The 56,541-nt window shown below is 62.4% G+C and carries 56 protein-coding genes and 1 pseudogene (1 of these 57 only partly in view); 34 read left to right on the top strand and 23 right to left on the bottom strand.

Features of this window, described 5'->3' with window-relative positions; genetic code table 11:
* The 3 genes from AC1RJY_RS23225 to AC1RJY_RS23235 all read right to left on the bottom strand — a co-directional run.
* Window positions 1–576, bottom strand: a 576-nt coding sequence (locus AC1RJY_RS23225) for a TetR/AcrR family transcriptional regulator C-terminal domain-containing protein (protein WP_498603659.1), incomplete at its 3' end; no start/stop codon positions are given.
* 264 nt (window positions 577–840) lie between these two features.
* Window positions 841–2,214 carry a flavin monoamine oxidase family protein gene (locus AC1RJY_RS23230; protein WP_253031028.1) on the bottom strand — a complete coding sequence of 458 codons (1,374 nt, stop codon included), beginning with the start codon at window positions 2,212–2,214 and terminating at the stop codon, window positions 841–843.
* Window positions 2,215–2,476: 262 nt separating this feature from the next.
* Complete coding sequence (locus tag AC1RJY_RS23235) at window positions 2,477–3,805, bottom strand: purine-cytosine permease family protein (RefSeq protein WP_349469148.1); 1,329 nt, start codon at window positions 3,803–3,805, stop codon at window positions 2,477–2,479.
* Between the two features lie 689 nt (window positions 3,806–4,494).
* Here AC1RJY_RS23235 and AC1RJY_RS23240 point away from each other — a divergent pair.
* The 5 genes from AC1RJY_RS23240 (at window position 4,495) to AC1RJY_RS23260 (ending at window position 11,170) form a co-directional block, all read left to right on the top strand.
* On the top strand, window positions 4,495–6,621 hold the full coding sequence (locus AC1RJY_RS23240) for a hydantoinase/oxoprolinase family protein (RefSeq protein WP_253031011.1): 2,127 nt from the start codon (window positions 4,495–4,497) through the stop codon (window positions 6,619–6,621).
* Window positions 6,618–8,390, top strand: a complete 1,773-nt coding sequence (locus AC1RJY_RS23245) for a hydantoinase B/oxoprolinase family protein (protein ID WP_253031012.1) — start codon at window positions 6,618–6,620, stop codon at window positions 8,388–8,390. Before AC1RJY_RS23240 ends, AC1RJY_RS23245 begins: the two co-directional genes overlap by 4 nt.
* A gap of 90 nt (window positions 8,391–8,480) precedes the next feature.
* Entirely contained in the window at window positions 8,481–10,397 is a 1,917-nt protein-coding gene (locus AC1RJY_RS23250; protein WP_349469149.1) for a hybrid sensor histidine kinase/response regulator, read from the top strand.
* On the top strand, window positions 10,394–11,032 hold the full coding sequence (locus AC1RJY_RS23255) for a response regulator (protein ID WP_253031015.1): 639 nt from the start codon (window positions 10,394–10,396) through the stop codon (window positions 11,030–11,032). Before AC1RJY_RS23250 ends, AC1RJY_RS23255 begins: the two co-directional genes overlap by 4 nt.
* A gap of 15 nt (window positions 11,033–11,047) precedes the next feature.
* A complete protein-coding gene (locus AC1RJY_RS23260) occupies window positions 11,048–11,170 on the top strand; it encodes a hypothetical protein (protein WP_349469151.1) in 123 nt (40 codons plus the stop codon).
* A gap of 285 nt (window positions 11,171–11,455) precedes the next feature.
* Here the strand turns inward: AC1RJY_RS23260 and AC1RJY_RS23265 are convergent, their stop codons facing one another.
* From AC1RJY_RS23265 to AC1RJY_RS23295, 7 genes and pseudogenes are all read right to left on the bottom strand, one after another.
* Complete coding sequence (locus AC1RJY_RS23265) at window positions 11,456–12,061, bottom strand: DNA-binding protein (protein WP_253031016.1); 606 nt, start codon at window positions 12,059–12,061, stop codon at window positions 11,456–11,458.
* Window positions 12,062–12,128: 67 nt separating this feature from the next.
* Window positions 12,129–12,641 carry a single-stranded DNA-binding protein gene (locus tag AC1RJY_RS23270; RefSeq protein WP_349469152.1) on the bottom strand — a complete coding sequence of 171 codons (513 nt, stop codon included), beginning with the start codon at window positions 12,639–12,641 and terminating at the stop codon, window positions 12,129–12,131.
* 23 nt (window positions 12,642–12,664) lie between these two features.
* On the bottom strand, window positions 12,665–12,952 hold the full coding sequence (locus tag AC1RJY_RS23275; protein WP_253031018.1) for a hypothetical protein: 288 nt from the start codon (window positions 12,950–12,952) through the stop codon (window positions 12,665–12,667).
* A 3-nt stretch (window positions 12,953–12,955) separates the two neighbouring features.
* Complete coding sequence (locus AC1RJY_RS23280; protein ID WP_161958259.1) at window positions 12,956–13,102, bottom strand: hypothetical protein; 147 nt, start codon at window positions 13,100–13,102, stop codon at window positions 12,956–12,958.
* Between the two features lie 63 nt (window positions 13,103–13,165).
* A complete protein-coding gene (locus AC1RJY_RS23285; RefSeq protein ID WP_253031019.1) occupies window positions 13,166–13,780 on the bottom strand; it encodes a hypothetical protein in 615 nt (204 codons plus the stop codon).
* A 74-nt stretch (window positions 13,781–13,854) separates the two neighbouring features.
* Window positions 13,855–14,089 (bottom strand): annotated as a pseudogene (gene nrdH / locus AC1RJY_RS23290) (glutaredoxin-like protein NrdH).
* Between the two features lie 156 nt (window positions 14,090–14,245).
* A complete protein-coding gene (locus AC1RJY_RS23295; RefSeq protein ID WP_253031020.1) occupies window positions 14,246–14,854 on the bottom strand; it encodes a DUF6349 family protein in 609 nt (202 codons plus the stop codon).
* Window positions 14,855–15,263: 409 nt separating this feature from the next.
* On the opposite strand from AC1RJY_RS23295, the gene AC1RJY_RS23300 reads away from it, so the two are divergent.
* The 3 genes from AC1RJY_RS23300 to AC1RJY_RS23310 all read left to right on the top strand — a co-directional run bounded on the left by AC1RJY_RS23300 (window position 15,264) and on the right by AC1RJY_RS23310 (window position 16,208).
* Entirely contained in the window at window positions 15,264–15,596 is a 333-nt protein-coding gene (locus AC1RJY_RS23300) for a hypothetical protein (RefSeq protein ID WP_253031021.1), read from the top strand.
* Window positions 15,577–15,891 carry a hypothetical protein gene (locus AC1RJY_RS23305; protein ID WP_253031022.1) on the top strand — a complete coding sequence of 105 codons (315 nt, stop codon included), beginning with the start codon at window positions 15,577–15,579 and terminating at the stop codon, window positions 15,889–15,891. Before AC1RJY_RS23300 ends, AC1RJY_RS23305 begins: the two co-directional genes overlap by 20 nt.
* 164 nt (window positions 15,892–16,055) lie before the next feature.
* On the top strand, window positions 16,056–16,208 hold the full coding sequence (locus AC1RJY_RS23310; protein ID WP_253031023.1) for a hypothetical protein: 153 nt from the start codon (window positions 16,056–16,058) through the stop codon (window positions 16,206–16,208).
* A gap of 78 nt (window positions 16,209–16,286) precedes the next feature.
* On the opposite strand, the gene AC1RJY_RS23315 is transcribed toward AC1RJY_RS23310, so the two are convergent.
* Together AC1RJY_RS23315 and AC1RJY_RS23320 are read right to left on the bottom strand one after the other, a co-directional pair.
* Window positions 16,287–16,412, bottom strand: coding sequence for a hypothetical protein (locus AC1RJY_RS23315; RefSeq protein ID WP_263659114.1), 126 nt, complete (start codon window positions 16,410–16,412; stop codon window positions 16,287–16,289).
* A gap of 5 nt (window positions 16,413–16,417) precedes the next feature.
* A complete protein-coding gene (locus AC1RJY_RS23320; protein WP_253031024.1) occupies window positions 16,418–17,212 on the bottom strand; it encodes a hypothetical protein in 795 nt (264 codons plus the stop codon).
* A gap of 283 nt (window positions 17,213–17,495) precedes the next feature.
* Between AC1RJY_RS23320 and AC1RJY_RS23325 the strand changes: the two genes are divergently transcribed.
* Window positions 17,496–17,639 carry a hypothetical protein gene (locus AC1RJY_RS23325; RefSeq protein ID WP_419203176.1) on the top strand — a complete coding sequence of 48 codons (144 nt, stop codon included), beginning with the start codon at window positions 17,496–17,498 and terminating at the stop codon, window positions 17,637–17,639.
* 3 nt (window positions 17,640–17,642) lie between these two features.
* Here AC1RJY_RS23325 and AC1RJY_RS23330 read toward each other — a convergent pair whose 3' ends face one another.
* The 5 genes from AC1RJY_RS23330 to AC1RJY_RS23350 all read right to left on the bottom strand — a co-directional run bounded on the left by AC1RJY_RS23330 (window position 17,643) and on the right by AC1RJY_RS23350 (window position 24,554).
* Window positions 17,643–17,864, bottom strand: coding sequence for a hypothetical protein (locus AC1RJY_RS23330; RefSeq protein WP_253030964.1), 222 nt, complete (start codon window positions 17,862–17,864; stop codon window positions 17,643–17,645).
* A gap of 81 nt (window positions 17,865–17,945) precedes the next feature.
* Window positions 17,946–22,901, bottom strand: coding sequence for a helicase-like domain-containing protein (locus AC1RJY_RS23335; RefSeq protein ID WP_349469153.1), 4,956 nt, complete (start codon window positions 22,899–22,901; stop codon window positions 17,946–17,948).
* Between the two features lie 95 nt (window positions 22,902–22,996).
* The gene (locus AC1RJY_RS23340; protein ID WP_349469154.1) at window positions 22,997–23,347 is read right to left on the bottom strand and encodes a TnpV protein; all 351 of its coding nucleotides are present in this window, start codon (window positions 23,345–23,347) and stop codon (window positions 22,997–22,999) included.
* 272 nt (window positions 23,348–23,619) lie between these two features.
* Window positions 23,620–23,919, bottom strand: a complete 300-nt coding sequence (locus AC1RJY_RS23345; RefSeq protein ID WP_253030966.1) for a hypothetical protein — start codon at window positions 23,917–23,919, stop codon at window positions 23,620–23,622.
* Window positions 23,910–24,554 (bottom strand): AAA family ATPase, encoded by a 645-nt coding sequence (locus AC1RJY_RS23350; RefSeq protein WP_253030967.1) that lies wholly within the window; start codon window positions 24,552–24,554, stop codon window positions 23,910–23,912. The genes AC1RJY_RS23345 and AC1RJY_RS23350 overlap by 10 nt, the downstream gene beginning before the upstream one ends.
* A gap of 259 nt (window positions 24,555–24,813) precedes the next feature.
* Here AC1RJY_RS23350 and AC1RJY_RS23355 point away from each other — a divergent pair, with 259 nt between their 5' ends.
* Window positions 24,814–25,026, top strand: a complete 213-nt coding sequence (locus AC1RJY_RS23355) for a hypothetical protein (RefSeq protein WP_253030968.1) — start codon at window positions 24,814–24,816, stop codon at window positions 25,024–25,026.
* A 506-nt stretch (window positions 25,027–25,532) separates the two neighbouring features.
* A complete protein-coding gene (locus tag AC1RJY_RS23360) occupies window positions 25,533–25,718 on the top strand; it encodes a DUF4177 domain-containing protein (RefSeq protein WP_253030969.1) in 186 nt (61 codons plus the stop codon).
* 41 nt (window positions 25,719–25,759) lie between these two features.
* Here the strand turns inward: AC1RJY_RS23360 and AC1RJY_RS23365 are convergent, their stop codons facing one another.
* From AC1RJY_RS23365 to AC1RJY_RS23375, 3 genes are all read right to left on the bottom strand, one after another.
* The gene (locus AC1RJY_RS23365; RefSeq protein WP_498603663.1) at window positions 25,760–27,097 is read right to left on the bottom strand and encodes a hypothetical protein; all 1,338 of its coding nucleotides are present in this window, start codon (window positions 27,095–27,097) and stop codon (window positions 25,760–25,762) included.
* 149 nt (window positions 27,098–27,246) lie between these two features.
* Window positions 27,247–27,453 carry a hypothetical protein gene (locus tag AC1RJY_RS23370; RefSeq protein ID WP_253030971.1) on the bottom strand — a complete coding sequence of 69 codons (207 nt, stop codon included), beginning with the start codon at window positions 27,451–27,453 and terminating at the stop codon, window positions 27,247–27,249.
* 105 nt (window positions 27,454–27,558) lie between these two features.
* Window positions 27,559–27,831, bottom strand: a complete 273-nt coding sequence (locus AC1RJY_RS23375) for a helix-turn-helix domain-containing protein (protein ID WP_349469158.1) — start codon at window positions 27,829–27,831, stop codon at window positions 27,559–27,561.
* A gap of 301 nt (window positions 27,832–28,132) precedes the next feature.
* Here AC1RJY_RS23375 and AC1RJY_RS23380 point away from each other — a divergent pair, with 301 nt between their 5' ends.
* The 10 genes from AC1RJY_RS23380 to AC1RJY_RS23425 are packed head-to-tail and all read left to right on the top strand — an operon-like array spanning window position 28,133 to window position 37,705.
* Window positions 28,133–28,576, top strand: coding sequence for a hypothetical protein (locus tag AC1RJY_RS23380; protein WP_253030972.1), 444 nt, complete (start codon window positions 28,133–28,135; stop codon window positions 28,574–28,576).
* A complete protein-coding gene (locus AC1RJY_RS23385) occupies window positions 28,566–29,645 on the top strand; it encodes a CHAP domain-containing protein (protein ID WP_253030973.1) in 1,080 nt (359 codons plus the stop codon). Before AC1RJY_RS23380 ends, AC1RJY_RS23385 begins: the two co-directional genes overlap by 11 nt.
* On the top strand, window positions 29,642–30,154 hold the full coding sequence (locus tag AC1RJY_RS23390; protein ID WP_253030974.1) for a hypothetical protein: 513 nt from the start codon (window positions 29,642–29,644) through the stop codon (window positions 30,152–30,154). The genes AC1RJY_RS23385 and AC1RJY_RS23390 overlap by 4 nt, the downstream gene beginning before the upstream one ends.
* A gap of 41 nt (window positions 30,155–30,195) precedes the next feature.
* Complete coding sequence (locus AC1RJY_RS23395) at window positions 30,196–31,680, top strand: chromosome partitioning protein ParA (protein ID WP_253030975.1); 1,485 nt, start codon at window positions 30,196–30,198, stop codon at window positions 31,678–31,680.
* A gap of 34 nt (window positions 31,681–31,714) precedes the next feature.
* The gene (locus AC1RJY_RS23400) at window positions 31,715–32,323 is read left to right on the top strand and encodes a DUF6668 family protein (RefSeq protein ID WP_253030976.1); all 609 of its coding nucleotides are present in this window, start codon (window positions 31,715–31,717) and stop codon (window positions 32,321–32,323) included.
* Between the two features lie 11 nt (window positions 32,324–32,334).
* The gene (locus AC1RJY_RS23405; RefSeq protein WP_253030977.1) at window positions 32,335–32,604 is read left to right on the top strand and encodes a hypothetical protein; all 270 of its coding nucleotides are present in this window, start codon (window positions 32,335–32,337) and stop codon (window positions 32,602–32,604) included.
* Between the two features lie 27 nt (window positions 32,605–32,631).
* The gene (locus tag AC1RJY_RS23410; RefSeq protein ID WP_253030978.1) at window positions 32,632–33,378 is read left to right on the top strand and encodes a DUF8175 domain-containg protein; all 747 of its coding nucleotides are present in this window, start codon (window positions 32,632–32,634) and stop codon (window positions 33,376–33,378) included.
* A gap of 1 nt (window position 33,379) precedes the next feature.
* Window positions 33,380–34,672 carry a TrbL/VirB6 family protein gene (locus AC1RJY_RS23415; protein WP_253030979.1) on the top strand — a complete coding sequence of 431 codons (1,293 nt, stop codon included), beginning with the start codon at window positions 33,380–33,382 and terminating at the stop codon, window positions 34,670–34,672.
* The gene (locus tag AC1RJY_RS23420) at window positions 34,659–36,167 is read left to right on the top strand and encodes an SCO6880 family protein (RefSeq protein ID WP_349469159.1); all 1,509 of its coding nucleotides are present in this window, start codon (window positions 34,659–34,661) and stop codon (window positions 36,165–36,167) included. The genes AC1RJY_RS23415 and AC1RJY_RS23420 overlap by 14 nt, the downstream gene beginning before the upstream one ends.
* Window positions 36,167–37,705 carry a helicase HerA domain-containing protein gene (locus tag AC1RJY_RS23425; RefSeq protein ID WP_253030980.1) on the top strand — a complete coding sequence of 513 codons (1,539 nt, stop codon included), beginning with the start codon at window positions 36,167–36,169 and terminating at the stop codon, window positions 37,703–37,705. Before AC1RJY_RS23420 ends, AC1RJY_RS23425 begins: the two co-directional genes overlap by 1 nt.
* A gap of 65 nt (window positions 37,706–37,770) precedes the next feature.
* On the opposite strand, the gene AC1RJY_RS23430 is transcribed toward AC1RJY_RS23425, so the two are convergent.
* From AC1RJY_RS23430 to AC1RJY_RS23440, 3 genes are all read right to left on the bottom strand, one after another.
* Complete coding sequence (locus tag AC1RJY_RS23430; protein WP_253030981.1) at window positions 37,771–39,135, bottom strand: site-specific integrase; 1,365 nt, start codon at window positions 39,133–39,135, stop codon at window positions 37,771–37,773.
* 407 nt (window positions 39,136–39,542) lie between these two features.
* Entirely contained in the window at window positions 39,543–39,926 is a 384-nt protein-coding gene (locus AC1RJY_RS23435) for a helix-turn-helix domain-containing protein (protein WP_253030982.1), read from the bottom strand.
* Window positions 39,927–39,930: 4 nt separating this feature from the next.
* Window positions 39,931–41,022, bottom strand: coding sequence for a tyrosine-type recombinase/integrase (locus AC1RJY_RS23440; RefSeq protein WP_307311629.1), 1,092 nt, complete (start codon window positions 41,020–41,022; stop codon window positions 39,931–39,933).
* A gap of 227 nt (window positions 41,023–41,249) precedes the next feature.
* Between AC1RJY_RS23440 and AC1RJY_RS23445 the strand changes: the two genes are divergently transcribed.
* From AC1RJY_RS23445 to AC1RJY_RS23505, 13 genes are all read left to right on the top strand, one after another.
* Complete coding sequence (locus tag AC1RJY_RS23445) at window positions 41,250–43,019, top strand: type IV secretory system conjugative DNA transfer family protein (RefSeq protein ID WP_349469160.1); 1,770 nt, start codon at window positions 41,250–41,252, stop codon at window positions 43,017–43,019.
* An 11-nt stretch (window positions 43,020–43,030) separates the two neighbouring features.
* The gene (locus AC1RJY_RS23450; protein WP_253030986.1) at window positions 43,031–43,471 is read left to right on the top strand and encodes a DUF4913 domain-containing protein; all 441 of its coding nucleotides are present in this window, start codon (window positions 43,031–43,033) and stop codon (window positions 43,469–43,471) included.
* Window positions 43,472–44,197: 726 nt separating this feature from the next.
* Window positions 44,198–45,232: a sugar ABC transporter substrate-binding protein gene (locus tag AC1RJY_RS23455; protein WP_419203181.1), complete on the top strand. Its 1,035-nt coding sequence runs from the start codon at window positions 44,198–44,200 to the stop codon at window positions 45,230–45,232.
* Complete coding sequence (locus AC1RJY_RS23460; protein ID WP_253030988.1) at window positions 45,229–46,755, top strand: sugar ABC transporter ATP-binding protein; 1,527 nt, start codon at window positions 45,229–45,231, stop codon at window positions 46,753–46,755. The genes AC1RJY_RS23455 and AC1RJY_RS23460 overlap by 4 nt, the downstream gene beginning before the upstream one ends.
* Window positions 46,752–47,732 carry an ABC transporter permease gene (locus AC1RJY_RS23465; RefSeq protein ID WP_253030989.1) on the top strand — a complete coding sequence of 327 codons (981 nt, stop codon included), beginning with the start codon at window positions 46,752–46,754 and terminating at the stop codon, window positions 47,730–47,732. The genes AC1RJY_RS23460 and AC1RJY_RS23465 overlap by 4 nt, the downstream gene beginning before the upstream one ends.
* A gap of 68 nt (window positions 47,733–47,800) precedes the next feature.
* Entirely contained in the window at window positions 47,801–48,763 is a 963-nt protein-coding gene (locus AC1RJY_RS23470) for an ABC transporter permease (protein WP_253030990.1), read from the top strand.
* A 148-nt stretch (window positions 48,764–48,911) separates the two neighbouring features.
* A complete protein-coding gene (locus AC1RJY_RS23475; protein ID WP_349469162.1) occupies window positions 48,912–49,535 on the top strand; it encodes an isochorismatase family protein in 624 nt (207 codons plus the stop codon).
* A 153-nt stretch (window positions 49,536–49,688) separates the two neighbouring features.
* Window positions 49,689–50,783 (top strand): 3-isopropylmalate dehydrogenase, encoded by a 1,095-nt coding sequence (gene leuB, locus AC1RJY_RS23480; protein ID WP_253030992.1) that lies wholly within the window; start codon window positions 49,689–49,691, stop codon window positions 50,781–50,783.
* 428 nt (window positions 50,784–51,211) lie between these two features.
* Window positions 51,212–52,594, top strand: coding sequence for a 3-isopropylmalate dehydratase large subunit (leuC, locus tag AC1RJY_RS23485; protein ID WP_253030993.1), 1,383 nt, complete (start codon window positions 51,212–51,214; stop codon window positions 52,592–52,594).
* Window positions 52,591–53,328, top strand: coding sequence for a 3-isopropylmalate dehydratase small subunit (gene leuD, locus AC1RJY_RS23490; RefSeq protein WP_253030994.1), 738 nt, complete (start codon window positions 52,591–52,593; stop codon window positions 53,326–53,328). Before leuC ends, leuD begins: the two co-directional genes overlap by 4 nt.
* Window positions 53,328–54,071 (top strand): maleate cis-trans isomerase family protein, encoded by a 744-nt coding sequence (locus AC1RJY_RS23495; protein WP_349469163.1) that lies wholly within the window; start codon window positions 53,328–53,330, stop codon window positions 54,069–54,071. The genes leuD and AC1RJY_RS23495 overlap by 1 nt, the downstream gene beginning before the upstream one ends.
* Window positions 54,072–54,115: 44 nt before the next feature.
* Window positions 54,116–56,155, top strand: a complete 2,040-nt coding sequence (locus tag AC1RJY_RS23500; RefSeq protein ID WP_253030996.1) for an oxidoreductase — start codon at window positions 54,116–54,118, stop codon at window positions 56,153–56,155.
* 187 nt (window positions 56,156–56,342) lie between these two features.
* Window positions 56,343–56,541: the 5' portion of a LysR family transcriptional regulator gene (locus tag AC1RJY_RS23505; RefSeq protein ID WP_253030997.1), read on the top strand. It continues 746 nt past the right edge of the window; only the first 199 of its 945 coding nucleotides appear in the window; its start codon is at window positions 56,343–56,345; the stop codon falls past the right edge of the window.

A 56,541-nucleotide genomic window follows, 5' to 3' on the forward strand; every position in this document is an offset into this window, starting at 1 on the left:
CGGTTCCAGGCCGCTGAGGAGCACCGAAATTCCGAAGTCGAAGGAATCCGGCTCCTGATTTTGAGTTAGTCCTGTTGCCATTGTGGGGGTGAGATTTTCTGTGCCCGACCTGTCCATGCGTCGTGCCCCTTCCTCAGCCAGTACCGATCCGAGGATAAACCTGTCCAAGGTAGTGATGATGAGTTGGATCTTTGTCCCATCAAAACCTGCCGCGGCGAGGTTTTCAGCCCAATATTGGCGGATCCGGCCAGCTGCTGGGTCAACGAGCGGAGACGCCGCCAACACAGCCACGAGCCTTGAATGACGTGCGCAGGCCCCGTGGTACTGCCGGGCCCCGTGTTCAATCGCACGCCAAGCCGGAAGTGGTGCAGGCAGAAGAAAGTCTTTGAAGATCCGTTCTCTCATCAGCTCGATGATGTGGCGTCGTCCAGTCACATGGTTGTAGAGCGCAGATTGCCGGACCTGTAGATTGTGGGCCACCTTTTGCATGGTGAAGTCTCCCTGCAGGGCCATGATTTCTGAGGCAGCATCAATGATGCCTTCGACGGAAAGCAGCGGCGTGACTGGGCGTCCCACTGGGTGCCCTCCTTCTACAGATGCGTTTCTCGTGTCTGCAAGCAGACTTGACACGACTGCCGACGCCGTTTCGGGGCGGCGCCAACCATGTCTAGGGGACGGCCGCTCCCGAGCCGGTTTGCGGGTGGTGGATCTGCCGCAAGCCTGGCCCGGAAGCGGACTGCCGTGGTGGCCCACGGCTATGCCGATAACATTGGTTGATGGTCCTCTCGGCCGCCTGACTCGGCTGCCGTGGCAACTACGGACATTTTTGGGTGCCCTCCATCATTGCGGGACGGACTCTTCCAAACGGGAATGCGTGATGGCCGTTGCCGCGCGCCGTCCCATCCGGATGGCCCCGTCGACGTGCTGGTAGCCAAGTCCTGCGAGATCGCTGGATGCGAACTGGATGGGACCAACTGGTTGGCGTTGGTCGGGACCGAAACGGGTCAGTCCCCCGAGGTCGAAGCTTGCCGCGTAGGCGCCTCTGGTCCATTCTTCGCTTGCCCAGTCGCTCTCGTAGTAGACCTCTGGGGCCAGGGCCTCCGGGCCGTAGTAGCCTGCAAGCGACTCGAGGATGCGCTGTTTGCGCTCGTCGGCCGAGAGCATGAGGACGCCGTCGGCGTTTTCGTCGGAGACGAACCCCACGAGGGTGCCGCGGCTGTCTTCGTAGTTGGTGTTGTCGTATGCCTCGTGTACCAGCTGGTAGGGGCTGAAGGCGGTACCGGATAGTCCGTTCTCCCGCCAGAACGGGCGGTCGTACACGGCGTGGACCTTGATGACCAGGCCCAGGGAGAGGTGCTGGTGGAGCTGGTGCTGGCGACGGGGCAGCGGCGGTTCGAACGACACCCGGCTTATGAGGTTTGGCGGGACGGCCATGATGGCGTGTTTGGCTTGAACGGTGAGGCCTTCGGCGACGGCCGTGACGCCGTTGTCGTTCCATTTCAGCGTGTGGACCGGCTTTCCGAGATGGATGTCGGAGCCCAGCCGCTCAGCGAGCAGGAGGGGAACCTGCTGCAATCCGCCGATGACGCGCTTGTCCAGAATAAAATCCGCGTCAACCAGGTGGCTGAAGCTCCCAGCGCTGGCTGCCATCAGAAGCGCCTGAAGGGCAGAGAAGGCGTGGGCTGGCTTGGTCAGCATGGCGCCCGCGATGAACATACCAATGTTGTCCCGCGCTTCTTTGTTGTCTGTTTGGCTGCGCAGCCATCCGTCAAAGGAAATCCGGTCGAGTTCCCGCGCCCGGAGGTGGTTCCATGGCTCATCTGCGTCGATCTCGGCCGTGAGGGCGTCGAGCCGCTCGATGAGCACTTCCATGACCGAAGCCGTGTCCGGATCCACGGGAAACATCGGTCCTGCAAACCGCGTGAGATCTCCTTGTTCGCTCCGGTAGATGCTTTCGCCGGCCTGGTACCGTGAAAATGTCTCCAGACCGAGTTCGGCGATTGTCTCCATCAGGGCGTCCTGGTCGGGGGAAACCCATTGCCCGCCTATTTCCAGCACCGCCCCGTCGATGACACCGGTCCAGATCCTGCCGCCCACACGGTCTCGGGCTTCGAGAACGGCGACACTCAGTCCCGCGTTCCTCAATTCGTGAGCGGCGGTCAGGCCGGCAGCTCCCGCCCCGATAATGACGACGTCCTTTTCAATGTGTTCCATGTGATACCTCAAATCTGTAGGTCCAGCGCTGTGCGGAATGACTCCGTTGTAGATGCCTGGCAATATGTCCGCTGGGGTCCGGCGGGGCAGGGCAGAGAGCCTCGCGCCGCGGCCTCTGGTCCGCCGATATGAATGGCGCAAGGGGGCAGTTCCACCGGATTGTTGGTCTAACTGCGTTCGGTGCGCGGACGGAGAGGATGATTCGGCCGGTGAACCGGGTCTATTGGAACCCGGCACACCGGCGGCTTGTTGTGCTCTGGGGCTAACCGACGATGGCCGGGTCCAATTCTTCTTCGGCTGTGTCAAGGGACTCGGAAGAATCGATCGATGGCGGGGGGGAGAGCTTGTGGGCACCGTAGTAGAGGGCGCCGGCCAGGACCATGGTGATGAAGGGCGTAAGTTGCGAGACAACAGGAAAAGCCGTCTGCTCCGTAAGGATGATTCCAACGGTTGACGCCAGCAGCCAGGCGAGGGCGCCAAGGCTTACGGGTTTCAGACTGGCCGGGCGGATGTCCGGGACACGGTCCGTCTTCTTCCAGTTCAGGCCGATGTAGACCAGTGCGATGGCAACCCATGCCGTGACGAAGACTCCCTGCCAGGCCAGCGCTTTCAGCAGGTAGCTCAGGACGTCGGTGAGCATGAGCAGGAAGGTCAGGGCTCCGGTGACAATCACCCACACGTAGCGGGGCAGATTCAGGCGGAAGGCCCGGCTGGCGAAAGCGGAGAGATTCTCCGATGCCACGAAGTAGTTGGCAGTGTTGATGCGCGTCTGGGATACGAGGATGACCAGCAACCCGGCAAATCCCAGGGAGGAAATGAATGCCTGGACGACTCCGGTTTCGGATGCTTCAAGCCCCCATGCGCTCATGATGTAGATGCCGATGAGTCCGTTCAGGGCGAACGCGAAGGCGTAGAAGACCCAGCCAAAGGCGACGGTTCCGAGGAACTTTTCGTCTTTTTCCCGGCCGAGGCGTGCGTAGTCAAAGGTGTACATCATGAGGACGTAGACACCCATGTAGATCAGGTAGGAGGTCAGCCAGCCTGGCAGCGTGGACGCGGCAGCAGCGTGCCCGATCCAATCGCTCGGTACGCCTTTGAGGAGCGTTGCGGCTACGACGACAGCGATGAGGCCGGCGACATAGAACGGCAGCAGAAAGCCGTTGAGGCGGTCGAGCCAGTTCTGCACGCTGCCCACGGCCAGGGGGATCGCATAGATGACAACAATGCCATACCAGAGGACCATGCTGCCGCCGAAGAATTCGTGGAACGCGACGGCGATGATCGATCCTTCGAATACTGCGTAGTAGATGGCCGTGGCCGCGAGAATGAGGGAGGCGAGGGCGGAGCCGACCAGACCAAAAAGGGTCCGGGAGAACAGGCTCACGGTCAGTCCGGTCCGTGCCGCGTAGCGGGATAGGACGAGATTGATGGCGCCGTAGGTTGCGATGCTCAGCACCATGCCGATCACCGTGTTGAGGACACCGACTGCTCCTGCTGAAGCGACTGCGATGTAGAGCCAGAACATTGCGGAGAACAGTGCCCACCACGCCATTGTGACGGACCACTTGCCGACGCGCTTCGAAGCGGGCAAGACGTAATTTGAGTACGACAAAGTTTCACCTCTTAGGTGTGATCAAACTGACGGAACCGGCGGCGGAGACCGCCGGTTTTTTGCCTTGTTGACCCCTAGGCCAGCTGCAGACGGCCGAGGGTTCGGCCCGTGCCCTGGGCGTTTCGCTCAGGGTTACCGCAGCAACGGGGTCATTTGTCCGGGAGCATTTCGCGCCGACAGATCCATGTCTGCGCTAATGGGCGTTCCGCCAAGGCATACCGCCACCGGTTGTTGCCTCCAGCGCGACGGCAGCGGATTTTGGCCGCCGGGAGTCTGGATTGGCCGAGTAGGTACCACTGGAGATCACGAACAGGGACGGAACTCCTGGGGTTTCGAGGGATTTGATCGCGCCATGTTTGGGCTAACCTGGCCCGCCGCTGATGGAGGACCGTCCCTCGGAATCAGTGAAACACGGTCCGGTCGCATTGAGCGGAGTCGGCCGAAAAGATCATCCTTTCGGCCACGAAGAGATCATTCTTTTGGGTTTCCGAACGGCTGATGTGTCCCTCCTCACGCGGGGAAACAATTGAACATGCACCCGTTTGGACGACGTTCGCCGGGAACAGCCGGTCTGGCCCTTCCACGCCAGGCGTCGTCTACACATTCCCCAGGGATCAACGAAGCGACCGCGGGAGCGGGAGCCGCAAGAACAAAGAACAGAGGACATTGTGGCCTACAGAATTTCAGTTGACACCGGTGGTACGTTCACGGACGTTGTTATCACCGACCATGACGGAACCATCCACATCGGAAAGGCGCTGACGACGTACCTGCGTGCCTTCGATGGAATTGCCCAGGCCATCGAGCAGGTGGCGACCGAGCTTGGTGTCAGCACCTCAGCCCTTCTCGCGGACGCGTCGCACTTTGCCTATGGGACGACCCGGTCCACGAATGCCATCGTCGAACACAAGACTGCGCGTACTGCTTTTCTGACAACGGCAGGATTCCCGGACACCCTGTTGTTGCGCGAGGGCGGGAAGCTCGGTGGAGCGTTCTCCCAGCGCGAATTCAGCGCCCCCTACGTTCCCCGCTATCTGACTTTCGAGATCGATGAGCGTATCGACAGCAGCGGCGAAGTGTTCAGCCCCCTGGACGAGGCAAGCGTTTTGCGTGCCATCGACCAGTGTCGGATCCACAGTGTCGACGCGGTCGGGGTGAGCCTGCTGTGGTCCACCGTCAACGGTGAGAACGAGCTGCGTGTCGGGGAACTTCTGGACGAACACCTGCCGGGTATCCCCTACACCCTGAGCCACCAGCTGAACCCGGTACTGCGCGAGTACCGTCGCTCGTCTTCCACTGTGATCGACGCCTCGTTGAAGCCCCTGATGCAGAGCTTCCTCGGGGAACTCTCCGATGACCTCCGTGCCCACGGCTTTGCCGGGAAACTCCTGATATCCACAAGCTTTGGCGGTTCGTGGCCTGTCGACAAGATGATCGAGCGGCCGATCTACAGCGTCGGTTCCGGACCCTCGATGGCTCCGCTTACCGCCCTTCAGGCCGGCATCAATACGCTCAAGGACGCGGAACCGAACCTGTTGGTCTGCGACACCGGCGGAACCACCTTCGACGCCGGTCTGATCAGCAACGGCAACATCCACTACAGCGCGGACACCTGGCTAGGCCAGAAATGGACCGGTCACATCACTGGAACGAAGTCCGTCGACGTCCGCTCCATCGGCGCCGGCGGCGGTTCGATCATCAGCGTCGACGGCGGCGGACTCGTCCGCGTCGGTCCCGAGAGCGCCGGCGCTGACCCAGGGCCGGCGTGCTACGGCCGCGGAGGTACGCTCCCGACCATCACGGACGCAGCTTTGGTGCTGGGGTACTTTGACCCGCACGGTTTCATTGGAGGCAAGCTGCGGCTTGACGTTCCGGCGGCCCGCGAGGCACTGCGACCCGTGGCCGAGCGGCTCGGCGTCTCCATCGAGCAGGCTGCACGGGGCGCGCTGATCCTCGCAAGCCAGAACATCGTCTCCGCGGTCCGGGAAATGACGGTCTCGCAGGGCATCGACCCCCGGGAACTGTCCATCGTCGCAGGCGGCGGCGCGAGCGGAGTCAACATCATCCAGATCGCCCGCGAACTCGGCGTCCAGCAGGTCGTCCTGCCCATGACCGCCGGCGCGCTCTCGGCAGCAGGTGCGCTGAACGCGGACATCATCTCGGACTTCACCGTGAGTTCCTTCGCTTCGTCGCGGGACTTTGACATCGAATCCGTGAACCGTGCACTCGCGGCCGTTGAAGCGCAGGCCGATGCATTCATCGAAGACATCGCTTCCCTCGAACCGGTTACAGTGCGTAAATCGCTTAGCGTCGATGCCCGTTACCCGGGCCAGGTGTGGGAACTTGAAACACCCCTTCCCGGACTCCGGATCGAGAGCCATAACGACGTCCAGGCTTTGAATCAGGAGTTCCACCGGCAGCACCTGCGCGTCTTCGCCGTAAACGACCCCGCCGAGCAGATCGAATGCCTTGTCTGGAAGATGCGGGTCACCGCAGTGCTGGACAAACCATCCGTACCGGTCAAGAAGGGCGACGGCCGCCCTGCCGAACCGGTTCGGCACCGAACCGTGCTTTTCGCCGCCGCCGATGTGCCGGAGACGCCCGTGTACCAAGGCGAATCACTTGAAGCGGGCACAACGGTGTTCGGTCCCGCCATCATCTTCCTGGCCACCACGACGCTCGTCGTAGACCCGGGTGCCACCGTATTCGTCGCGACGAGCGGCGATTTCATCATCGATGCAGGAACCAACGACCAGGCCGCAGAGCTTGTCGCCGCCGAGGAGGCACACGCATGAAAACCGACCCCATTCTGATGGCCGTCATCTCCAACCGGTTCGACAGCATCGTGCGGGAAATGGAGAACACTCTGCTTCGCACAGGCCGCAGCGGGGTGCTGAACATGGCGCGGGACTTCTCTTGCGCCATCACAACCGGCGAGAACGAACTGCTCTCATCCGCAGAAGGCCTCCCGTGCCACATCTTCGGTGCGCACCTGATGACGGGCGCCATGACCGAGCTGCACGCTGATCTGGCGGACGGTGACGCGTTCCTGCACAACGACCCGTATCGCGGAAACTCTCACGCGGCCGACCACACGATCCTTGTGCCCGTGTTCTTCGAGGGCGAGCACATGTTCACGACCCTCGCCAAGGCCCATCAGGCCGACGCCGGCAACTCGGAGCCTTCAACCTACATGCCGTTCGCCAAGGACGTCTACCAGGAAGGGGCGATCGTCTTCCCGTGTGTCAGGGTCCAGAAGGACCGCCAGGATGTTGCCGACATTATCCGGATGTGCCGTTCGCGCATCCGTATCCCCGACCAGTGGTACGGCGACTACCTCGCCATGGTCGGGGCGGCGAGAGTCGCCGAAGCCAGGCTCAAGGAACTGTGCGAACGTTACGGGAAGGACATCGTCAAGCAGTTCATCAAAGACTGGATGGACTACTCGGAAGAGAAGATGGCGCAGGCCATTGCCAAGCTGCCCGCAGGGACGACCCTTGGCATAGGGAAGCACGATCCGATCGAAGGCATTCTTCCGGACGGCGTCGAGATCCGTGTAAAGATCACGGTCGACCCTGCCGGAGGGCGCGTCAAGCTGGACCTGACGGACAATATCGACTGTGTCCCGGCAGGCATCAACGAGTCTGAGGCCTGCACCGTAAGCAACGTGATGACAGGCGTGTTCAACTCGCTGGAATCCGGGATTCCTGCCAACTCCGGGTCCTTCCGCCGCATTGAGCTGCTGCTGCGCGACAACTGCATCGTCGGTCGCCCCCAGTTCCCGCACTCGACGTCGGTGGCGACCACCAACATCGGTGACCGCCTTACCGTCACCACGCAGAAAGCAATCGCCGACGCGTGGGACGGATTTGGGGCAGCAGAGGGAGCAACCGGCCTTGGCCCGGGTTTCTCCGTGGTCTCCGGCACCGACCGTCGACAGAACGACGCGGCTTTCGTCAACCAGGTCTTTCTGGGATCCCAGGGCGGACCGGCAAACCCCGACTTTGATGGTTGGGTCACCTATGGCCTCGCAGTCGCTGCCGGACTCATGTTCCGCGACAGCGTGGAGCTGTCGGAACTGAAGTATCCCTTCCGTGTGGGTGAACTGCGTATCCGCCAAGACTCCGAAGGCGCCGGGCGCAGGCGCGGGGCCCCCGGTGCCACGGTGCATTTCGGCCCGAAATGGGACCCCATGGAGGTCGCCTACGTAACTGACTGTGTCTCGTTCCCTCCGCGCGGTACACAAGGTGGCCTCCCAGCTGCTCGGAACATCCCGTTCAAACTGGACCGCGATGGCAAGGAAACCGAGATCCGGCCTCTGGGTACCATTACACTCCAGCCCGGCGAGGAAATCGGACAGCACTCCACCGGCGGTGGCGGCTACGGTCCGGCTTTCGAGCGCGAAACTGAACGCGTCAGGCAGGACGTTTTGTCCGGATTCGTCTCCTTCGAGCGGGCCCGGGAAGTGTACGGCGTGGCCTTCACCAATGAGCAGGCGACAGCTGAACTGCAGATCGATGCCGCTGAAACGTCCCGCCTGCGCGCACGCCACGCGTCGGCCTAACCAGGAAGCATAGGTGTCACGGGTGTCTGAACTGAACACCACAGGGTCAGGCACCCGTGGCATGCCCGTTAGCTGTGAAAGAATGTGGCCGTGAGCTCAAAAGAAGCCTCTGATCGGCTGAAAAGGGCCGCCTTCGATGCGGTGCCGCTCGCAACTGCCATCTTCCGCAAGGAGCGCGCCGACAGGCTGGTGTTTCTCGACGGGAACAGCGAGTTTGATGTACTGCTCCAGGAAAGTTCTAAAACGGACCAAGGCGCCGCGATCAGGCCAGGGGCAGCCCTTAGCAAACTGGTGGCCGCCTCTCTCTCCACGACGTCCGAGCCTCACACCGTTTCCGTCCAGCTAGGTGAACATCAGGGAGCCTTCCGGTTGAGGGGCAGGCCCTTCAGCGTGCCAGATGACCCGGCTGAATACGTGGTTGTCCAGCTCAGGGCGCTCACAGAGCAGGAGTCCACAGAGCATGATCTGCATTCGACGATCCGGCAGCTCAAGGACCTTCTGGACAACTCGACGGCCCTGATGTACACCAAGGACCTCAGCGGGCGGTACGTCATCGTCAACGACTATTTCGCCAGGCGCTTTGGCACGAGCGCGGAATCAATCATCGGCCTCACCGATCACGATCTCTTCGCCGGACCGATCGCCGATGTCTACCGCGATAACGACAACATGGTGATCAGAACCTGCGATTCCATTGAAGTCGAAGAACCGCTCGCGATAATAGGCGACCGGACCGACCCTGACGAGGACAGCCGCTGGCTCTCCATCAAGTTCCCCCTAATCGACGATGCGGGCCGCCCCTACGCGCTCGGTGCGATCTCCACCGACATCACCGACCGCAAACGCGCCGAGAGAGCGGCCCGCGACGCCATGCACGAGGCAGAACGCGCCAACCGATCGAAGAGTGAGTTCCTGTCCAGGATGAGCCACGAATTGCGCACACCGCTGAATGCCATCCTCGGCTTCGCCCAGCTGCTTCAGGACCTCCCGCTCAGCCCCAGGGCAGCCGAAAGCGCCGGCCACATCCTTGATGCCGGCAACCATCTGCTCTCCCTCGTCAACGACGTGCTTGACATCACCTGGATTGAAGCAGGAGCCCCCGGCATTGCCACGACCCCCGTGCGAGCCATCGAATCCATCCACCAGGCCCTCGAGCTCATGCGCCCGCTCGCGGCGGCCCAGGATATTGAAATCGCGAGCGACCTGCACGGTGCCCTGCACCGCTACATTCTGGCCGACACCCAACGGCTCCGGCAGGTTTTCCTGAACCTGCTCGGAAACGCCGTTAAGTTCAACAGGGCGCAGGGTGCGGTCCGCGTCTGGTGCGAACTCGCAGAGGGATCCCTTCGCTTCCTCATCACGGACACAGGCCCCGGCATGTCCGAAGACGACGTTCAACGGCTGTTCACGCCCTTCGTCCGGCTGGCCCAGGCCGCTGAGGTCGAAGGGTCGGGTCTGGGGCTGGCGCTTTCCAGGAAGCTGGTCGAGGAAATGGGCGGTGTCCTGGGCATCGAACACACGGCCCCGGGAGAAGGATCGACCTTCTTCGTTGAGATGCCGCTCGGGCCCGAACCGGAGGAAGAAGTCCCAGTACCGGAATCCGGGATCGGAACGGTCGTCATCCCCGGCGGGGCAGAGGCGACCATCCTGCATATCGAGGACACCTACGCCAATATCCGCTTGGTCGAGAACATCATTGCCGGGATGGGCGACCTCAACCTCGTCTCCGCGACCAGCGGCAGATCCGGAATCGCCCTCGCCCGCGAGATTTCCCCCCAGCTCATCCTGTTGGATGTGAACCTGGCTGACATGTCAGGCATTGAGGTCGTGAAGCAGCTGCAGCAGGACGAACGCACACGACGAATCCCCGTCATTGTCCTCTCGGCCGATGCAACGCCTGCCCGCATCGCAGAGCTGCGCGGCATCGGAATCCTGGACTACCTCACCAAGCCCTTTGAAATCCACCACTTCGCACGAACCATCCGCAGCGCTTTGGCGCTGCCATGAAGATCCTCACCGTCTTCATCGCCGACGACCACCCCGTGTACCGGGAAGGGCTGGCCCGAAACTGGGAGGCAGTACCGCAGATCAATGTCGTGGGATCCGCAGGAGACGGCAGAAGCGCACTGGCGGCCATCCGGAAGTTGAATCCCGACGTGGCAGTCATGGACCTGAAACTGCCCGAACTCGACGGCATGCAGGTCCTGGAACTGCTGTTCGCCGAAGGCTCGCCGACCCACATACTCGTGCTGACCGCCTACATGGACAGCACGACCGTCTACCGGGCCTTCGCCCACGGCGCACGAGGATTCCTCGAGAAAGCCGCATCCTTTGACGAGATCACCGACGCCGTCCTTCAGGTCGGCGCGGGCGGAACCGTCATCGCCGCCTTCGCCCAGGACCTTCTCGCCCGGGAACTCCGCACCCGCAAGGACACCCCGGAGAAGCCGGTTCTTTCCTCCCGGGAAGTCGAGATTCTCCGACTCGCAGCTGACGGGCACTCGGGCCAAAAAATCGCCAGCGAACTCCACATCTCCCTGGCGACCGTCAAGACCCACCTCCAGCACATCTACGACAAACTCGATGTCTCCGACCGTGCCTCCGCCGTCGCGCAAGCCATCCGCCGCGGCTTCCTGCGCTAACAATCACCGACCGCCATGCGCACGAAGCATCGTGAACTGCAAGTGGGCGTACTTGCATCCCACTTCAATGGACCTGGAACGGCGTCCACCGAGTTGGACCTGTGGACGTCCGTCGTAGCCAGTGCAGTCGACTTCTGACATTTCGTGCAGTTGTCTTCTGAAAATGACATTGTTGCCGCTGGGCTCAGGTTAGCAAGCGTGCACGAAACTCAATACAGGGCCGCGTTGTTCATTTTCCGGTTTCGTGCACGGTTGCGTGCAAAGGGCGCTGTCCGGGTTCCGCGAATTAGCGCGGAGTCGGGAAGCTTGCGTCGTCCGGCTTGACCCGTGCACGCAAACGACCGATTCCGTGCAAAGGCTGCCGGATCGAGCCATCCCTGAAACTAAGTCGGGCCCTTGGCTTGGATGTAGCATTTGTTCTTCTTAGACATCAGAGGGCTTCGCCTCCGGGGCGACCCGTTGCAACAAGGCGTTGTGCACCTTCTCCAGTGTGCTGCTACGTGCCTCGGCACTGGCGAGCTTCTTCTCCGCCTCCGCTGCCGCGCCGGCAGCAGCGCGTTCTGCTGCACGGGTGTCTTCCAGCTCAGTGCCCAGGGCGGCCAGCCGTTGCTCCAAAGCCTCCGCCGTGGACTGCAGAGCGGTGATGCGGGCCTGATGTTCGGCGGCCGCGGATTCCTTCTCCGCGGCTGCCTTGTCCAGGTCCGCCACCAGCTCGGCGATTTCCAGGTCTTTGTCCTTGCGTTCCTGCGCCCAGGCCGTCTCGACGGCGGCGTGCCGCTCGGAAGCCAGCGTAGAGGCGTCAGCCCAGCAGGCCGCGGCGAGCCGCGTGGCCTGTTCGAGCAGGGCCGGCGGCGTCGCTGCCACCTGTCCCCCGGCGGCGAGCTTCTCCTCTGACCATTCCTTCAGGTAGCGGGTAGCGTCCGCGTTGCTGACGCCGGCGGTAGCCCGGACCGTGGAGACGGTCGGGCGGCGCTCAGCGCTGATCTGCTCGGCGGCGGCAAAGACGCGGTCTTTCACACTCGTCGTCATGGCGGTTTCTCCCAAAAAAGTAGTAGGAGTAGTAACGATACTACTCCTACTACTACTTTTCAATGCTTTAGAATGGCGGCTCGGAGTCCGGGCCGCCGGCGCCGCTGGTCTGTGGTGTGGCCCAGGGGTCTTCCTGCGGCGCCGCTTGGCCTGTCGGCCCAGTGTTGCCCTGGTTGCCGAACCCACCAGCTCCTTGTCCCCCCTGGGCGGTGCTGCGCTGGGTGCGGTTGATTTTCGCATTTGCATACCGGAGGGAAGGGCCGATTTCGTCCACTTCCAGTTCGATCACGGTGCGCTTTTCGCCTTCCTTGGTCTCGTAGGAGCGGGACTTCAATCGTCCGGAGACGATGACCCGCATGCCCTTAGTCAGGGACTCGGCCACGTTCTCTGCCGCTTCGCGCCAGACGGACGCCCGGAGAAACAGGGTCTCGCTGTCTTTCCATTCGTTGCTTTGCCGGTCAAAGGTCCGGGGCGTGGAGGCGATGGTGAAGTTTGCCACCGCGGATCCCGAGGGGGTGAAGCGCAGCTCTGGGTCGGAAGTGAGGTTGCCAATCACGGTAATAGTGGTTTCGCCTGACATTGGTGTTGCCCTTTTCTCTCGGTTTAGAACAGTGCGTTCAGTGGTTTGATATCGGGGATGTCGCCATACTTTGGCCAGCCAGTGCCTTTCTCGCACGCCAGGAACCGCTGGGTGAGGTCGCCGCTGATCGGTTTGCCCTCTTCGGCGTATTCGGGCTGGGAATAGAAGTCGATGATCTCTGCGACGGTACCGCGTCCGTGTGCGGACCAGCCGGAGAAGTTGCTTCGATGTGGTTCGGTGGGGTCCCGCCGTCCCTGTGGTGGTTCGAGGTAGCCGGTGATCTTGCTTGGAAAGCTGCTGTTTCGTGCCATGGCCTATACCTCTGCCGTGGCGATTTGGCGGACTTCGCGGAATGAGTGGGTGTTCTGTTCCAGCCAGCGGTGAAGCTCGTCTTCCGTGGTGGTTGCCTTGATCTTTGTCTTGCCCTGGTGTGAGTCGTAGATGGCGAACCAGATGGTCATGGTGTCCTCCAAAGCTTGGTGGCCCGGCACCCGGGGCGTGTTCCTCCGGGTGCCGGGTGGTCTTTAGTCGGTGGTGGGGATTCCAGCGGCGAGAAGGTCTTCCCAAAGGGCGGAACCTTCGATGTCGGTCCAGTCCGAACCGGCGCGGACGTCCGGGGCGCTCCCCCGGTGTTCCCAGATTTCCAGTCTGCTCATGGAGCCCTTGTCGTCGAGGATCAACCTGGTTGCCGGCTCGTCGTTCTCCGGGGATCGGTAGAGGGCTGCGACATGATGGCCGTCAATGTCGTGCACTTCGGGCAGCTGGTCCGAGCAGACAAGGAAAGGATTGGCTTTCAGCAGCGTTTCGGCGTGCTGGTCCCCGTAGATTCCTGAGTCGATGGCGCGCCGATCAAATACCAGCGGTTCAATATCGGTCACTTCGTGTTCTCGCCCGGATGTCTTGGCGGTGATTGTGGGGAGCATCCCCGAACCGTGCATCACGTCGATGTACTGGTGGAGCCGGGCTGTGGTGATGACGGGGGTTTCGTGGTGTGCCCGTACCCAGGATTCCAAGCCTTCGCGACTGATGGTGACGTTGGCGCGTCGTTCGGAGGATTCCCGGACGGTGATGGTCACGTGCAGCATGTCTGCGGAGTTGGTTTCGACGCGGGGGCCGGCTGTCAGGGTGTGCTTCTTCATGGTGTTCTCCTTGCGTAGGAAGGGGGGTCCGGCAGGTGCTGTGTCCGCAGCGTCTGCACGTTGGTGGGGAGCGGCTAAGCGGTCAGCTGAGCCAGTTCCTCGATCTTGTCTGGTCGGAATCCGGACCAGTGGTCTTGGTCGGTGACGACCACGGGAGCTTGCAGGTAGCCCAGTGTCTTGATGCGGTCCAGCGCTTCGGCGTCGGTCGAGATATCTACCGTCTGGTGGGCAATGGCTTTCTTTCCCAGTGCCCCGCTCGGTTGCGTCGCACTGCACGCATCCTGGCTTGGTGTACACGGTGACCGTCATAGGGATCAGCTCCATCTTTTCGTCGGTTCTGGTTTCGCTCGTCTGCCTTCTTGATACTATTATGATATCACTTTGATATCACTATGAATAGTGGCAGCGGCTGTTTTTCCCGTGAATACTAGGAAGGGCGGGATTCCGGTCCCGCCCTTCCTTTGGCTATTCGCCGGCTTCCATGACTCCTACGTCGTACCCGCCCCATGGGCTGCGTCCGGGGACGTAGCGGCCACTCATAGCCGTCCGTGCCGTCCTGACCGGCGCTCCGGGATACTGCCATTCCTTGGGGTAGTCCTCAGGAACGTTGAATTTGTATCCCCCGTTGGGCTTCATGGCTGACGTGACCAGTGGCAGGTACTGCCATCCTGGCCAGCAGTGGTTGAGCATGTCCTCCACGGCTTGGTTCTCGTTCTCGTGGATTCCTCCCCACCAGTCGCAGTCGTGGCAGTGGACGCGGTACAGGAGGTCTCCCATGCACTGGCAGTCCGGGTTGCGCCAGTGCTCGTTGCAGCGCAGGTCCGCTCCGTAGGTGAAGGTGCGGTGGGCGGATCCGGCAGTGACGTTCCTGCCCGTCTGGTTTTCATTCCACTGGCGGCTCCAGTTGGATACCCCCATCCGCCCCTCGCTTTTGGCCCGGTACTCATAGGCGGCGTCCAGCTCGTCCGGGTGGTAGTGGCCAACGGTGAAGTGCAGCGGGGCCGTGGGCAGGGTTTGCAGTTCAAGTAGGGTGAGAAGGTCAAGCTGGCCGGTCAGCACATCTGTTGCTGTCATGGTCCAATCTCCTTATTGCGTAGGGATGAGAGTCGCTTGGCGAGGGTGGGTTCTGTGTCCGCAGGACCCACCCGCTTTATATCTTGTTGATACTATAATGATATCGTTTTGATAGTACGCACTCAAGGTAAATCCCCGTAATTACGCGGATTCTTCGCCCTCCCTCATATCTCCACCGCGCCCCAAGGTTCCGATGCGTGCGGGCCGCTGCTCCCCGCCCGACCATTGCGTCGTCCCTGCTGAAAAGAACCTGACCCCACCCGGTGGTGCGTCGGCGGCGACAGGCTTGGACCATGGGGAACTCTGCCGATCCTGGAAGATTGTCAGACCCCCACTGCACACTAAAAGGAGGCCGTCCGGCCTATTTTTTCGGTGTGTCATTCGAACACATATTCGATAAGGTGTGTTAGTGAACCGGGAGCAAGCGACCCAGCTGCAGGCGCAGTACGCTCGCCGTGCCGGCCCGATTGGGCTGACGGTGGAGGAGCTTGATTTCGAGCATTTCCCGTCCAAGAACGGGTATCCGGGAATACCAGTGAAGGCGTGGATCAGATTTCCGAACTGCGCGGAGTTGGTGGACGGAGAAGTGTTCGCCTGGACAGCCAAGGCCGCCGAAGTGACCTGGAAGGACGGCCCGGTGACGTACCGGACGTGGGTGTGGAGTTCGGCGGTCACCCGCCGGGAAGAGTTGATGAACAGGAATTTGGGAGAGCGGACCAACCGTGACAGCAGCAGTAAGTGAAACGATCCTCGACGCTCCCGTGGACGTCCGGTTTACGGCGGCAGGCATTCCCCTGGCGGTCCGTTACGACGGGCGGGTATGGGCTGTGGCGGCAGAGCCGCTGCACTGGTTTACGAGGGATTCCTGGTGGCTGACCCAGCGGACTGTCCCGGTAGGCGTCGGGAACGTCGTGGACATTGAGCATTGGCGGGTACAGGTCCGCCTAGGCACGTCGTCAGAGGCGCTGCGGACCTTCGAGCTGCGGCGGGACCCGTTGGCGGAGCAGTGGCTGTTGGAATCCATCACGGAAAACTAGCGGAGGTTTCGGGGATCATTCATGCCAACCCGTTCCGGGCCCGGCACTTTCTCCTGAGTAGGGTTGGGGGCATGAATGATCCGGCCCCGCTTCCTGGCCGCCATGACCGAGTGCGGCACGGTAGTGGGCGGCTGTCATGGCGAGCCCTATGGATCCTTGCCGTTGTGTTCACCGTTGCGACAACGGGATCTCTGGTGCTGGTTGCCCTCGATCTCGTCATCGGCCGACCGGCTGCCGGCGATATCTTCATCGCTTTCCTGAATAGTCTGGTGGCCTTGGTGTTGTGGCGCCGGATTTCTGAACAAGCGCGGGCATGACTGCGTAGAATCGATATTGCGGACGTGAGGGCGCGCTTAGCGTCAACTGAAACGATCCCCCACGTCCTGATTAGGTGATTAGTTTGCGATACCGCGGACGAGGTCCCAGATAACCGGGATCAGGGCCGAGACCACCACGCTTGCTGTGTTTACCCACAGGTGGACGGTCTCGGCTTTCCAGGTTTCGGACTGAACTTCACTCACTAATATCACCCCCTCTCTCTCGTGAAAATGCCAGAGAACAACTCGTTCAGGTCAATCTGTCCCTTCGAGGGCTTATCGAACGGCCCTTTTAGGCTGTAGTGACGCTCTGTGAACGTGATCTGCTCTGTTCCGTAGTCTTCCCTGGTCCTGTTTTCGAACGTGATCAGTTCGTGGTTCTGCAGGTCTTTGATGCCGTCGGTAAGGACATCTGGAGAAAATCCGTACCACTTCTTGACGAGACGACCGGGCAAATAGAAGCCAGGACGTAAGGACCGCGCCACGAGAAGGACGGCTTTGCCCGGCACGGTAAGTTCTCGGTACCAGTTATCCGTCCAGTACTCCAAGGGCAGTGTGAAATATTTTCCCGCCGGCGCCGTGTAGGGTTCTTCCTTACCGTTCTCATGGAGGGTCGTGATTTTGGCTTGTTTGGACTCTCGTTCGCGGAGAATGAGCTTCCGTTCGGCTAGTTTGGCCCAGCACCGGGACACAGCGTCCTTCCCGTAGGGGCCGTCCCCGAGCCCCATGGCACGTGACCAAACAGCGGCATCACGTTTGGTGTCCCACGGGGTGGCTGATGCGGCTAGCCGGTGGAGCAGATACAAGTCCAATGAACGACCGTTACTTGAGTTGATGAGGGCTCCGAGCGCACCTGGTGTTTTCCCTTCCAGGAGTTGAACGAAGTCGGTCCGGATTGGAACGTTCTTCTTCCGTTTGGAGTCGTCCAGCAGGGTTTGTATCGATTTGTCCTGCAATAGGGTTCGCGTTGCCTTGTCTTGAAGCTGTCTGGGTTGCTTTGTCATTCCTTGATCTAAGCACTAGAAGTCGCGGCGAACGGTTGCGCTTCTATGGGTGAGATGCGGTCTTGGCGGGTGCTATATAACGACCGTTAACAAATTCCAAATAGGATTACCGATGCAAACACCTGTTAACAATGCCAAAAGGCCAGTCGTCGCTTAAGCCGCCAACTCCCGCCGTGGGGGAAGATCACCCATGCGACTTGAAATATTTTGCCGGGTATCGCCCGCCGCCAACGTAGGCCCGCCTGGCGGCCCTGTAGGGGCCTACCGCCGCTAGGCTGGATCAGTGGAACTAACAGGCACTATTGAGGCCCCCGACGGCAGCCGAGAGCGCATATCGGCAATTGGTGAGGACTACCCCGCAGCGCACGCGGCGCTCTTGCAGCTAATTCCTGATGAACACCGGCTCATCGTTATCCGTACGCAGTGACTCTTAGCCCGGGGGCATGAGGCCGGCCAATACTCCGAGTCGATCCATACCAATTTCAATCAGGTGGATTGCCCCGCCAAACAGAAGCACCTCCATCCAGTTGGCGCTGCGGTTCTCAGGCTGACGCTGGTTCTGTTCATTTAGGTCCATACCAATAGACATGCGTCGATATCTCAGCACGTGGGTGGGAAGGCTCGATCTAGCACCATCAGGATGGTGGATCATGTTGGTTTCCTCGCTAGAGACACATAAGGAAGCCCTGCACAGCTCGTTGCTGTACAGAGCTTCCGTGTTGCCGGGATCGGGCTAGCGCCCGTATTCGGTGTGCCGCTGCTGCCGCTGCTCTGGCGGCCGCTGCTGGGCCGTCGTAGTGGCAGAGGGGGACGTGCCTGGTCGTTGCGGGAAGGATGCATTCATTAGCCGTTGCATCTTTTCCATTCGGGGGTCTATTTCGGCTGGGAGTTCGGGCTTTTCCGGTTCTTCTGGCTTTGCCGCGTCGGCCATGAGCTGGTCGATGCGTGCGGACTCCCCCCGGGCGGCTTTGAGTGCGTCGACGTACTTGAAGGGTTCCGCCAGTGCCTTTTCTGCCTGTTCGACCCGGGAGAGAGCTTCCTGTCGGCGTCCGTCGACGTCGGCTATCAGTCGGGGCAGGGAGGAAACCCTGTTCTCAAGCTGTCTGATGGTGCCGATATCGGCTGACAGCAGGCTCCTGCGGGCGATCTGGGTGGTTGCCCTGGGCACTCCTTCGATGCGCACTTCGACCGTGGCGTGGTCAAGGTCGCGTGCTGGCACGAGTTTGGCGCGGAGTTCGTGGCCACCAAGGTTTGCGATGGTTCCGAGCTCGTCGTAGCCGTAGAGATTCATGAGCCGGTGGCCGTGCCGTCCGGCCCATGCGCGGAGCACTTCTGCGGCGTCACCGCGGTTGTCTAGGGTTTTGCCGTCGATGCGGACGTTGAAGGCATCCGCAGTGGTGTCTACCGTCCGGCCGGCGGCCGCCTGGATCAGTGGCAAGTCATGGGATGCTGCCTCGGCCGCAGACTGCTCACCGCGCTTGGTGTGGGCAACGGCAACCATGTTGCGGTTGTAGGCCCGGTCCAGACGGCTCAGCCGGGCAAGTTCCTGGTCTGCGACGGCTTTTTCCAGCACCAGCGGGTTACCGCTGGTGATGGCTTTTGCCTGGGCGAAGTTCAGGGTGTTGTCCCCGATGTCCTCGATTTCCCGGACGTCCAGGCGGCCGCGCATGATCTGGTTGATAAACCGGGACTTGCGTTCAAGTCCCTGCCACATGAAGGAGTCGAAGGATTCCTTCGTCACCACTTGGGAGATGCGGACCTCGGGGTTCAGATTTCCCTGGCGCATGATGCGGCCGTGGCGTTGCTCGACGTCGGAGGGCCGCCACGGGGCGTCCATGTCCACCAGGTGCACGGCACGTTTTTGAATGTTCGTCCCAACACCCATTTTCGAGGTCGATCCCACCAGCACGGCGATCTGGCCGGAACGGGCGGCGGCAAAGAGCCGTCCCTTCTCGGTGTCGTTCTTGGCTTCGTGGATGAACCGGACCATGTGTTCAGGTACGCCTCGGCGGCGGAGCTGGTCTTTGAGTTCGCCGTACACGTTCCACCGCTCAGATGGTGTGCCGAAGTCACAGAAGACCAGCTGCAGGGCACCGGGAACCGGGTCCGGCTCGCCGGTTTTCGGGTCGGTGTAGATGCGGTCCTTGTGTTCTTCGTACACGCTGGCCAGCAGGTCAGCGGTCGCACTGATCTTCGTGGGACCCTGCTGGGAGAGCGTGGGGTCAACGAGTCTCATGTCCAGGGCGGCCTTGCGGCCGTCTGAGGAGACTTTGAGCATGTTGTCTTCCTCGGAGTCCACCAGCCGTTGCTGGATACGGTCCACGCGGTTCCCGATGTCCTGGATGTATTCGCGCAGCTCGGGGCTGGGCTCCACGGCCAGCATGTTCGGCTGGCGCAACCCGTCGCCGGCGCGCGGGGCAAGGGCCGGGACAGGCAGTTTCAGGTCTTCGGCGGTTTTGACGTCCGCAAAAGTGTGGAACATTTTCAGCAGCTCGGGGACGTTCTGGAATTTAGCGAACCGGCTCTTGAGCTTGAACCGGTCACCGCCGGCTACGGAGAGTTCCATTTCTTCGACCACTTGGCCAAACGTGGCGGCCCAGGTGTTGAAGTCCTGGATCCCGGTGGCCCGGAGCAGGTCCGGGCGCAGGTAGCGCTGCATGACGTACATTTCTGTGACCGAGTTGGCGATGGGTGTTGCCGTGGCTCCGGTGATCACGCGGCGTCCTTCGCGTTGGCGCAGGAACTCTGTCTTCATGTGGAGGTCGGATGCACGGTTGGAGCCTTGGATTCCGGCGCCGGGGATGTTGCTCGGGGTCCGGAGGTTCTTGTAGTCGTGCAGCTCGTCCACGACGAGGTAGTCAATGCCGGTCTCTTCAAAGCTGATCCCGGGGTCTGCGGGGGTGTCGAGTTTGGCTTTGAGGGTTTCTTCCTGGGACAGGACGGCCTTTTCCAGGCGTTTGACGATACTGGCGTTGGCGCGGCCATTGTCCTGGCCGTTCTCTTTCGCGGCTTCCAGCTCGGCCCGCATCTGGATGACTTCAGCATTGACGTAGGCAGCTTCGGCTTCGGGGCTGAGGCTGACGCGCTGGAAAGCGGTGCGGGTCATGACCACGGCGTCCCACTCGTTGGCGGCCGCGCGGGCGACGAACTGGCGGCGGTTGTCCCCGGCGAGGTCGCCCGATGATGCGGCAAGAATGCGGGCCTGGGGGTAAATCTGGAGCCATTCGCGGGCGAACTGTTCCAGCATGTGGTTCGGGATCACGACGGCTGGCTTGTTGACCATGCCCAGGCGCCGCAGCTCCATGACGCCCATGACCATCTCGGCGGTCTTGCCTGCACCGACCTGGTGGAACAGGCCCACGGCAGGCTCGGAGAGCATCCGGGCCACGGCCGCGCGCTGGTGCGGGCGTGGTGAGAAGTCCTTGGCCATGCCGGGGAGGGTCAGCCGCTCCCCCTCGGTGCTGTAGTCGCGCAGCACGATGGAGTTGAAGCGGCGGTTGTATTCGTCGATGAGCCGGGTGGCCCGTTCCGGTTCTTCCCAGACCCACTCGCTGAAACGCTCCTGCAGCAGCTGGGCTTTCTCCTGGGCTGCTGCGGTTTCGGTGGGATTCAGGATGCGGCGCTTGTCCTCGCCTTCATCAGTGACGCGGACGGGCCGCTGTTCCAGGACCTGCTTGAGGACGTCAGACGCGGGCATCCGCTGGGTGCCCCAGTTGCTGGTGGCCGCAAGGGTATGGCGGTTGGCTTTGACGTCCCACATGGACCCGGCTGCGTTGGAGACGGTGGCGTAGGGGTCGTTCAGGATTTCCCGGACGAACTCCTGGTGGGTGCCGGCGTCGATCCAGACCGCGCCGAGACGGGCTTCCACTTCGTCCATGCGCAGCGGTTCCGGTATGGCTTCGGTGAGGGCCTGGACGTTGGCGGAGTACCTGTCGTCCGAGAGCGCGGACGCTTGGGCGACTTCCAGCTTTTCCCGCACGTTTCCGGACAGATACTCGGCCCGGGTCTGGTAAGTCTCCTCGGTGCCGGGGACCTCGTAGATGCTCTCCCTCATGGCGGCCCGTGTTTCGTCCCGGCTGATGCCCAGTAGGGATGCGGCGTAGTCCAGGTCAACCTCTCCCACGGTATCGAGGGTGACGGTGAGGGCTTCTTCGGCGGTGTCCACACCAAGGACCGGGCGGCGGGGCTGGACCTGACGGGTGGAGAGCAGGGCAGCCGGGGAGGCTGTCAGTGTGGCTTCATCGAAGTTTTCCAAGGCCATGACCAGAGGCCCGAACGGGTCACGGGAGACGATGGAAACTGCCCGTGGTGTGATGCGGGCCTGGACGGGCGCCTGCGTCTCTTCATCCACGCGGCCGGTGTCCCGGAGCGTGAAGCGGTTGATCGGCCCGTAGGTGTCCGCGTACTGACTGTAGGCAGTCTTGAGTTGATCGCGCAGGGAATCAATCTCGGCGGTTTCGTCGCGGCTTTCGGCTTCTGCGGTGAGCAGCGTCCGTCCGGCGTCGCGCAGCCCCAGCAGGGCGCGGAGTTCAACGGCCTGGGTTTTGGGTACTGCGAGGTCGGAGTGGGAGCCGTTCTGGACAACGGTGAAACCGTCGTCCTTGGCGCTGATGTGGCCGTCCCATTCGTGGGTGGCGGCCGGGACGTAGGCGGCGCGCTGGCGTTCCTGCTCGACGGTCCGCTCTGTCATGACCAGTCCTGCGGACCGAGCTTCGTTAACGACATCAGCCAGGGCACCGTTCAGGCGGGCCGGGACGGCTGAGAGGTCATCGGTGGTCAGCTGCAGGGTCTCGGCCCCGTACATGCCATGGCTGACGTGAAGCTCGCCCAACAGGCGGTTGGGGTACTCGTCAAAGTAGGAGTTCAGGCGGGTAATAGTCCCGTCGATCCGGCGGGCGGTGACGGTCTCCCAAAGAGTGGAGGCCGGTTCCTGGCCAGGTTCCCTGCGGCGGAAGATCAACAGGTCCGTCATGGCGTCCGTGCCGGCTGCCTTCCGGTGGGAACCGGTGGGCAACCTCACGGCGCCCACGAGGTCGGCCAGCTGGTTCATTTCCCTGCGGGCTGCCGGGTTCGTGCCGTCCAGCGTGAAGCTGGACGTCAGCACGGCCACCAGCCCGCCGGGGCGGGTCATTTCCAGGGATTTGAGGATGAAATGGTTGTGGATCGAGTGGCCGCCGGCGTTGTGGCGGGGATCGTGAAGCTTGACGTTAGCGAAGGGCACGTTGCCGATGGCAAGGTCGAAGTGACCGGTCGGCAGCTTGGTATCAGCAAAAGACTCGGCCCGGACGGTGGCCTCCGGGTAAATGGCCTGGGAGATGGCCGCCGTGGTCGGATCCAGCTCCACACCGGTCATCTCGGCGGTGTCCGGGGCAAAGCCCATGAACGTTCCAACCCCGGATCCCGGTTCCAGAACAGTGCCCCCGGTGAAGCCCAGTTCCTGCACGGTGGACCACATGGCCTGGACGTAGGCGGCATCGGTGTAGTGGGCGTTGATCGTGGTCCGGCGCGCGGCGTCGTACTCGGCCTCGGTCAGGAGGCTGCGCAGATGCTCGCGGTCCCCGGTGTATTCCTCCCGGGATTCATCGAATATCTGGAAGACACCCTGCGCTCCCCAACTTCCCCACCGCGCCAGTGACGCCCTTTCGGTCTCCGTGGCGGATCGGTCCTCGTTCTGCAGCGTCTGCAGCACCTCGAGGGCTTCAAGGTTCGCCCGAATACGGCCGCGGGCACCGGACGGGGCCAGTTCTTCCTGGGACGACGGGCGGTATCTGCCCGTCCCGGTTTCTAGTAGAGCTGCTGGCGCAGCTTGTCCGCTTCCGCCATCGAGTCCAGGTACTCCTGGATACTCGGGTTCACGTACTCTTCCTCCTCGTCCTCCGTCTCCGGTGGCGAGAGCAGGTCGTAGCGGACGATCTCCTCGGCCTGGTTCCGCGCTGCGTTCAGCCGGCCTACCTTCTCCAGGTAACCCTCCCCCTTCGGGTCCGGTCCCGCGATCTTGATCAGCAGCCCGTCCACTTGTTCTTGGGCTTCCTCCCCCAGCTTGGTGAAGAAGTCCTCCGGGTCCTGGATCTGGCTGTAGCGTGTGGGACTGGCTGTCTTCCAGGCTTCCTGAGCCTGCCTGCCGTACTTGTTCATTGCGATCCTCCTCGGGTGCCGCCCATAGAGCTTCAAAGCTCAACTGGCCATCGATTTGTTTCTTACGCCCCGCCATGGACATCTCCCCCTGGTGCCTCGTGTGGTCCGGGGGTTCACGCTAGCGGGGATTCACTGATATCACCTGTCACAGGGGGACCACTCCCCCGCGTCGGCAGCTTCCGTCATCTCGACCGGTGTCCACACTGAAACCATTGAGATACCGCATAGATACTGGGCTGATACTTTTTAGATACTGCTGTGATACTGCTTTGCTACTGGTTGCGGGTAGCCCGGCGGCGTTCCAGTTCCGGCCAGATGATGGATTCGAGCAGCTTCTGTTGGCTGCGTCTGTCAGCGTCTGCCGATTCCTTGAGCAGCTGCTTCTGGTAGTCGTTGAACCGGAAGAGGATGCCCTGCGGGCCGACAGGGGCGTTGGGGTCCAGGGGAGCCTCGTCGACCTGGGGGGCGTAGCCGCCTTTGCCGAATTCTTCGGCCCTCCTGGCTACGGCGTCCTCGTCCCCAGCTACCGCCGTGGATGCCACTGCGGGGGCTTCGCGTTTCTTTATAGCCATTCCTCAATCTCCTTCACTAGTACCTGCACTTCGGCCTTGGCCGATCCGTTCGAAATCTCGATGACGCCCTTGCCAGCCGGGATGCTGTCCCGATAGGCCTTCCTGATCTTCAGAGCCGCGTCGATACGCGGGATCTGCGGGTAGTCCCGCAGGAAGTCCTTGGCCTCGTCCTCCTCGGTTGCAGAGGAATAGGTGGGCACCTGGGTGAGCAGCGCGGCGACTTTGAGCTTCGGGTTCATGTCTTTGGCGGTCTCGATGAGTTCGACCATGCCGGGAATGGTGTCGAGGTCGAACTGTGAGGGCCTCACCGGGATGAGCATCAGGTCCGCGACGGTCATCGCTGTCCGCATTTCCTGGCTGTCGTGCCCAGGGGCGTCCACGATCACATAGTCGTACCGGGCGCCTAGGTCTTTGAGAGCTTCCCGGACGTTGCCGGTTTTCTGGATGGCATGGACGCGGGGGAGTGAGTCGTCCTGGGCGCGGTCAGCAGCCCACGTGGACGCGGACTGAACGCTCTTGTCGCAGTCAACGATCAGGACGTCACGTCCTCTACGGGCAAGCTCGGCCGCGACGTTGATGGTCGTCGTGGTTTTGCCTGTCCCGCCCTTCTGACTGGCTATAAGGAGTACTGGCATGGTCGTCCTCTCATCTGCAGCAATGATACTGCGGCGATATCAGCTTGAAACTATAGTAGCGGGGCGATATCTAAACAGTATAAGGCTGAAACTGATTTGATACTAATATCATAGAGGTATCACCGTGATACCAAGTACTCGGCGCCCCCGCCGCTGCCCCTTGGGCGCCTGGGCCCACGGGACGTTGACCAAATTCAGGGTCCTTGTTGTGGCCTGGCTGCTACCGTGAAGGCCATTCAACAATGGGGGAGAGGCAACCGTGGAAGCTCTAAATGCGTCGCTGTACAGGGTTGTGCTGATTGTCAGCTTGATGCTTGCTGGGGTCTTCTTTGAGGAATACAGGTGGCCGGTCTGGATCCTCGCTGCCTGTGTTGGCATTTCTACGCTGCTCTGGTCTGTGTTCGTGTATTTCGGGACAGCTGCCGAGCGCAGGCGGACCGAGGCACACCTCGCCCGCTATCCCGAAGCCTGAGGCCCTTAAGTCCCCTCACCAACCCTTAGACCAGAGCCGTTGCGTTGTCCCCGTTGTGGGCCGGTGGAGACCGGAGGATGAATCTCAAAGCGGTCCACACTGGGGGCAGGGTAAGCGACTAGCATTAGGCGATCACCATCAGACCTCCACCAACTAGGAGACACACCTTGGCTGTTTGTTCAGTTCTTCGATGCGAGCAAGAGACCGCCGGAAGGTTTACAACCAACGAGAAGGTGTTCATGGAGACGGCCGTGTGCGGCGATCACCTCCAGAAGCTCAAGTCCGGGGAACCTTGGAAGTACCAGAGCACGAGCCACGAGTTACTGATGGACTCTGACATGCCGCCTGTGATTGTAAATTTCAGCCTCGACGAAGGTGTTGGACCGGGCGTGACCTTGAGTCTTGCTACGGACGGAAACGAGAAGCCACACACGTTCTGGATCAGCCGCGAGCACGCCAAACAGCTTGGTTCCTTCCTATCGGGGAAGTCGTAGCGAAGGATTTCCGTGAGCAGCGCAGAGGCCACTAAATACGAGTACAAGGCCGTCAAAGTGGACCACCGGTCCAAGCAACAGTCGAAGGAACTCACCAAGCTCTCCGAGCGAGGCTGGGAGATTGTGCAGATCGGAGCGCCTGCCATGCAGATCGGTTACAAAACTGTGCCAGTGCAGGTCCGTCGTCCCAAGCGATAGCTGAGACCTCGATAGCCTGAACACACTCACTGACAACCTGCTTAGAAGACGCTTCTGACCAGGGCAATGCCGCGTTTGAAGGCGCTGACCGCCTCTGTATCTGGCTCGCGGCGTTTCTTCTCTTCCTTCGCTGCGGCGATGGCCCGAGCCGTTGCTTCCTGGGAGCGGCGGGCTGCTTGTTTGCTGGGCGGGTAGATGGGGTGTCCGTTGAGGCGCCAGTGGTTGAGCCGGCTTTGGAGCAGGCGGGCGATGTCCAGGGCACCGTCGAAACCGTCATGTGGGTGGGCCGATCCGTCAGGTTTGAAATCCAGGGCATGGAGGACATCTCTGGGGGAGTAGTCCTCCCGGAAGTAGGGTGCCAGTATCCGTACAAGGTGCCTGGACCGGAGTTTCCGTAGTGGAGGTGAGTGCCATTGGACGGTTCGGGCGGCTTGTAACTCGTTGAAGGATCGGGTTGCCTCGTCCGGGGCGCTTGTCGTTCCGGTAATTGGCCATTGAAGGTCTGTACGAGCGGCCTCGATCTTGGCTGTCTCACGTGCTGCCGCCTCAAAATGGGCTTTCAGTGTGGGCGAAGCCCACTCCTTCTTCCCCTTGGGGGCTGAGTTTCCTTTTGGCAGGTTAGGGTTGCCATTTATGTCCACAAGCTGCCGGAATTTCTGCAGGAGTGGATCGAGTCTGCACTTGAAATCCATGCGCTGGACTTCCTGCTCGCCAAACTCCGCGAGCTCCTGCTCGGTTGCGAGGCGGCAGAGCACATAGACGGCACGGTCGGCCATCCGGTCCGGCCTTGCTCCCTCTTTGAAGAGGTTGGAGTTCCCGTCCGCGGTCTTGGGTGTGTAGATGGCTGAGCGGCCGCCGGCTACTACGCCGAGGAAACCGTGACGCCGCAGCCAGCGCTTGATGCGGCCCAGGGTGCCGGCGCCGATACCGGCGGTGGCCATGAGGTAATCATTCCCGGGGGTCACGGTGTGGCTGTTGTAGTCGTAGGCCACGAGAAGCTGTGCGGCCACGGCCAGCAGGTTCCGCCGGAAGTCGGCCCTGTGCCAGACGAGTTTGGGGTGCTGCCGGATAGCGTCTAGCCAGTCAAAACCGGTGGTGAGGGGGCAGCTGCCCTCCGGAACGGCACGGAGGACGTTTTCTTCGTCCCGTTCCATGAGTCGGTTGATGCGCCGCGGTGCATCAGTGCGCTTGGAGTGATCTCCCACGTGTGCGGGGTCCCGGCGTTTCCACAGACCGGGTAAACCCTGTACAGCGATGGCCTCCATAGACGATGTTGTGGAGCAGTGTTGCTGGGGGCGCGGGCGACGTTCGGCGTCGGTGACGTGAGAGCCAACATACGCGTCGGAATGCGTTGACGCCGGGATAAGGTCCGGTACCATAGACGCAGCAAGTCCTTTCTTTTGACAAAGCAAAGGGAGCGTCCTCGCAAGAGGAAGCTGCAGTGAAATGGTTCAGATCACGTCCCGCCAAGAACTGAGATCTGAACGCATACTTAGATGAAGGCCCGCCGAGTGCGGGCCTTCAGCTTTTAACTGGCTTTAGACATCGGCAATGTCTCCGGTAGTTGGGATCGGTCGAACCAGGAGGGCAGTCCATCGGGCTGCAACTCCGCCCGAAGATGAGCGATCAGCTGCTCCATGGCTTCGCCGGTCGACACACCCATGTTGTCGGCCACGGCGAAGAAGAAGTTTTTGTCCTCCTTCGGCACCAGCGTATTGAGCTGGACGTTGTCCATTGCTGTTCCGCGATGCCTGCGCCGTCTCGTAGCCATAGATCGAAAATAGCCTTAAGAATATGCATTACGCGGGATTCGGCCCGCGTGTCTTCCTAAGAAGAACATTTAACGCCCTCGTAAGTAATCCTTGAGGCCGTCAAGTAATTGCTCCAGGCGCTCAGGCAGGACTGTGAATGTCACGGTCCGCCCTCGGCGTTGACCTGCGGGGACATCGGCTTCCACCAGGCCTGCGTCTTCGAGTCCCTGGAGTGTCCGTCGTGCCGTGTTTGGATCGGTTCCGAGTTCGCGAGCCAGGTCTGCTGCCCCAGTTGGGCCGTGGATTGAGAGATGGCGCAGTATCGCGCGGGAGAACATCGTCCCGAATGACTCGATGGCCATTTCTACGTCCCTAGGCAGGGAGCTCGGGGGGCGAATATATCGGGGCATCCAATCATTTTGTCACTTCCTGTGTTTTACTCTGCCGCGGTTCCCATAAGACTACATTTAATGTCGTTTTAGGGTAATGTCTTAACTGTCGCACAGACAAGAACGCAGATAGCCGTGACCACTGACACAGAGAGGCTGTGTGACAAGCGATTCCGGCTCAACGTGTGGACAATGGCCTGTTGGTCCACCAAATGGAATATGTCAGTGGCAGCTGGTGGCTGTGGAAACGATGTCCAAGGGGGAGGGACGGATTTTGAAGAGTTTATTGCCGTTTGGCACGCCGTGGCAGATGGACGGCGCTCTGCGTGAACGGGCGATCCGGGAACGTGAGATCTTCCGGTCCTGGGTGGCTGAACTGGACGTCCCCGCCGGGCAGGTGCGGGTACTGAGTGAACTTCTGGAATTGATGGATGAGCGCGAGTTCGTTGAGGGGCGCGCTGCCTGCGTGACCTACGAGGCCGAGCTTGCCCGCCGTACAGGGCTGGGGGACTCCCTGGAAGGTGTCCTCAAAGACCTGAAGGACGCGGGCATACTGACCTCCCACCGGGCGGCCGAAGTCTTCAAGGATGGACGCCCGGGCGTGGTGCTGCGGATTCGACGCCCGGGCGTCGTCCTGACCGTCGAAGCCGCCGGTCCTCTGTGGCTCAAGGATTCCTGGTTCCGTAACCGGGGCGAGGGCTTTCCTGATGCAGCGTAAGTCGCTTGGCCTGGTGGCACTCATTGCCATCCCCGGGCTGTTCCTTGGTCTGATCTTCTCCATGCTGTTGCTGTTGGCCCCCGCGAAACCTGCTGTGGCTCACTGCGGTCCGGCCATCTCTGTTGTCATCGATGGCAACACCAAGGTCGAGGGCTACACCGAGGAACAGTTGAAGAACGCCGCGTCGATCATGGGTGCCGGCCAGGCACAGGACCTGTCCGTGAAGGGTCAGATGATCAGCGTCATGGTCTCCCTGGGGGAGTCGGGGTTGCGTGTCCTGGACCATGGCGATGGACCCGGCCCGGATTCCCGTGGGTTGTTCCAGCAGCGCGACAACGGCGCTTGGGGCTCCTATGCAGACCGTATGGACCCCACCACCAGCGCCACGAACTTCATCAAGGCTTTGAAGGCCGTTCCGGGTTGGGAGCTGTTGGAGCCGACCCTCGCCGGTAACAAAGTTCAGCGCAACGCCGACCCTTACCACTACCAGAAGTACTGGCCTGAGGCCCTCAAACTCGTCCAGGCACTCTCGGACGGAAAGTTCGACGTGGAAGGCAGCGACTGCGCCATCCCGGGAAAGTCCGGTGCCGGGGATGACTACCCGTGGAAAGACGCTCCCACCTGGTTGCAGGTCGGAGCGAACGCTGCCAGCACCTCGCCGCTGGGTATGTACAACCGAGAGTGCGTTGACTTCGCGCTGTGGCGCGTGAACCAGCAGATGGGTTCCGCCAGCGCACCCTTCAAATTTCTCAACGGCACGTTCCGCCCGGATGGGCAGGGCCTCGGCTCGGCTCTGACGTGGAAGAGCGGCTGGGACGCCAAGGGCTGGCCCACCGGCAGCACCCCACGGGCCGGCGCGGTCGTTTGGTACGCACCCGGAACCGGGGGAGCGGACCCGACCTTCGGCCACGTTGCGGTGGTCAAGGAAGTCAGTGACGACGGGACCTACGTCGAAGAGGGCTACAACGGCAACCCGGCCCCGGATGACCACAGCTACTACACCCGGACAGTCAGCAGCAACGTCCCTTCAGCCTTCCTGTACCTGCCCACTCAAGAGGAGAAAAAGTGAAAAAGCCCTTGGCCCTGCTCACCGTGGCCCTGCTCTGCGTTTCATGCGCACCGGCAGCGAACACGACACCGGCAGAACCAGCCAGCACCACGCCCACAGCGTCCGCCCCCGTCTCACTGAGCGCCAACAGCGGACCACAGGCCCCCGGAGGAACAGTCCCAGCCTCCACCGGCATCACCTGGGATCAGGCCAGCAAAGACAAAGCCGCGGAAATCGCTGAGAAGGCAATGGACGACTTCGCGCGCCCCAACGTGGAGGAAAAGCAATGGGCCAACGATCTTGCCCGCTGGCTGACACCACAGGCCACCGCCGACTACTCGGCAGTGGACCCGGCCAACATTCCGGCCAACCTCGTCACCGGCCCGGCCACGCTGACCGTCGACGAAGCCAACGGCTACGGCGTCACGGCAGCTGTCCCCACCAATGCCGGGACCTACACGCTGCAGCTGCTCCGCACGGGCACGGAAGCCCCGTGGAAGGTCAACCGGCTCACACCACCCACGTCCTAAGCGCCGCACCTCTCCATCTCACACACGTAAGGAAGAAGTTCATGGGTACTACACCAACCGAAGTCCTGGCCTTTCCAAACATCAGGGCCATCGTCCGCGACAACGGGACCGCTGAGGTCGTCGTCGCGGGTAACTCCCGCATCGTGCCTGCCGGGGACTCCGTACAGGATCTCCGCAACAACGCCCTGGCCCTGGTCGTGGGCGAAGCGCAAACACTGCAGCGCCCCGTCCGGGTCCAGATCGAAGATCCCGAAGGACACGGTGAACTGATCGTGCACCCCGACAACAAGATCGAATCCGTCTCCTACGAACCGCGCCCGGCACGCCGCCGGGCAGAGGCCCCGGAAACCACCCCCGAGCCCGTCGCTCCAACCGTCATCGACACGGTCCCTGTTACTGCTCCTGAACCAGCAGCCGTCCCCGCACAGCCCACCGCTGCGGCAACGCTGGACCGCCAGCCATGGCCGCCCAACCCCGTAGAGAACGAGCCATCAACCGAGACTCCTGAGCCTGCCCAGCCGGCCGCCGCAGAACCGCAGACCACCGCAACCGCCCCGGAAGCACCGCTGACCCGGCGCAGCCTGAAGGAAACCTCGTTCCTGGTCAGCGCTCCGGTTTTGGAACCGGCAACACAGGGCTGGCGCGGAACGCTCACGCGACTCGGATACCGGATGGACCCCTCAGCCGAAGAACTCTCCGAACGTGAGGACATTCGCACGGTCAGCCAGCACTGGCCCGGCCCGCGCACCATCGCGGTGGTGAACCGCAAGGGCGGGGCGAACAAGACCCCCACGGTCGTCATGCTCTCGGCCATCCTCGCCCGCTACAGCGGTGCCGCCACAGTGGCCTGGGACAACAACGAGTCCCAAGGCACCCTCGGGTGGCGGACGGAAAAAGGCTCCCACGACCGGAGCGTCCTGGACCTCATCGATGCTTCCACCGAGCTGCTGTCACCTTCAACGAACGCGGCAGAAATCGCCAAGTTCGTTCATCACCAGACCGGTGACAAATTCGACGTTCTGCGCTCGGATGAAAACGAAGAAGGCGACCACGAAGTCACCGCTGAGGAAGTCGACATCGCCCACCAGGTGCTCACCCGCTATTACCGGCTTGTGATCATGGACTCGGGCAATACCGCCCGGGCAGCGAACTGGCGTCGGATGATTGACCACACCAACCAGCTCGTCGTACCTGTGACAGCCATCGAGGACCGCGCCGAAGCCGCCCGGCTGACGCTGCAGACCCTCGAATCCCGCGGTGGCCACGACGCGGAGCTGGCACGCAACGCCGTTGTGATCGTCTCCGAATCCACTGACGCCAAGCGCAGCATGAGCGGGGACGCTTTGAAGCGGGCCAGGGACGAGGCCCGGCGGATCGCTGACGGCTTCGAACCGTTCGTGCGGGCCGTCGTCCGGATTCCTTACGATCCGGCCATGGTCAACGGCCCCATCCGTTACGAAGCCCTCCAGCCCGCCACGCAGCGGGCATGGTTGGCCGCAGCGGCCGCCGTCGCCGCCGGCTTCTAGAACAACCCACCGACGGATTCTGAAAGGAGGAACCATGCAACAGTCCCTGAACCCCTGGATCACCCGCCCAGCCGGAGACCCTGCGGAGGCCGCTCTGGACACGCACGTGCCACCAGAGGCCGCGATCAGTGCGCCGCTGAGGGGAATGGTAGAACCGGACGCAGCAGACCGCCTCGGCCGACGCACCATGTCAGGCTCGCCAACGTTGTGGATTACCGGCGCCCACGGGGGAGCCGGCGAGAGCCGCATCGCTGACCTGTTCGACGGAGCCCGCCCCACCGGTCACTGCTGGCCCGTCCTGCAGGACGGGAGCACACCCCGGGTGCTGCTGGTCTGCCGGGCAGACATGCGCGGCCTGACAACGGCACAGAGCGCACTGACCCAATGGGCATCAGGTGCGGCACCGAAGCTGGATCTGCTCGGCCTCGCCGTCCTGGCGGACGCACCAGGGAAGACTCCCAAAGCGCTCCGTGACTTCGCCGCAATCGTCGGCGGGGGATCGCCCCGGCTCTGGACCCTGCCCTGGGTAGAAGCCTGGCGGCACGGCGGCACCACAACGCCGCCAACGGGCCGCGAATACGAACGATTCATCAATGACTTGGCCGCTCTGGCCACCGACATCACACCCAGCACCACCCACTGAAAGGTCTCACCATGAACTCCTTCTCCGCACTTGCGGCAAGCGTCATCCCCAACCCCACTCCGGTCGTTCCCGCCGAAGCCGGCGGCTTGCTCACAGTCCTGAACTGGGCTTCCGGTATTGGCCTCGTCCTGGGTGTTCTGGGCGTGATCATCGTCGGCGTCGGCATGGTCATCCAGCTCCAACGCGGCGAGGGTGGCCAGTCCCTCGCCAAGCTCGGCTGGGTCCTCATGGGCTGCATCATCATCAGCGGCGCTTCCGGCATCGTCCGCGCCTTCGTCTAAGCCAGCACCAACAACGGGAGGTTCACCATGAGCCAGTCAACAGAGAGCACCACCGAAAGCAATCCGTTCACCAAACCCGGGTTCCTCATCGCTGCCGCGCTGGTGGTCGCGCTGATCGCAGCAACCGTCGTCATCTTCCTGCTCCCCAACGGACAGGGAAACGCCCAGCCCGCCCCTGCCCCGACAGAGACCAGCAGCACAGCCGCAGCCAGCCCCAGCGCCTCCGCTGGGGCTGGCAAGAGCGTCTGCGGCCTCCCTGCGAGCAAGGAAACTGCACTGGGAACCGCGCCCAAATCCAAGTGGGACTTGCTCGGAACCATGGCCGTTCCAACAGATCCATCAACAGCAGGCCCCGGCACTGTGGGCAAGGACGGTCTGAGGTCGTGCTTCGCCCAGTCCCCGACGGGAGCCCTCTATGCGACGGCAAACATCTGGGCATCGTCCTTCAATGGCTACGCAAAACAGCTATACCTGGAGCTTTCAGCTGACAGCCCTTCGCGGGACAAAGCTGTACAGGCCATAAAGGAAGGCAAGGACGTCGGCGGCGGGACCTCACCAAAGGTTCAGATCGCTGGTTTCATGATCCATTCGTACACTCCCGAATCAGCCGTCGTCGAGCTGGCCATCAAGAGCAACGATGGCGGATACGGCGCTATCGCGACGTCACTGCTGTGGGAAGACGGTGATTGGAAATTGGATATCCCTCCCGCTGGCGGAGGCGCAGTTCGCCAGATCAGTGACCTGAGTTCATTTATCCCTTGGGCCGGCGTCTGACGTGGCAGAAAAGGAATGTGAGGTCTGGGACGCGTACTGCTGGAGTACGCAGGGTGCCAGCAATGTCGCGGCCGGGATCGCAGACGACGCAATCAACAATCTTGCAAAAGCCATCATGGAGGGCATGAGCCAGATGGTGACAACACTGTCTACCTTCTGGGTGACCATGCCCACGGTGAACCTGGCCAGCGAGGACGGCACCACGCCAAGTCCCGTTGTTTCTGCGGTCAATAGCGAACTGATGCCCTGGACGCTGGCGCTGGCGGTCCTCGCCGTCATCCTCGGAGGCATCCGGATGATCTGGGAACAGCGTGGGGCACCGCTTAAGGATCTGCTCCGCTCGCTGCTTACGCTCACTTTGGTGTCGGGCCTTGGCTTGGGTGTCATCTCGATTCTGGTGGTCGCGGCCGACGCCTTTTCTGTCGCCGTCATCGAGCGTTCCACGGACGGGAAGGGATTTGCAGAGTCGATGAACGTCCTGGTCATGACCAACCAGACCGGTGTCGGGGTTTTTATTCTGATCGTCCTGGGGTTGATTGGCCTGATTGCCTCTCTCGTCCAGGTCGTGCTGATGGTGGTGCGCAGCGGCATGTTGGTGATCCTGGCGGGCATCCTGCCGACCACGGCCGCGTTCACGAACACAGAGATGGGCAGGCAGTGGTTCCAGAAGGCAGTTGGCTGGACTATTGCCTTCATCCTCTACAAGCCAGCGGCTGCCATCGTTTATTCGGTCGCGTTCCTGCTCATGGGCACCGGCGGGGGCCAGAACGCGCTGATTAGGTCCATCACGGGCTTCACGTTGATGGTCGTTGCCTTGTTCGCCCTGCCAGCCCTGATGCGGTTCGTAACGCCGATGGTCGGCGCCGTCGCCTCTGGCGGGGGAGCAGGAGCAGGGGCTGTCGTTGGCGCCATGGCGACAGGTGCTGTCTCCTTGGGCCGCAGTGGCAGCGGTAAGGGCAATGCCGCACCAACGCCAGCGAGCACGCAGAGCAGCCAGGCAGGCACGTCTCCGAAGGGCAGTGACGGCACGTCGGGTCCCAGGGGAAGCGGCGGCCAGCCGACGCCAGGGTCAACCGGTCCTGGAGGTCCGGGTGGAGCTACCAGCACCGCGACCGCCAGCACTGCTAGAGCAGGAGCAACAGCAGGGGCAGCAACGGGAGCCAGCGGGGCAGCAGCAGCTGGTCCGGCAGGCATGGCCGTAGCTGCAGGCGCCCAAGTGGCGTCCAAGACGTCGCAGGCAATCGCAAAGACCGCGCAGGATTCAACCGGGGAGGGCCCCAGTGGCAGCAATTAATACCGAATACAAAGAACCGTCCTACGGCAACTGGCGCGTACCGCGCTCAGCGGGCCTGGGAAACCTCGGCGCTATCGGCACCGGGATTGTCATGGCCGGGCTGTTGATGGGCATCATCAGCTTCGCTATCTGGGGTCTGTTCCCGGGCCTCGCTGTCCTGGCCGTGGCCGGGGTTAGCGCCCTCCTGCTGACCGTCAAGGACAAGCACGGCCAGTCCATTGTTGACCGCTTCGCCACACGGATGAGCTTCCGGCTCTCCAAGTCCTCCGGAACGAATCTCTACCGTTCCGGCCCCCTGGGCGTGACTCCGTGGGGCATGTACCAGCTGCCGGGACTGGCCGCGAAGTCCACCCTGTACGAGTTCACTGACTCCTACAAGCGCCCGTTCGCCCTGCTGCATGTGCCGACCACCAGCCACTTCACCGTGATCTTCTCCACCGAACCTGACGGAGCCTCACTGGTGGACCCGGAGCAGGTTGATGCGTGGGTGGCGAACTGGGGCGGCTGGCTCGCCGGGCTTGCGGACGAAGCCGGCCTGGACGCCGCGGCCGTGACGGTCGAGACCGCACCGGATTCCGGATACCGGCTGCGGAACGAAGTGGAAATGAACATCGACCCGAACGCGCCAGCCTTTGCCCAGGCCATTCTGCGCGAGGTCGTTGACACCTACCCGGAGGGATCGGCCACGGTCCGCGCCTGGGTGTCCCTGACCTTCAACGCCTCCCTCCGGACAGGATCGAAGAAGCGGACACCGGAAGATGTGGCCCGGGACCTCGCCTCCCGCATCCCGGGCCTGTCGGCCCGGCTGCAGTCCACCGGTGCTGGTATTGCCCGGCCGATGTCAGCCCAGGAACTCTGCGAGGTGGTACGGATCGCCTACGATCCCCCCGCTGCGCTGATCATCGATGAAGCCCACGCCGCCGGCTCCCCGGTCTCCCTGACCTGGGGCGAGGTCGGCCCGACCGCGACGCAGGCAAGCTGGGATGACTACCGGCACGACAGCGCGTTCTCGGCCTCGTGGACCATGACCGGCGCACCCCGCGGGTCTGTGAACTCCTCGGTCCTGTCCCGGCTGTTGGCCCCGCACGGGGACATTGACCGTAAGCGGATTTCGCTGCTGTACCGCCCGATGGATTCTGCCCGGGCAGCTGCCGTGGTCGAGCGGGACCAGAACAACGCCAACGTCCGCATCACCTCAGGGAACCGGCCGTCCGCACGTGCCCTGGTCGATGCCCGCTCCGCTGTTCAGACCGCCCAGGAGGAAGCCCAGGGCGCCGGGCTGGTGAACTTCGGGATGGTCGTCACGGCCACCGTGACCGATAGGGAACGGCTCGCTGATGCGGTCGCGGCCATTGAACAGACCTCCGGTACTGCCCGTGTGTTGTTGCGCCGTGCCTACGGTTCGCAGGACACAGCGTTCGCGGCGTCCCTGCCGTTGGGGCTGGTCCTTCCCAAGCACAGCCTGCTGCCCTCCGAAATCAAGGATGCCCTGTAATGGCCCTCATGAAGATGTTCACCCGTTCCCCCAGGAAGCCAGCCGAGCCGGCGAAGGCTGAGCGCCAGCCGCGCGAGGCCGGGCCGGGCTCCCGGGGCTGGATCGGGCGTGGCGGAGGCATGGCCGCCCTCGTCCCGTCCGTGACGGAGTACCGGGGAACGACGGTCCAGGTCTGCGGGCTGTGGCCGTTCTCCTCCGGTGCGTCCTCGCCCATGATCGGCGTCCCGCTGGGACGCCACGAAGAAACCCAGGCCACGGTCTGCTGTGACCCGATCAGCTGGTTCCAGCGGGCACGGCTCATTTCCAACCCCTCCGCCTTTATCCTGGGCAAGCCCGGCCTGGGCAAGTCCACGCTGGTGCGCCGCATGTTCTTAGGGCTCTCCGCCCAGGGCGTCCACCCACTCGTTCTGGGGGACTTGAAGGGCGAGCACGTCAAAGCGGTCCAGGCACTCGGTGGCCAGGTCATCAAGCTCGGCCGTGGCGTTGGCTACCTGAACATTCTTGATCCCGGCCAGGCCGTCGAGGTCGCCCAGCTCCTCGAGGCCAGCGACCATCACGAAGCCGCCACCCGGGTCCGGGCCGACGCGCACGGCCGCCGCCTGAACATGGTTGTCTCGCTGATCACGATCAGCCGGAACAACCCGCCCACGGATCAGGAACAGACGATCCTGGACCGTGCGCTGCGGGTCCTCGATGACCGGTTCGACGGTATTCCTGTCCTGAAGGACCTCCTGGACGTCATTGTGTCCGCACCGGACGAGCTTCGCCAGGTCGCTCTGGACCGTGGCGACATGGCCGTCTACCTGCAGGAGACACGGGCGCTGGAGGCAACCCTGCTGGGCCTGACCGGGGGAGGGAAGCTGGGGGAAATCTTCTCCCAGCAGACCACCAATCCCATGAAGCGGGACCGCGCCGTCGTCTTCGATGTCTCCAGCATCGATGAGACGGAGACGGACCTGCAGGCCGCCGTCCTCCTGGCGTGCTGGTCCTACGGTTTCGGCACGGTCAACGTCGCCAACGCCCTTGCCGACGCGGGCCTGGAACCGCGCCGAAACTACTTCGTCGTCCTGGATGAACTGTGGCGGGCACTGCGCTCCGGTAAGGGCATGGTGGACCGGGTGGACGCCCTGACCCGTTTGAACCGCTCCGTCGGCGTCGGGCAGATCATGATTTCCCACACCATGTCCGACCTGCTGGCACTGCCGGCAGAAGAGGACCGGATGAAAGCCCGCGGATTCGTCGAGCGTTCCGGCATGGTGATCTGCGGCGGTCTGCCGGCCTCTGAAATGCCGCTGCTGACCTCCGCTATCCCGTTGTCCCGGCAGGAGCAGCAGAAACTCATCTCCTGGCAGGACCCGCCTGCCTGGGATTCGCGCGGCGTCGACGTCGAACCTCCCGGGCGCGGGAAGTTCCTGATCAAGGTCGGCGGCCGCCCGGGGATCCCGGTGCAGGTTGGGCTGACGTCGATCGAAACCGGAGACCACGGCGTGAACGACACCCAAACGAGGTGGCACGCCAAAAGTGAGAAGTTCGCGTGAATTTTGACGCTTTTGGCGTGAACTTGAGTACGCCCGGCGATTGCAGCGGGTGTGGGTGCTTAGGTTCAGGGAACCTGTGTGTCCTGACGGGTGAGGTCGGGGTGCTCGAGAGTGTTCAGGTAACGGGTGGCGCCTTCGACGCTGAGTCCGAACAGGTCGCAGATTCGGCGGATGTCCCCGCCTGTCGCGTGGATCTCATGCAAGATGCGGTCTTCGCGCAGGACTCGGGGCCGCAGCGTCCGGCCGGCCCAGGGGAACTGTCGACTGGCAGGCAGGAGCCTGGGCGCGGTGCGCCGGTTGATGAGCAGGTGCGGGTTGGCCGTGCCTGGCCAGGTTCGGTTGCGGTGGTCGAGCCAGGCCGTCAGGCGTGTGCGTACGGGGGCGGCCAGTGGGATGTCGCGGTCGCCGAGTTTCAGGTGTCCGTCGCTGATGTCGGTGAGTTTCAGCTCGCTGATCTGTTGCGCGGTCAGGGCGTGGAAGGCTACCAGGGAAACCGCGAGGGCAACGGCTTGGTTCGGGGAGTTCAGCTCCTCGCGGATCACGGCGGCGTCCAGGGCGAGGGGGATTGTGCTGCCTTTCGGGGACGCCTTCATCCCTCGGGTCGGGTTGGCGAAGATGAGTCGGCGGCCTTTGAGTGTCGTGAAGAGCGATTTGAGTCCGTTTCCGGCGATGTGGCGCCGGGCCGTGGTTTCGTCCAAGGCGGCTGTGATGTCGGCGCGGGTGACCTCGGCGAACGACTGGAGCCCCGCCTCGGCCCAGGCGTGGATGATGGGTTCGATGCCCAGGATGTGCGCCTTGATGGTCTTGGGGTCCCGCGGGATCTGCCGGGGCGCCTGGTGGGCGCCGTTGATCAGGACTTGCAGCCATATTTCGAGCTGGTCCTTCATGGCCGGTGGCAGTGTGCTGGTCTTGGCAGCGAAGTAGCGTTCGATGTGGGTCGGCCGGTCCTCGATGAGGAGGCCGGCCGCGGCCAGTACGTCGATCGTAGAGAGGACATTGCCGGAGTATTGCCGCAGTTGAAGGACGTCGGTGGCGCGGACTTTAGCGGTTGGGCTGGGCCGCAGGCCCTCAAGGAGCCTCAGGGACCGGGTCACGTCGTTGCGTTGCCGTTTGCTCCAGCCGGCCCTCTGGGCATGTTGACGGACGATGGCGGCGCAATAGCGGGTCAGATCGTTATCTTCGAGTCGGGCACGGGCCGCGACAGCCTTTTGGTCGGGCGGCATGTCGAACAGCGTCGTCTGCATGCCCATGTCGGCGGCGGGTGCGGTGACCCGCTGGTTGTTCTTGTCTCGCAGTTTCCATGGCGCGCGTTGTTCCGGGCTCAGCTTTGGCGCCCCATGACGGTGGAAGCTCATGTTGGCGAAGAAGAGCTGGTGGCCGGCCTTGGTCGCGCCCGCCAGGTCCAGACCGCGTCCAGGCTCTTGGAGCATTCGTGCCTGTTCCAGGCAGAGCCGGCAGGCCCGCCGCTCTCCGACTCGGGTGGTGCGTCCGCAAAAGTCGCAGATTCCATCAGGGTAGTGGGAGCGCCACCACCGGCAAGGCCAGCACGTCCAGTTGTAGCGGCGGTAGACACCCCAAGCAAAACATTCCTTGCACGAGCCTGGGTGTTGCGGACTGCCGGGATGGCAGATGGCGCACATGCCCTGGCTGAAGTAGTCCCTGCTGGTGCCGCATTTGGAGCATGGAGGTGGGCTGAACGGGCCACCGGGAAGGCAGTCGTAGCAATAGTCCACCCGTGGATAGGCCCATGCGACCCTGTTGATCTGACAGCGGGGGCACATCGATGGCGGCCGAAGCGGCGCCATCGGGCCCGGAGCCGGACTCACAACAGCCCTGCCTACAGGGGAGGCTCGGACCGTGGCTTGCCGAATCTCGGCGTTACGACCGGTGATACCTTGCCAAAACTCGGAGACACAACGGAAGACGGCCTACCATCGCCGGTGCCGGCGCCGGTGTCGTTGCCGTTTATGGTCTCGGTGACGCGTGGGCGACGTGCGGCGACCTTGTCAGGTTCGGGGGTCATCAGGTCTGCCGGTGTGCATTTCAACACCGAGCAGAGCACGTCAAGCTCTTCGAGTCTCATCGTGGCCGGCGTTCCGGCCCACCACGAGGACATCTTCCCGGCACTGATCTCTAGGCCGGCATCGGCGAGCATCCGGCGTATCTGCGCTGACTTCCAGATCCCACGTTCAGCGGCGCGGATCCGCAGGTTCCACTGCACGGTCTCATCCTTCCTTTTGTGTTGTCGCGAATCGGGACTCGATCCGCTCATTGGCGTTTTTCCAGGCTTGCTCGACGTACTCGCTGCGCACGTGGATGTAGCCCGAGGTAGTCGCAAGCCACTGATGACCCAGCAGTTCCTGGAGGGCCTTGATGTCCATCCCGGCCCCGTAGAGCGAGGAGGCGCAGTAATGCCGCAGGACGTGGGGAGTCATCCGCCCCGACCATGCCGGCAACCACTGATCGATCTGCAACCCCAGGCTGCGCCGCAGTGCGTTGTCACCGACCCGGCCGCATCGGCCCAGCTCACGGTCAAAGCGCTCCGAGGGCAGCAGAGGTGCGTCCGGATCCTCCCAGTCCCCGCCGTACAGGTGTCGGACATCGCCCAGCCACCAGTCGATCAGCTCTGCAGCGCCGTTGATCGCGGGCACAAGACGCGGCTTCGGGCCACGGCCGTGAGCTCCTTTGCCGAACCGGACATGGAGCTTGCCGAACCCGCCCAGGTCCGGGCGCCAGTCACGGATATCGAGCATCACCGTTTCGTTAATCCGCAGCCCCAGCCGACGCCACAGCGAGGCAGCGAAGTAATCCCGCGCGGCAGGCAGATACTTGCGGGCCTGCGGGATCGAGTGCCGCCAGGAAGTAAAGAACGTTTCGATCTCGGCATCCGACGGTGGCACCCGGACTTTGCCAAGGGATGCCCCGGACGGGCGGTTGAACTCATCAATGGGCTGTTCGACCAGCACCCCGGTCGCCCGATGTATCCGGCCCTGGTAACGGCTGATCACGAACTCGTAAAACAGCGCCAGCGTCCCTGCCTTGCCGGCTCTGGTGCTCACACTGCGTCCCAGCCGCTTCTGCTCGGCAAGGAACCGGTCAGCATCCTGACACGTCGCCGTCCACAACGGTCCAGTCACCGACCGGGCAAATTCGATGATTGTCGCCCGGGTATTGCGGATGTGCGAGTCGCTCAGACCAGCCGCCGCCATCGCCAGCGCGTACTGGTCAACGATCTCCTGCTCGAAGTCCTCGGCCGCCTGCACACTCCAGAACCCCGGATCCATGGCGGCCCCACCAGGCAACACCACCAGCGCCATCAGTCAACAACTTCAGAAGGAGCGAGCATGCGTCGACATTACGCCCAAACCGTCACTCTCGTCGATGGTTCATCGGTTTGGTCCCACAGCGGCTTCGATCCAACGCCACCTGCCCAAACGCGACTTCAAGCCCCAAATCAGCCCAACGAACCTGAGCGAATAGAGACACCGGCTGATTCTCTCCTTGGGCCAGCAGCTCCTGAGCTGCCCGGCGAGGGAGGCGCACTGTGAGCGCACCGAACCGTAAAGGAATGGGCCTCGGGGATGCCCTGCTGGTCTGGCTGGCTATTGGCTTTATCGTCGTCTTTGGCGGCGGGACCTACGCGGCCGCTCACGTGGGTTCTTGGATGGCCGGCATCGAGGCACCGCCCGCCCATCCGATTGATCTGATTGCCGGGCTGATCAAGGGACGGGTGCCCTGGCCAGCCCAGTCCACCGTCGCCGCGTCCCTCATGGCCGGCGTGATCGTGGTCCTGACCATCGTCGTGCTGGTGGCCTGGAGGAAGGGCGCGTCCAAGCGTGCTCGGGTCGATAAGGCCGCCCGGTACCTGGGCCGTGGGAAGTCGCTGGCCGCGTTCTCCGAGAAGGGCGCACAAGCCACGGCCGAGCGCCTCGGCGTGAAGGACACTCCGGGCATTGTGGTGGGAAAGGTGGTTTCCACCGGCCAGAAGTTCATTCAGTCCTGGGAAGACCTCAGCATCGACATCTGGGGGCCACGGACGGGTAAGTCGACCTCCCGGGTTATGCCCGCGATCCTGGACGCACCTGGTGCCGTCGTCTCGACCTCGAACAAGCGCGACGTGGTGGACGGCACCCGCGGCGTCCGGGTCCTGACCGCTCCGGTGTGGGTGTTTGATCCGCAGAAGATCGCCCAGGAGGAACCCGACTGGTGGTGGAACCCCCTCTCCTACGTAACGGACGAAGAGAAGGCCCACAAACTCACCCAGCACTTCTCGGTCGGTTCGCGTACCCCCGGGTCAAAGCCGGATGCCTACTTCGATCCCAAAGCCGAAGACATCCTCTCCTCGTACTTCCTCGCGGCCGCGCTCGGGGAGCTGCCCATCACCCAGGTGTATCTATGGGTGACGGAGCAGGTCAGCCAAGAACCCATCGAAATCCTGAAAGAACACGACTACGAGCTCCAGTACAAGGGCCTGGAGTCCACGCTGAAGCTGGCTGACAAGCAGCGCGACGGTATCTTCGGCACCGCCGAGAAGATGATCCAATGCCTCAAAAGCAGGAACACGCTGCGCTGGGTCGCCCCGGCACGCGGCGAGTCCGTGGCCACGGACCCCCGCCGACAGTTCAAGCCGCACGACTTCGCCGCCTCACAGGAGACGATCTACATTCTCTCCAAGGAAGGGGCCGGCTCCGCCGCACCCCTCACCACAGCACTGACGGTGGCCATCGCCGAGGCCATGGAGGAACGCGCCGAGCGCAGCGGCGGCCGCCTGCCACTGCCGGCACTGTTCGCCCTGGACGAGCTGGCCAACGTCGTCCGCTGGGCCGGCCTGCCGGACCAGTTCAGCCACTACGGCTCCAAGGGCCTGATCGTCATGGGCATCCTGCAGTCCTGGTCACAGGGCGTCGAACTCTGGGGCGAGGCAAACATGCGGAAAATCTGGTCCGCCGCCAACGTCAAGGTCTACGGCGGCGGCGTCGCCGAAGAAGGCTTCCTCCGCGCCCTCTCAGACCTGATCGGGGACTACAGCTACACCAACGTCTCCATTTCCTCCGGAAAATCCGGCTCCAGCCGCTCCCGGCAGGAAGGCAAGGAACGCATCTTCGACGTCTCCAACCTCGCCGAACTCGACCGTGGCCGCGCCGTCGTCCTCGCCTCCGGCGCACCCGCCACCCTCGTCCGGACACTGCCCTGGTACACCGGGCCCCACAAAGAAGCCGTCGAGGCATCCATCAAGACCTACAGCCCCCGCCCCGAAGAACCGACCGCACCGGCGGCAGCCGAGCCGGTGGCCAATCCCTGGGTCACGACGTAGGAGGCGCTGAGATGAACAGCGACATCGGACGATTCAGCACAGCTCTTGCTACCGGCGAGACAGAGGCACCCGCCGAAAGGCCCGCGGAAGAGCAGAAGCCACCTGAACTGGTCTACGGCTCAGCCGAGGAGTTCCTGCACGAGCAGCTGCTGCCGACCTACGTCCGCGACGTCGACGGCCGCGCCGCCAAATGGTGCATCGAGTGGTACTTCCACCCCGAAGCCCTTTCCCGCGTGGAAGCGCTGTGGCGGGCCTGGGAACATCTGCGCCTCGACGGGGCAACGGGTATCAGTGTCTGGTGGAAGGACCACGCGGACCACCACATGAGCGTGCTCCTGGACCCCCGCGGCCCGTTCTACAAATGCGATAATCAAAAGCACAGGGACCCCGAACATCTGGAGCCAAAACGTGCACCAGCAGGGTGGTTCCCTGATGTACGACTGCAAGACTAACGGTTGAGTGCGAGTAGTGGTGGTCCATTGAACCGCCCCTATTGCGTTGTCTCGAATTAAGCTTCCGCTAGCGTCTGGGACTGGGCCCGCTCTTGATGCATTTCGGTTCCCCTCGGCGTCATTAGGGCAGATGCTCTTTAAGCAACCTCATTGATTGCACCTCTTCTCGCAACCGAGTGTTGCGCGAGACCGCTGTAAGAACCGATGGGCGTTGGTACTGCAGGATGCCGGGCGTCCCGCAAGCGGTTCAAGTGGCTGTCGATCAGGGCCCGGGTCGTGTGGAGTTCCAGAGCCGGTTCCACCATCAGCGAGTTGGCGCGTTTCGTGAGGTTGCCAGGCTCCGGACGCCCTCATAGCCCTGGGCTCGTGACTCTGGGCTTGTGTGCCGTCCACATCCACATCCACATCCACATCCACATCCACATCCACATCCACCCGGATCATCCCTAGTTTTTGGATTTTCACGAAGTTTCCCGCTCTACACCGGGGTCATGACGCGGCGGGCCCCGCCAACGCTAGGTGAAATGTGATGTGGGCAACACTATTTGGATTCACCGATTCACAATCTGTGGTTGTTGACCGGCTCAAATAGGTGTTTCATTTGACCCCTTGACCGCTCCTAGAGTCGATCTGACCAGTGGAGCCCCGCCAGTGCGCCGGGGTATCCGGACATCACGAAGGCGTGGGGCCCGGCGTGCAGTCATGAGACTTACGAGTGAAAGCTGAATGACCATGATCAAGATTCACAGTTCTACTTCGAAGATCGGGGCGGCCCTGGCAGCCGGGGCTCTGGTGTTTGGGACCGTCTCCTGCGGAGCGGCGGCGGCCGAAAAGCCCGCGGCGATGGCTACCAAAGACGTGTCCGGGATGAATGTTTACCTGGTGGGTGCCGGCGATGTTAACCCCTGGACGAAGATCTACAACGCCGTCGTCATCGAAGGCATGGAGGCAAAGGGCGCCAAGGTCACGTATCTCCAGGATCCCTTCGACCCGCAGGTCCAGGTCCAAAACCTAGACCGCGCCGTTGCAGCCAAACCGGATCTGATCATGTTGCTCGGCCTGGACTACCGGGCGCTGACTCCTGGACTTACGCGCGCGCAGACCGCCGGGATCCCGGTCATCAACATGACTTCGCCGCCGAAGCCGGCCGACGATCTTTTTGCGCTTTCAGTCGAGTCGGACCAGGTGAGTCTGGGCAAATTCGCCGCCCAGAACATCATCGAGGGCTTGAAAAAGCAGGGAGTTTCGAAAGGCAACGTCATTGCGATCACGGGGACGGCAGGCACGGAACAGGTCTCAGTGAGGCTGGAAGCTTTCAAGAAGGAACTCGCGACCGTAGAAGGTTTGGATTTGGTCGCTGTAGAGGACGGCAACTGGGACCAGGCCACGTCGCAGCGACTCGCTCAGCAGCTTTTGGCTAAGTATGCGAGCAAGGGCGGCATCCAGGCCGCGTATGGCATGGCAGACAATCAGGCATTGGGGATCATCCAGGGTGCCAAGCAGGCCGGCACGACGGTGGGCGGAGATAAAGGCCTCGTTGTCTCTGGTAGTAACTGCTACATGAGCGGTCTTGAATCCATCAAGGCCGGGGAACTGTTTGGAACTGCTTCTGAGAGCCCCGAGGAGGAGGCAAAGTACACGGTCGAGATGACCCTGAAGTATCTGGCCGGTGAGGACCTTCCGAAGAAACTGTTCGCGCCCGAAAGCCGCATCACCGCTGCCAACGTACAGGCAGCTCTCGACGGAAAGATTTGCCCGTGACCGATAGGGATCAGCGGTCTGAACCTCCGAGGCTGCAGATGGCCGGCGTGACGAAGAGCTACGGCGCACTTCACGCTCTGAAAGGAATTGATCTCACTGTTGAAGCCGGGGAAATACACGCTCTCTGCGGCCATAATGGGGCGGGAAAGAGCACCTTGGTCAAGGTCCTGTCCGGAATCGTTAGGCAGGACGCCGGAACCATGGCGATCGACGGAAGGACGGTGGACTTCCATCACCCTGGCGATGCCCAACGGGCGGGAGTCTCCGTTGTCGATCAGGAGATCAGCCTCATCCCCGCATTGTCGGTCCGCGAAAACCTGCTGCTCGGTCTCCCGAATGCTCCGTTCTTCGTCCGACACGCCACATCTGAACTTTTCGTCAAGGGACTTTTGGCCAGGGTCGGGCTGGAGGGCCTCAACCCGTTGACCCTGGTCGAGCGCCTTTCCCTGGGGGAGCGGCAACTCGTCGAGATCGCCCGGGCACTGGGCAGGGGCGGACGTCTGCTGATACTGGACGAACCCACGGCAACTCTCAGTGACGTAGAGATCGACCTGGTTTTCAAGGCCGTGAAGACTGCGGCGTCGGAGGGAACGAGTGTTCTGTATGTTTCGCACCGGCTAGGCGAGGTTCTCGAAATCTGCGACAAGGTGAGCGTTTTCCGGGACGGCAACAAAGTCACCACCTCGGAAGTCGGGAAGCTCGTTAAGCGGTCATTGATCGAACTCATGGTCGGTGAGGTCAAGGGTGATGACACGGTGCGACCGGTCCTGGCTGCTGAGGTTTCTCCGAGGCTGCAGGTCCGCGGGCTGCAGACACCTCGTCTCCACGGAATTGACCTGGCGGTGGACCGGGGCCGCATCGTGGCCCTTGCAGGTCAGATTGGTTCGGGCGCAGGCGACGTGTTGCGGGCACTGGCCGGCCTCGTCCCCGAGGCATCGGGACTTGTCTTTGCCGAGGACAAGCGCGTACGCCTTGGGTCGCCTTCGGCATCGTTGCGTGCCGGTTTATCCTACGTGTCGAACGACCGGAAATCAGAGGGGCTGTTCCTTGAGCAGTCGACGCAGACGAACCTTGTCGCGACCCGACTAGATTCGCTGTCCCGGGCCGGATTCGTCAGGTCACGGGCGCTTCGCTCCATTGCCTCAGGGCTAGCGCGAATCGTAGGGCTGGAATCGAAAATGGCATCACCTGTGGGGACGTTCAGCGGAGGAAACCAACAAAAGGCGTTTCTCGGTCGCTGTCTTATGCGCGGGGACAAGGGAGTCCTGCTCCTGGACGAACCCACCAGGGGAGTCGATGTTGCGGGCCGAAGCGAAATCCACCGGCTGATACGCGACGCTGCCACGGCAGGGAACGCCGTCGTATTCGCCTCAACCGAGTTGGACGAAATCCTTGATCTCGCCGATGAAGTGGTGACCCTCAGCGCCGGGCGCATCGTCTCGGCGAGACCGCGGGCCGAAGTCACAACGGAGGAGCTCCTGTCGGACATGACTCATGTTGAGAGAGAAGTGGTGAACCCATGACCGGGGAGATGGTGCTGACCGTGCCCACCGAGTCGGGCCGGAAAAATCGACGGAGTATCGGCCGCGCAGAGACTCTCCTGGCCGTGGCGACACTTGCCGTTCTGGTCTATGGGGCTTTAACCACGGATGGGTTTCTCACGCTCGAAGGGCTCAAGGCAACCGTGTCGGGAGTGGGCATTCTCGGGATCGTGGCCGTGGGGATGACGTGTGTCACCCTGAGCGGGAGCCTCTTTTGCCTCACCCTGGGTAGCACACTGACCATCTCGTCCATGGCTTTTCTTAGTTGGATGAGCATCGGAGTGCTGCCGGCGCTGGTTCTGACGATAGTCATGGGTGCATTGGTTTGTGCTGTTCAGGGTTTGCTCATCGGCGGACTCGCGGCCAACCCCATCGTTGTCACGGTCGGCCTCGGCTCGCTCCAGATTGGTGTGGCGTCCTGGCTGACAAATCAGTCGACTGTCTACCCGCCAGCGGGTGCTTCCTACCAGTGGTTGAGCGCTGTTTATGCGGGGCTGCCGCTGTCCGTCTATGTACTGGTGGCGCTGGTTCTCGCTGTTGCCGCGTGGCTGTCCTGGAGCCGGACGGGTCAGCTGATTCGGTTGGTTGGGGAGAATTCCCGGGCCGCGCGTGCCGCAGGAATTCCCGTCACCGGCACGGTGGTGGCAGGTTTCGTAATTGCAGGAGGTTGCGCTGCTTTGGGAGGTGTCCTGCTCGGGGCAACGGACGGGAATGCCACTTTGCTCAGCGGCGGGGACCGGTACACGTACGACGCTATCGCCGCCGTTCTCGTCGGCGGTGCCGCGGCTGGCGGGGGCCGGGGAAAGGTCCAGCACACCGTATATGGTGCCCTCTTCATCGCTCTGATCTCAAACATGCTCCTGCTTCGCGGGTTCGGCGGAGGCGCCCAGATGCTGGTAACCGGTGTGCTGGTGCTAATTGTGTTGCTAATTTTCCAGATGAGGAGACGGGTTCGATGAGTGCTTTGATCGCCAAGCTGAAACGAACACCCCTGCCTCGGTCTTCGGCCTCGATGACGTTCTTACTAATGACTGTCATGTTTGCAGTCGTTCCCGTTGCTGCGGGCAGCACCTTTAGTACTTTCTCGGTGTACACCGCCTTACAGATTTTCGGCACCTACGGTCTCATTGCGCTTGCCTTGGGAATCACGATGATCGCTGGCCAGTTCGACCTCTCAACGCTGGGCATGTATTCCCTTGGGGGCATGGTGGCCGTCAAACTCGGACAGGGTGCGCCCATGACGGGGGTTGCCGCTGCAGTCCTCGTGGGAGCGGTCGCCGGACTCATCCAGGGGAGCATCGTCTCCCGATTCAGGATCAACTCGATGGCTGTGACCCTCGGGGGGTTCCTCGTACTGCTCGGGCTGAGCCGGACGCTAGGGGACGACCGAACCGTTTCCTACGACGACGTCGGAGTAGGAATCATCCTTGACCGGCCCTTGGCCGCGGTGCTGTCAATGCACACGCTCGTCGTCCTGGGCTGTTTCGTACTGATAGCAACCGTGATGGCACGCACGCGTCTCGGCCGCGACATCCGCGCCGTTGGAGGAGACGCCCGAGCAAGCCACATCGCAGGCGTCCACGTTGAACGTGTCACGACGGGAGTCTTTGTAATCTCCGGGGTCCTGGCCGGTCTTGCCGGCGCCCTAAACGCCTTCACCCTTTCCTCGGCCCTGGTCAACCCGGGCTTCGCGCCGCTCGTCTTCGCGGGTACGGCCGCGCTGATCGGGGGAGTGGGCCTTGCCGGCGGACGCGGCACCGCTTGGGGTATCGCGCTGGGCGCCTTGTCGCTCAGTTTGCTGCAGGCGATGTTCGGGATGCTTGCCAGCCCGAGCTGGGTCAGTTCGATCATCACTGGCGTGCTGCTAGCCGCAGCGGCCGCGTTTTCAGGTCTGCGCCGCCAAACGGTTTGGATGGCGTGGAAACGCTCAATGAGTCACATGACAAACAGGAATCCCGGACGACTTGGAGGGAACGGGATCTCGCCATGAGCTGCCTATATCAGCGGGGCCTCGTCCCGGCGCTGCGCGCCCCTAATCGGAGATCTGTTTCGAGGTGTCCCCTGCGTGGTGGCCCCAGCCGGGGTTCGCACAGCTTCAGAAGGCGCACAATTATGAGAGATGGCAGGAAGCACAACAGATGACCATGGCAACAGGGATCGCCCTTCTGGTGATCGACTTCTCCACGGCTTTCACGAATCCGGACTCCGAGCTGTACTGTCCGGCCGACTCCGCCCTGGACGCAACGGCCACGCTTCTCTCCGCCGCCCGCGAAGCGGGAGCACTGGTGGTTTATACGACAGTGGCCTACGACGAATCCGGCGCCCTGGCGGCTAGGCGGTTTATCGAAAAAAACCCTTCCGCCGCCGTTCTGAAAGCCGGCAGCCCAGATGTCGAAATTGATGACCGGGTAGCTCCGGAACCGGGCGAACCGGTCCTGACCAAACTCGTTGCTTCCGGATTCTTCAACACCCCCTTGGCGTCACTGCTGACGGCCTCGCACATTGAGACCGTGATGATTGTCGGCGCATCAACATCCGGCTGCGTCCGGGCAACCGCCGTTGACGCCATCCAGCACGGCTACAAGGTCTATGTCCCCCGGGACGCGGTAGCCGACCGCTCAGGCGACGCCCACCGGCAGTCGCTGCTAGATATTCAAAGCCGGTATGGCGAAGTAGTGGATCTCCCCGAAGCCCTGGCATTGCTGAAGAACGCCGAAACAGTCCAAACCACAGATCCCATTGTCAGGTCCCCAAACGTCTGAGGCGAGGCAGCACCGGATCGAACGCCGCTCCACGGTCTCCATATAGAGCCAACACCGTGTTCTGAGTCGTAGATCCGCCGTCCGATCGTAAACCCAGGCGGTAAGGGCGCCAGATGAATGAATATCCCGCTGAAGCAGAAAAAGAAGGCAACTATGAATGCAAATTCCAAATCACGACGGATCGGAGTGCTGCCGGGGGACGGCATCGGACCCGAAATTGTAGAGGCAGCTGTCGATGTGCTGAAACTCGTATCGGAACAGCAGGACCTCGGCCTCGAATTCGAAACGGGTCTGCTGGGCGGCTGCGCCATCGAAGAGAAAGGGACTCCGCTCCCGGAGGACACAATCCGGATATGCAAGGACAGCGAAGCCGTCCTTGTCGGAGCCGTGGGTGGACCAAAATGGGACCAACTCCCTGATGACCAGAATCCGGGCCCAGGCGGGCTGCTCCGACTCCGCCGGGACTTCAATCTCTTCGCTAACCTGCGCCCCGGCATCTCATATCTGCCGGACCAGCTCCGCGTTGGCAGCGAACCTGTCGACATCATGCTGGTCAGGGAGGCAGTCGGGGGTGCCTACTTCTCTCCCCGAAAGGGACGCGAAGAAATCGATGGTGAGCTCACAGCATTCGACACCATGGAATACACGGCCACGCAGATCAGAGACATCGTGCGCGTAGCAGCACAACTGGCCCGGTCACGGGGAGGCCGGCTGACCTCGGTGGACAAAGCGAACGTGCTGGAGTCATCCCGTCTGTGGCGGGAGGTTGCCATCGAGACTCTCCAGGAGTTTCCGGACGTGGAAGTAGAGCACTTGTACGTCGACAACTGCGCCATGCAGCTCATCCTGCGCCCATCAACCTTTGACGTCATTGTCACGGAAAACCTCTTCGGTGACATTCTCAGCGACGAAATCGCCGGGATCGTAGGTTCCCTGGGACTGATGCCATCCGGCAGCCTGCGCCACGACAGGTGGGGCCTGTACGAACCGGTTCACGGGTCTGCACCGGGCATTGCGGGTCTCGGCATCGCCAATCCAACGGCGACCATTTTGTCCGCGGCTATGCTCCTGCGTCATTCACTTGGTCTTGCGGAAGCAGCCGCGGCCATTGAAAACGCCTGCATCGAAGTCATGAGCTCTGGCGTGAGAACGGCAGACCTAGCGATCCGGGATACCGAGCCGGTATCGACCAGCGAATTTGCCAAGGCAGTCTGTCAGGCCCTCGACCGCAAAGGCAGCCTGCCCTAGCGGGGCGTCCCGCACGCCAGACAGCTCGTACTCCGCGTCGGTTCGCCCCTCACACGCTCCAGCTTGGTAATAGGGGTCTTGGGGCAGGGCCAGCGATTCGTTGGGCAGCCTTCTCCGGTCGCCCTGGAGAAGTGGCGGTGTTCACAACTGCCCGTTGTGAATTGCCTCCAATGAGTGTTTCTCTTCGCTCCGGGCTGTGAATAGTGTCGAAGTTATGAGAACCCCGTCACATTGTGGCGGGTGATGAATCAGCCGCAACGAGGCGGCATGAAGGCCAGGAGAGTACCTAAGATGAGAAGCGCTATGGCGACAAGGCCCTGCAAATGCCGCGCCGCCCTGGACGGTGATGACTTTGGTCAGTTGCAAGCCCGGCAACGGAGGCATGAGGCCGATGTGCAGGGCGAGTCTCCAGTCCGGGCGCTCAGGTCATGACCGGGACGATGTTCGAGAAGATTCTCGACAAGCACCGCGTGGCCGGCAGCGGGGAAGTTCCTGACCGGTTGTACGTTGACCTTCATCTCGTTCATGATCTGAGCCCGCAGGCTTTCGCCGGCCTGCGCAGCAAGGGCCGCTCCGTTCGCCGAACAGACCTCACCTTGGCCACCGCGGACCACGGCGTCAGCACGAGAGGACTCGGAGGTCCGGGAACTGCCCTTACGAACCAGCTGCAGGCCCTCCAAGGGAACTGCAAGGACTTCGGAATTCCGCTGTATGGCATGGGATCAGCTGGCCAGGGCATCGTTCACGTCATCGCACCGGAACTGGGCCTGACCCAACCCGGAATGGTGATTGCCTGCGGGGACAGCCACACGCCCACGCACGGCGCCCTGGGGGCATTGGGATTCGGTATCGGAACCAGCGATGTTGAGCATGTTCTCGCGACTCAATGCCTGGTGATGCCGGAGCTGAAGTCGATGCGGGTAAACCTTACCGGGGCACTGCCGGATGGCGTGACGGGGAAGGACCTGGCGCTTGCACTCGTGGCGCACTTCAACGCGGGCGACGCCCGCGGCCATGTCATCGAGTTCCAGGGTGAGGCTGTAGCTCAGTTGACCGTCGAGGAAAGACTGACGCTCTGCAACCTGAGCGCGGAGATGGGCGCCCGGGCAGCTCTCATTTCCCCGGATGAGAGGACCCTGGCCTACCTGAAGGGCCGCCGCCACGCACCTAAAGGGGACCTGTGGGACCAGGCAGTCATGGAGTGGATGCGGACGGCCAGCGATATCGATGCTGTTTTCGACACCGAAGTCGATTTCGATGTCAGTCGCTGCCTGCCTACCGTGACGTGGGGTACCACGCCTGCGATGAGCGTCGGGGTCAACGGACGCGTCCCGCATCCCGAGGAGACCAACAATCCCGAAGCCGCCCGCAGGGCCCTGCTGTACATGGGCCTCGCGGGCGGAGAAAAGATCTCCGACATTGGCATTGATGTTGTCTTCATTGGCTCCTGCGCTAATGGACGCCTCGGTGACCTGCGTGCCGCCGCCAATGTGCTGGAAGGGCGGCACATCGCCCAAGGAGTGCGGGGACTGGTGGTGCCGGGGTCGCGGGCCGTAAAGCTCGCTGCCGAGGCCGAAGGGCTGGACCGTGTATTCATGGAGGCGGGATTCGAGTGGCGTGAACCCGGATGCTCGATGTGTCTGGGCATGAACGATGACATTCTTGGTCCGGGTCAACGGTGTGCCGCCACGAGTAATCGGAACTTCGAAGGCCGCCAGGGCCCCGGCGGCCGGACCCACCTCGTCTCACCGCGGATCGCGGCTGCGACGGCTCTTTCAGGGCGCATTGCCGATGTTGAGCGTGCAGCATGATGCGCACCACGATCGCCGGACGGATGGTCCCGCTGGACCGTGACGGCGTGGACACGGACACGATGATGCCACAGGAATTCCTCAAGGGAACCGACATGGAAGGATTCGGCAAAGCCGTCTTTCATCACTGGCGCCAGTCCGGCCAAATCCCTTTGGACGATCCGGTCCGGGCCGGTGCCCGCGTCCTGGTCGCCGGCCGGAATTTCGGAATCGGATCCTCGCGAGAGCATGCGGTGTGGGGCTTGGCGCAATGGGGCTTCGAAGCGGTGGTCGCCGTCGAATTCGGCGACATCTTCGCCAGCAATTGCGTCAAGAACGGGATCGCCCCCATCGCGGTGCGGGAAGAAGAGTGCCGGGACCTCCGCCAGCTCACCGAGTCAGATCCGCTCGCACCAGTGACCATCGACCTGTGGGGATGCCGCCTGTGGGCCGCCGGCATATCGGCTTCCTTCACCCTGGCACCGATTATCCAGAGGATGCTGATTGAAGGCCTGGACGAAATAGCCCTGACAGAGACCCTGCTCGACTCGATCGAAGCATACGAGCGAGATCGGCCGCCTTGGGAGCCCACAACTTCAGCTCTAGAGCGAGGCCCCGAGAACCCAGGGATGAAAACAAGGGTGCCTCTGCAGGGTCTGCCCGGCACGCCCCTGCCAGCCGGACGGCCGGAGCGAAGCGGCACTAATCATGCGGCGCCAACCGCCACCAAGAAACGAAACTCAGAGGAGCAGTAATGGTCAACGTTGTGAGCAGCAGGGCAATCGTGGGGGTACTTATTCCCTCAACGAACACAGTCGTCGAACACGACTATTCAATAATGCGGCCCGAGGGCGTGACCTTTCACTACAGCCGCTGCTATGTCGAAGAACCGGACCTCTCCACCGACCAGGGCGTGCAGGACTTCATCGACGCCCTGGGCCAAGCCAACGACGTCGCCATCCGCAACGTCCTGACGTGCAAGCCCTCCTTCATCACCATGGGCATGTCAGGGGAGACGTTCTGGGGCGGAGCGGAAGGCAATGAGGCGTTCGAAAAGCAGATCTCGACAACGGCAGGGCTTCCCATCAGCACAGGCGCCAGCGCCGTCCGCGCGGCTCTTGAGGCGTACGGCGCCAAGAAACTGGCCTTCGTCAGCCCGTATCCGCCCATAGTCAACGAACACGTGATCCGCTATTTCAACGACCACGGCTACGAAGTAACGGCCGATCACGGACTCGGTATTCAGTCCGCAACTGCCATTGCCGAGGTCACCGAAGACACACTGGCCAAGGTGCTGCTGGAACTGAACGAAAGTAACCCGGACGTAATCGTCCAGGCCGGAACGAATCTGTCGATGGTCCGGCTCGCCGCGGCCGCCGAACGCTTCCTCGGCAAACCCGTCATCGCCATCAACACCGCCTGCGTATGGCACACACTCCGTCAACTGGGCATCAATGACCAGTACAGCGGATTCGGCTCACTGCTTAGCGACCACTAATCCTCCCGTCCACACCGAATTATCAGAACAACGAGGTTATTGACATGACCGACATCCTGGAAGAAAACAGGTCCTCGCTCTCGGCTGTCTGGCAGCCGATCCAAATCGGGCCGATGCGCCTTAAGCACAGGGTCATCGTGCCGGCCCGCATCCTCAACTGGGCGCCGGACAACATCCTGAGCGACCGGCACCTGAATCACTACAAGCACCTGGCCGAAGGCGGCACGGCGATGATCGTGACCGAACAACACGCCGCCTACCCGACGGCCAAAGGTTCCTTCCACAACGGGTGCACGGCCTGGGAAGAACGAGCCATCCCCGGCTTCCGGAAAATGGCGGAAATCCTCCACGCCCACGACGTGCGCGGAGTCGTCCAGCTCTACGGCACAGGCGTGCACGACAAGGGCACCATGCTCGTCGATGAATGGAAGCCTCTGTGGGGCGTGTCGGAACTGCCCTCGGTCGCGCACAGCGAATCGCCCCTGGTCATGGGCCAGGCAGAGATTGACGTCATCATCGACGGATACGCCAAGTCAGCGGAGAACGTGCGCGAAGCAGGTCTTGACGGCGTGGAAATCCACGCCGCCCACGGCTACCTCCTGTGCCAGTTCCTCAGCCGCGTGTACAACAACCGCACCGACCAATACGGCGGATCCATCGAAAACCGGTGCCGCCTGATCGTCCAGATCGGCCAGGAAATCCGCCGCCGGGTAGGTAACGACCTCGCGATGGGAATCCGACTCTCCTATGACGAGTTCATCGGACCGGCCGGAATCACCCCCGACGAGGCCGACGAATACGTCAAACTGCTCGTCGGCACAGGACTGTTTGACTACTTCAGCATCAGCGCAGGCAACTACTACACCCTCGACCAGACGGTCGCGCCCCAGGAACAAGAGGACGGCCACCTTGTGCCGTTTGCCCGGCGCGCAAAGGAGCTCATCGGTGAACGCGCAGCGGTGTTTACCGTCGGGCGTTTCCGCGACCTGCACCTTGCCGAAGAGGTCCTCAAATCCGGAGCAGCGGACATCGTCGCAATCGGCCGCGGCCAGCTTGCCGACCCGGAACTGATAAAGAAGACCCGCGAGGGACGCGAGCACGAGATCATCAAATGCACAGGCGTGAACGAGTGCGTCGGCAGACTTTGGGACGGCGCGGAAGTCATGTGCATGATGAACCCGGTCACCGGCCGGGAAGGACGCTGGGGCACACTTGACCGCGTCGCCCCCGCGGACGCCAAGCGCGTCCTCGTCGTCGGCGGCGGACCCGCCGGAATGAAGGTCGCCTCCGTGGCCGCCCAGCGAGGCCACCTGGTCACACTGGTGGAGCGGGATAACAAACTCGGTGGTCACCTGAACCTGCTGGGCTCCTTGCCCAATCAGGAGGGCTTCAACATCGCCACCGACGACCTCGTCCGGGCAGTGAACAACGCCGGCGTCGACGTCAAGCTCAACACGAACGCCGACCTGGCCTTCATCAACGGCTTCGCACCCGATGAAGTCTTCATCGCCGAGGGCGCCAGCTTCGCAGACTCGGGCATGAGCCTGTGGACCCCCGGACTGGAACAGCTTCCCGGAGCGGAAGGCCCCTCGGTCTCAGCCATCGACGTCGCCGTCCGCAAAGTACAGGCGGACGGGCCGAAATCGCTCGGTGACCGGGTAGTGATTGTCGACGAGTCCAGTACCACCATGCCCTTGGCCCTGGCCGAGGTACTTGCCGCCGCCGGAGCCAAGGTTACGATCATCACTCCGCAGCTCATGGTGGGTCACGACGTGCTCAAACGCGGCGAATTCACCTGGCGTCTGCCTGCCCTGGCCAGCAATGGAGTGGAAATGATCGCCCAGCGGGTCGTGCAATCCTTCGACGGCACCAATCTGTTGACATCTGATATGTGGACCCGGCAGGAACATGTCATCGAAAACGTCTCCGCGGTCATCCTGTCCATCTACCGGAAGTCCAGCACTGCTCTGTTCAGTTCGCTCGCCGACGCGCCCTACCCGGTAAGGCGCATTGGAGACGGCCTCGCGCCCCGCAAGATGCAGGCCATCATCTATGAAGCCGAAGAAGCGGCACGCTCCATCTGAGCGATTCCGCAGGCGCAGCTCGAGAGTCAGCATGGGCGCAGACGACCCGCGCCCATGCTGAGTTATTGGAGGTAACTTTGCCCCGCGCTTCAGACTGCGGGATGATCCATAACAGCGACCTCGACCGCGTTGCACATCCTCTATCCGGCCAATGCATCCGCTGACCGCACGCTTAAGGAGGCGGCCTATGGAGATCCGACACCTTCGCGCGTTCGTTGCGGTCGCGGAGGACCTGAATTTCACCCGGGCAGCCAGCCGCCTCTTTCTCGCCCAGCAAGCCCTCAGCAGCCAGATCCGGCAGCTGGAGGACGAGGTCGGAACCCGCCTCTTTGACCGGACGACACGGAAAGTCGAACTTACCACCGCGGGCGAAGTCTTCTATTCCC

This window comes from Arthrobacter sp. GW822-FHT05G07 (genome assembly GCF_058799755.1).

What these genes read in the sequence shown, in the direction of transcription:
- AC1RJY_RS23410 (WP_253030978.1), top strand. Translation starts at nt 32,632, where the DNA reads ATGAGCCAGTCAACAGAGAGCACCACCGAAAGCAATCCGTTCACCAAA.
- AC1RJY_RS23340 (WP_349469154.1), bottom strand. Translation starts at nt 23,347, where the DNA reads ATGAACAAGTACGGCAGGCAGGCTCAGGAAGCCTGGAAGACAGCCAGT.
- AC1RJY_RS23255 (WP_253031015.1), top strand. Translation starts at nt 10,394, where the DNA reads ATGAAGATCCTCACCGTCTTCATCGCCGACGACCACCCCGTGTACCGG.
- AC1RJY_RS23405 (WP_253030977.1), top strand. Translation starts at nt 32,335, where the DNA reads ATGAACTCCTTCTCCGCACTTGCGGCAAGCGTCATCCCCAACCCCACT.
- AC1RJY_RS23270 (WP_349469152.1), bottom strand. Translation starts at nt 12,641, where the DNA reads ATGTCAGGCGAAACCACTATTACCGTGATTGGCAACCTCACTTCCGAC.
- AC1RJY_RS23320 (WP_253031024.1), bottom strand. Translation starts at nt 17,212, where the DNA reads ATGACAAAGCAACCCAGACAGCTTCAAGACAAGGCAACGCGAACCCTA.
- AC1RJY_RS23440 (WP_307311629.1), bottom strand. Translation starts at nt 41,022, where the DNA reads ATGGCGCTGGTGGTGTTGCCTGGTGGGGCCGCCATGGATCCGGGGTTC.
- AC1RJY_RS23330 (WP_253030964.1), bottom strand. Translation starts at nt 17,864, where the DNA reads ATGATCCACCATCCTGATGGTGCTAGATCGAGCCTTCCCACCCACGTG.
- AC1RJY_RS23345 (WP_253030966.1), bottom strand. Translation starts at nt 23,919, where the DNA reads ATGGCTATAAAGAAACGCGAAGCCCCCGCAGTGGCATCCACGGCGGTA.
- AC1RJY_RS23285 (WP_253031019.1), bottom strand. Translation starts at nt 13,780, where the DNA reads ATGAAGAAGCACACCCTGACAGCCGGCCCCCGCGTCGAAACCAACTCC.
- AC1RJY_RS23280 (WP_161958259.1), bottom strand. Translation starts at nt 13,102, where the DNA reads ATGACCATCTGGTTCGCCATCTACGACTCACACCAGGGCAAGACAAAG.
- AC1RJY_RS23395 (WP_253030975.1), top strand. Translation starts at nt 30,196, where the DNA reads ATGGGTACTACACCAACCGAAGTCCTGGCCTTTCCAAACATCAGGGCC.
- AC1RJY_RS23465 (WP_253030989.1), top strand. Translation starts at nt 46,752, where the DNA reads ATGACCGGGGAGATGGTGCTGACCGTGCCCACCGAGTCGGGCCGGAAA.
- AC1RJY_RS23500 (WP_253030996.1), top strand. Translation starts at nt 54,116, where the DNA reads ATGACCGACATCCTGGAAGAAAACAGGTCCTCGCTCTCGGCTGTCTGG.
- AC1RJY_RS23265 (WP_253031016.1), bottom strand. Translation starts at nt 12,061, where the DNA reads ATGACGACGAGTGTGAAAGACCGCGTCTTTGCCGCCGCCGAGCAGATC.
- AC1RJY_RS23425 (WP_253030980.1), top strand. Translation starts at nt 36,167, where the DNA reads ATGGCCCTCATGAAGATGTTCACCCGTTCCCCCAGGAAGCCAGCCGAG.
- AC1RJY_RS23245 (WP_253031012.1), top strand. Translation starts at nt 6,618, where the DNA reads ATGAAAACCGACCCCATTCTGATGGCCGTCATCTCCAACCGGTTCGAC.
- AC1RJY_RS23365 (WP_498603663.1), bottom strand. Translation starts at nt 27,097, where the DNA reads ATGGTACCGGACCTTATCCCGGCGTCAACGCATTCCGACGCGTATGTT.
- AC1RJY_RS23275 (WP_253031018.1), bottom strand. Translation starts at nt 12,952, where the DNA reads ATGGCACGAAACAGCAGCTTTCCAAGCAAGATCACCGGCTACCTCGAA.
- AC1RJY_RS23350 (WP_253030967.1), bottom strand. Translation starts at nt 24,554, where the DNA reads ATGCCAGTACTCCTTATAGCCAGTCAGAAGGGCGGGACAGGCAAAACC.
- AC1RJY_RS23385 (WP_253030973.1), top strand. Translation starts at nt 28,566, where the DNA reads ATGCAGCGTAAGTCGCTTGGCCTGGTGGCACTCATTGCCATCCCCGGG.
- leuD (WP_253030994.1), top strand. Translation starts at nt 52,591, where the DNA reads ATGATGCGCACCACGATCGCCGGACGGATGGTCCCGCTGGACCGTGAC.
- AC1RJY_RS23260 (WP_349469151.1), top strand. Translation starts at nt 11,048, where the DNA reads ATGCGCACGAAGCATCGTGAACTGCAAGTGGGCGTACTTGCATCCCAC.
- leuB (WP_253030992.1), top strand. Translation starts at nt 49,689, where the DNA reads ATGAATGCAAATTCCAAATCACGACGGATCGGAGTGCTGCCGGGGGAC.
- AC1RJY_RS23470 (WP_253030990.1), top strand. Translation starts at nt 47,801, where the DNA reads ATGACTGTCATGTTTGCAGTCGTTCCCGTTGCTGCGGGCAGCACCTTT.
- AC1RJY_RS23400 (WP_253030976.1), top strand. Translation starts at nt 31,715, where the DNA reads ATGCAACAGTCCCTGAACCCCTGGATCACCCGCCCAGCCGGAGACCCT.
- AC1RJY_RS23370 (WP_253030971.1), bottom strand. Translation starts at nt 27,453, where the DNA reads ATGGACAACGTCCAGCTCAATACGCTGGTGCCGAAGGAGGACAAAAAC.
- leuC (WP_253030993.1), top strand. Translation starts at nt 51,212, where the DNA reads ATGACCGGGACGATGTTCGAGAAGATTCTCGACAAGCACCGCGTGGCC.
- AC1RJY_RS23475 (WP_349469162.1), top strand. Translation starts at nt 48,912, where the DNA reads ATGACCATGGCAACAGGGATCGCCCTTCTGGTGATCGACTTCTCCACG.
- AC1RJY_RS23230 (WP_253031028.1), bottom strand. Translation starts at nt 2,214, where the DNA reads ATGGAACACATTGAAAAGGACGTCGTCATTATCGGGGCGGGAGCTGCC.
- AC1RJY_RS23430 (WP_253030981.1), bottom strand. Translation starts at nt 39,135, where the DNA reads ATGCTCCAAGAGCCTGGACGCGGTCTGGACCTGGCGGGCGCGACCAAG.
- AC1RJY_RS23495 (WP_349469163.1), top strand. Translation starts at nt 53,328, where the DNA reads ATGGTCAACGTTGTGAGCAGCAGGGCAATCGTGGGGGTACTTATTCCC.
- AC1RJY_RS23295 (WP_253031020.1), bottom strand. Translation starts at nt 14,854, where the DNA reads ATGACAGCAACAGATGTGCTGACCGGCCAGCTTGACCTTCTCACCCTA.
- AC1RJY_RS23450 (WP_253030986.1), top strand. Translation starts at nt 43,031, where the DNA reads ATGAACAGCGACATCGGACGATTCAGCACAGCTCTTGCTACCGGCGAG.
- AC1RJY_RS23375 (WP_349469158.1), bottom strand. Translation starts at nt 27,831, where the DNA reads ATGGCCATCGAGTCATTCGGGACGATGTTCTCCCGCGCGATACTGCGC.
- AC1RJY_RS23455 (WP_419203181.1), top strand. Translation starts at nt 44,198, where the DNA reads ATGACCATGATCAAGATTCACAGTTCTACTTCGAAGATCGGGGCGGCC.